A 54,534-nucleotide genomic window follows, 5' to 3' on the forward strand; every position below is an offset into this window, starting at 1 on the left:
GGGCGCCTGGGCCTGCCCCGGAGGCCGGCGCGGCCCCCGTCCCGGAGGACCCCGAGGGTTCCTCTTCCGGGAGCCCGTAGGCTTCTGATAGGTAAGCCCCCCTTTGCTCCATTCCGGAGACCAGGAGCCACCCACATGGCCAACAGCAAGAGCAAGCACCGCCGCGTGCAGATGAAGATCCGTCAGCACTGGAAGAAGCGGATCAAGAAGCAGAAGGAAGCCGCCAAGGCCGCCGCCGCCGAAGGCAAGAAGAAGTAGTCCGTCTTCCCTGGCGCCGCTCCCGGCGGCCCTGGCTTTACTGCCGGGTCGCCGTGAAGGGGCGCGCCACGTTGCATCTGAGGGCGGAGGTGCCCTGGATGCGCGAGTAGTTGCCGGTGAAGGTCCCGGACAGGCTGCCAACACCGCCGCCGTCCGCCGGGCCCCCGGCGAAGGTCGCGGTGAGGCTGAGGAAGCTGCTCACCCCACCGTCACTGCTGGGGATCGGTGAGCCGGACAGGATCAGCGCTCCGGATGCGTACAGCTGGCCCGTCAGCGCCACCCCCGTCAGCGTCCCCGTGATGATGCCGCCGTCGGTGTGCTGGATGACCAGCGGGTCTCCGTTCGCCGGGGCCACCACGTTCAGGTTCACGCACTCGGAGGGCAGGCCCGCGTCGCCCGGGAAGGCCAGCGGATAGGTGCCCTCCACGGGGGGGCAGGTGTCGCCGCAGTCCACGGGGGCGCCCTCGTCGCAACCGGCGGGACCGAGCATCAGGAAGGCGCCGGACACCACGGCGGTGGCGGCGGCCGCGATCGGAGCGAAACGTCCAGAAGTCATGGATGGCCTCTTGGGGATGGGAGGGACGGACTTCCTGGTGGGAATAACCGTTCCTACGTTGCGTGCAGCTGGTCTGGGGGACGGGGTGGGGCGGTGACGGCGGCAGACTCGAAGCGGTGGTCCAATTTCATCTTCGCGGGGCTCTTCGCGCTCGCGCTGATTCTTTTCTCGCGCATCCTGCTGCCGTTCCTGATGCCGGTGCTGCTGGGCGGCTTCCTGGTCGTCCTGTTCATGCCCATCCAGGACTCCTTGGACCGGCGGCTCCAGGGCCGCAAGTCCCTGGCGGCGGGACTGTCCACCCTCGCGGTGTTCCTGCTCATCCTGGCGCCGCTGGCGCTGGTGGGCTGGATGGTGGCCCGCGAGGTGCTCCAGTTCGTGGGCCAGGCGCAGGACCTGTTGGATCAGGTGGACCTGCGCCACCACCTGCTCAACAGCCTGCCGCGCGGCCTCACCCGCTACGTGCACTTCGATCCGGAGAGCTCGGAGACGGAGCGCCTGCTGATGACGGCGGTGTCCGGCGGCGCGGGGCTGCTCGCGGACCTGGTGGGCGCCGGCACGGAGCTGATCGTCAACATGTTCCTGATGACGGTCGCCATGTACTACTTCTTCCTGGACGGCCGTCGTCTGGTGAACGAGGTGGCCCGGCTGATTCCGCTGGAGCGCCGCTACTTCGACGCCTTCTCCCACGAGTTCACGGACGTCGCGTACGCCATCATCTACGGCAACACCGTCACCGCGCTGGTGCAGGGCGCGGTGGGCTTCGTGGGGCTGCTCATCGCGGGCGTGCCGCACGCCGGCGTGTGGGGCGCGGCCATGGTGCTGGTGGCGCTGGTGCCGGTGGGTGGCACCGCGCTCGTCTGGGGGCCCATTGGCGTCATCCTCATCGCGGCGAACCGGGTGAGCGAGGGCGTCTTCCTGCTCGCGTGGGGCACCTTCCTGGTGGGCAGCATCGACAACGTCATCCGCCCGAGGCTGTGCGGCTCGCGCATGGCGCTGCACCCGCTGCTCGTCTTCCTGTCCATGTTCGGCGGGCTGGCGGTGTTCGGGATGATGGGCCTGCTGGTGGGGCCGCTCATCGCGTCCATCTTCATGGCCATGGTGCGCATCTACCGGCGGGACTTCCTGGGTCGTACGCAGGAATCCCAGCCCGCACCCGTGGTGTCCCAGGATTCCTCGCCTTCGCTCACGCCGCAGCCCGCGCCAGTGCCCTCCGCGGCGAGCGTGGGTCACGTGATGAACGCCTGAGCCCCGAGCCTGGACTTCGCTCCGGCGCTGGGTGAACCTGACCGGAGCATGACGACCACCCGAAGCGCGAGGGTCCCCTCGGGCCTGTTGCGGACCCTGGCCCTCGCTGGAGCCCTGGCGGCTCCGGCCGCGGCGGCCTCTGACGCCCTGACGCCGCTCGCCTTCCACGGCACGCGCGAGTCCCCCGCGTGGCTGTCGCTGCGGCTGGGCACCACGCCGTCGGGCAGGGCGCAGGCGAAGACGGAGCCGGAGGTGGGCGCGCCCACCTGGGTGCGCCTCAACCTGTCCCTCACCGCGACGTGGCGGCGCTACTGCGCGCGGCCCGGCGTGGACAGCTGCGGCGAGTACGACCGGCTCCCGGAGGAGGAGCAGTTGGGGGACACGTCGGACTTCTCGTCGTCGTATCCGTACCTGGGCCTGGCGCTGGAGGCGGAGGTGCTGCCGCTGGCGCGTCACCCCAACTCGGTGCTGCGCGGGCTGGGACTCCAGCTGGGCGTGCAGCGGGGCTTCTCCAGCTCCGACGTGACGCTCACCGGGGACGGCGGCCAGACGCCGGTGCGCGAGGTGTCCGCCACCGACACGGCCTTCACCGCGCAGGCGATGTACCGCTTCTACTTCCGCTTCGGCACGACGCGGCCGCAGCAGGGCTACGTGGGCGCACGCGCCGGCATCCAGACGCGCGCGTTCGACGTGGAGGCGTCCACGGACAACCCGCTGACCGGCACGCACCGCGTGTTCCCCTCCGTGGCGTTGGACCTGTCCGTGCCGCTGTTCAGCTCGGTGCGGCTGGACGCGTCGGGCGGGCTGTTGCTGTCGCCCAGGCCGGGGCACTCGCCGGACGCGGACGGGGGCCGGCGGGCGCTGGAGGTGCGCGACTACGGCACGTCCGTGTCCAGCTTCGGCTGGACCGCGGAGCTGGGCGTGTCCGGGGACATCTGGGGGCCCTTCGGCTACGACGTGGCCTGGCGCCTGGCGCACTTCAAGGACCGGTTCTCCGGGGCCGGCACGTTGACGGGCTGGGACGACGGTGGAGCGGCCGAGGAGACGTACTCCAGCCTCCACGTGGGTCTGATCGCGACGTACTGACGTTGACGTTGTCGGGCGAGTGACATCACCCCGGAGCGCGGGTGTCTGCCCTCGCGCACGATGACTACCCCTTGCCTCCACGGCCTGTCACGGGCCCGTGACGCAAGGGGGACGATTCCTGGTGCGAGCAAGGCGATGGTTGGGGCGGGGAGTGGCGGGGCTGGCGTGCCTTGCCCTGGTGGCGTGCGGCGGAGGGGACTCCTCTCCCACGACCGGCAATCCTCCCGGCACGGGCTACGACGACGGAGAAGGCCTTCCCCGGTCCGATGCGGGCCCGGCGGATGAAGGCACGGGCTCGCCGTACGACGCGGGCACGGGCTCGCCGGCCGACGCGGGCACCGGTACGCCGGACGCGGGGAGCGGGGACGCGGGGTCAGCGCCGCTGACGTGCGCGCCCACGGCGGGGGACACGCGCTGGGTGCAGGAGGGCGAGCCCGTCACCGCGCAGGTGACGTGCTCCACGGGCCTCAAGGAGGCCGGGCTGCGCTTCGGGGTGAAGAACCTGCCCGCGGGCGCCACGTTCGACGAGTCCACCGGCACGCTGCGCTGGACGCCCGCGCTCAACCAGGCCGCGGTGTGGATGCTCACGCTGGAGGAGCGCACCACCGGCGAGACGGGCACGCTCAAGGTGGGCGTGGCCAACAACAACACCGCGCCGGGCAAGGTCGACATCGTCGACCCCGCGGCCTACACGGAGGAGTACGGGCTGCCGGTGGTGCACCTGTTCTTCCCGGACAACCTGACGTCTGGCTTCTACAAGCCGGCGGAGGTGGTGTACCGGGGCCGCCGCTACACCATCGAGGCGAAGTACCGCGGGGCCACGTCCAGCGTGTTTCCCAAGCGCAGCCTGACGCTCAAGTTCGCGGAGGACGACCTGTTCTCCGAGCCCGTCTTCGGCGACGGCTTCAAGGACCGCAAGCGCGTGGTGCTCATCACCACGTTCAATGACAACTCCTACCTGCGCTCGCGGCTGGCGTTCGACCTGTGGCACCGCCTGGCGCCCGACGCCGTGCGCATCCGCACCTTCAGCGTGGTGGTGTACGCGAACAACAAGTACCGGGGGCTCTACACGGCGTCGGACCACGTGGACAAACGGCTGATGGAGTGGAACGGCATCGACGACGACTCGGACCTCTACAAGGCCGACACCGCGGACGCCAACTTCTCCCGGCTGACGCGCCACGGGCAGACGAAGGAGAACCTCCACGTCGGCTTCGTGAAGGACGAGGGCAACCCGCCGGGCAACTTCAGCACGCTGCACGACTTCGTCGCGTGGGTGGCGGACTCCAGCAACGACACCTTCCGCCAGCAGTTCGGCACGAAGCTGAAGGCGCGGGACTACGAGGACTGGTGGATCTTCAATACGCTCATCCAGGGCAATGACTCGCAGGCGAAGAACGCCTATCACGCGTTCGATCCGAAGGCGGGCGGCCCCTGGCGCTACATCCCGTGGGACCTGGACGCGAGCTTCGGGCAGAACTACGACACCACGCGCACCAGCGCCACGGCGCGGCCCACCTACGCGTCGGACAACCTGCTCTTCAAGCGGATGCTGGCGGAGCCCTCCATCTCGGGGCCCATGCGCGAGCGCTACCGGCAGGCCCTGAAGAACGAAGTGAGCGAGGCCACGGTGCAGGCGATGATCGACGGCTACGTGAAGGAGCTGGGGCCCAACGCGCAGCGTGACGAGGCGGAGTGGGCGGAGCGGTACCGCAACTTCGCGAAGCCGGAAGCGGGGGACGAGAACGGGTACGGCAACTTCCCGGACTGGCACCTGCGGCAGGACTTCAAGACCCACGCGGAGGAGGTGGAGTACATCCGGCAGTGGGTGCACAAGCGCTGGTCGGCGTTCCAGACGCAGCTGCCGTGAGGTTGGCGGCGCGGCGGGGGGAGGACCTCGCCGCGCCCACCGGGACTACCACTGCGCAGGGTCTGCGTCGGCGAACGTCGTGCCGGCCGCGATCTCGTCAATCCAGATGCTGCGGGTGCCCTGGGTGCCCTGCATGTACCCGCTGTCGTGCCAGCCATTGGCGTAGAGGCCGACGCGGAACTGGAGGTAGCGGTCATCCGCCACGGTGGTGGCCAGGTTGAACTGCTCCAGGACCTTCACACCGTCGAACCACAGCTTGATGAAGCCGGTGGTGTCGCTGGTCCACTTCACCTGCATGACGACCTTGTGCCACTCGCCGGGGGTGACGGTGGCCAGGTTGCGGAAGGTGGTGGTCTTCTGGTCGCAGACGGTGCCGTACTTCACCCGGGTGGTGAGCTGGTTGCCGGACAGCCACACCATGGTGGTGGGCATGTGGCCATCGCAGCCCGTGTCGGAGAAGTTCGCGATGAACTGGGCGATGTTGAAGGACTGCGGCTGGAACTGCCAGTCCTGCTGCAGCCGGAACATGAAGCCATAGAAGCCCGTGTCGCCCCGGCGGTACACGTTGTGCTTCACGACCTCCGAGTGGTAGCGCTCGGTGTAGTTGGGGTCGTAGACCTGCGTGGCCTTGATGGCGGTGGAGCCCTCGTAGACGACGTTGGTGACTTCCTTCAACGAACCGTTGTGCTCCACGTTGAGCGAGTTCCAACCGGACAGCGTTCCGGTGTTGCGGAAGATCTCCGCTGCCTGGGCGCCCATCCCCAGGGCGAACAGCGACACCCCTGCGGCCACGGCGAAATGCTTGCGCTGCATTGAACGACCTTTCCTGACTTGCGGCTTATGCCAGTTCAATAGGCGAATCTGGGATAATCCGCAATCCCATGGACAGGTGCGGGTGGGTGGCACAAGGCGTCCATCCCGGTTAGCTTCCGCGGCGCGTGCGGATGCCCCGGGGTGGGGCCTCCGAGCCCGGACGAGGTGCGCCGTACCCGGTCACGACAAGACGACGCCTTCACGGGAGTCGTGCGTCATGTCGTCGTCTTGGATCCTCCTCATCATCGCCGGCCTGCTCGAAGTCTGTTGGACGCTGGGCCTCAAGTACGCGCAAGGCTTCACCCGGCCGCTGCCCAGCGTGCTCACGATTGGCGCCATGATCGCGAGCATGGGCCTGCTGGGCCTCGCGGTGAAGCAGCTGCCCATCGGCACGGCCTACGCGGTCTGGGTGGGCATCGGCGCGGCCGGTGCGGCCGTCGCGGGCATGGTGCTCTTCCATGAGCCCGCCACGCCCTCGCGCCTGTTCTTCCTGGTGCTGATGATCGTCGCCATCATCGGGCTGAAGTTCACCAGCGGGACGCATTAGCCGTCCGCGCCGGTTCCCATCACGCGAGGTGACGGCGATGAGCGACGCGAAGTTCGAGCTGTACTACTGGCCCGGCATTCCCGGCCGGGGCGAGTTCGTGCGGCTGGTGCTGGAAGAAGCAGGCGCGGACTGGGTGGACGTGGGCCTGCAATCCGGCGGGAAGGCGGTCACGGACATGATTGGCAAGGGGCCCGTGCCCGCGTACGCGCCGCCCGTGCTCAAGGTGGGCGACGTCGTCATCTCCCAGGCGCCCAACATCTGCTCCTACCTGGGCGAACGCTTCGGCCTCGTCCCCCAGGACGAAGCCTCACGCCTGCACGCCCGTCAATTCCAGCTCACCGTCGCGGACGTGGTGGCGGAAGCCCATGACACGCACCATCCCCTCGCCGTGATGAAGTACTACGACGAGCAGAAGGACGCCGCGAAGCAACGCGCGGAAGACTTCCGCACCACCCGCATCCCGAAGTTCCTCGGCTACTTCGAGCGCGTGCTGAAGGCCAACACCCAAGGGGGAGGGAAGTACCTCCTGGGCCGCGACTTCTCCTATCCGGAGCTCGCGCTGTACCAGCTGGTGGAAGGCCTGCTGTATGCCTTTCCCAATGCCATGCGCCGCGTCGCCCCGGGAATCCCCGGCGTGATGGCCTTGCGTCAGCGCATCTCGGAGCGCCCCCGCATCGCCGCGTACAAACAATCCAACCGCGCCCAGCCCTTCAACCAGCAGGGCATCTTCCGGCACTACCCGGAGCTGGACGACCCGAACGCGACGAAGTGACCCTGGGGCACTTCGACAATCTCACGGGCGAAGAACAGGTCCTCGCCCACGCCGGCCACGCGCACCTGGATGAGCGGATCGCTCGGGTACTGCATGGCCGGGTCGTCGAACACCAGCGCCACGACGACGCCCACGCGGCCCAGGAAGCGCTCCGCCACGGCGTCGTCCGCTTCGGTGCGGACGATCATCACCGCCGCACCCATGCGCACCGGCGCGCCGTCCACGTCTTCCGTCAAGATGAGCGAGGGGTCCTGCTTCATGGTGCGTAGGTCCGGGGTTTGAGTCGTTTCGACAGCGCCCACGTCGCGAGCGTCATCAGCGCCCACGCCGCCAGGTGATAGGTGGCCACGTGGCCGGGTCCCTGCTCACACGCCAGCTCGCCCACGAACGCGCCCACCGTCCCCACCGACAGCCCCGCCACCGTCGCGCGCAGCGGGTCGAACGCCGCCGACCTCAGCGCCACCAACGCCACCACCAGGGGTACCAGCGCCACCGCCACGTGGCTTACCGTGCACACCCACTCGGGGAGCGTGGAGGGGCCCCGAGGGGCCGCCCGCGTCAGCACCAGCAGCACGGCGCTCACCAGCGCCATGCCCACGCCCACCTGGCGCAGCGGGCGCCCGCGCGGAGACAGGGCTCCCCAGGAGCACACCGCGCTCGTGGACAGCAGCATCGCCAGCATGGGCGCCCGGCCCGTGAGCACCGCGCCCGTGGTGCGCCCCAGCGCCAGCAGCACGCCCGTCACCGCGAGCGCCAGGCCCGAGGACGCCGCGAACACCCCCACCGCCTGCGAACGCCATCCGCGCACCGGCCGCTTCAGCGCCAGCTCCTCGCGAGACGCCGCCAGCGCACGCTCCATCGCCTTGGGGTCCAGGCGGGGCGGGGGGGACCGCCAGGGGTCGGACGGGAGGCTCATGACATGTCCTCCAGTCCACCCAGGAGTTCGCGCAGCTTCTCGTAGCCCCGGTGCGCGCGGAGCCGGGCCGCGCCCGCGCGGATGCCGCGCATCTCGGCGATCTCCTCGAAGGACCAGCCCTCCAGCTTGCTCAGCACCACCGCCTCGCGCTGCTCCAGGGGCAACTGCTGGAGCGCGTCCTCGATGCGCCGGCGCATGGCCGGGTCTCCATCCGGCGCGGGCACCGCCGTGGGCCCCTCCGGCGGCGCGTGCGCGTGCGCGTCCACGTGCTGCTGGTGCCGCAGCGCATCCCGGGCCGCGTTCGCCGCGATGGTGAGCAGCCAGGGGGTGAAGCGCGTGCCCCGCTCGTAGCGGCCCCGGGCGCGGATGACGGAGAGGAAGGTTGTCTGCATGAGGTCCTCCGCCAAAGGCCCGTCCCTCACCATGCGAGCGAGGAAGCCGTGCACGCGCCCGGCGTGCCGGGCGAACAGCGCCTCGAACGCCGGCTGGTCTCCCTGGCAGAACTGGTCCATGAGCACTTCGTCCGTGACGCCTTCCATCGTCTGGCTCACGGACGGCCCTGCCCGGAAATCGTTTCCGCGAACGGTCGATTGCCCTCCAGGCTGCTCCAAGGCCTTGAAACGACAAGCGTTGGACGTGACATCGCCAGGGGGCTCGCTTCCAGGACCCGAAAGGGTAGTGTCGCGCGCCTTCCCGGTTTCAACGCGTTTCCCCACTTCGAGCGTCCATGTCCCCGGCCGAGGTCGTCATCCAGTCCACGCTGTTCGAATCGCTCCTGCGCTGCGTGCGCATGGACAACGCGATGCGCGAGCGCATGGCGGCGGCGGGCTACGACCCGGACCGCCCCCGGGCCAGCTATCCGGCGTCGGTGTTCCTGCGCTGCCAGAACCTGGTGCTGCAGGCGGCCTACGCGGGCCGGCCTCGCGAGGAGGCCCTGCGGCAGATGGGCCGGGACCTGGTGCGCGGCTACTTCGAGACGCTGGTGGGCAAGGTGGTGAACGTGGCCCTGAAGGTCGCGGGCCCGGACCGCGCCATGAAGCGCGTGGCGCTGAGCTTCCGCTCCGTGATGGAGCCGGTGGAGATCACCTCCACGGAGCTGGGCCCCAAGGACTGGCGCGTGACGTTCCAGGGCTATCCGTTCCCGTCGGAGGCCGCGGCGGGCTGTTGCGAGGAGGCCCTGCGCCAGGCCGGGGCCTCCAACCCCAGCGCGGTACTCGAGTCCGATGACGGCCACGGCCGCTTCGAGCTGCGCATGCGCTGGTAGGACGTCCCTGTGCACGCCGTAACGGTGAGCATCATCCTTCCACCGCGACATGACTGAATGCGCTATGAGGGCCCCATGAAAATCGGCAAGGACAGTGTTGTCGCCATTGACTACAAGCTGCACCTCGGCGACGGGAAGATCGTGGACGAGAGCGAGGCAGGCGAGCCGCTCGTCTACCTGCACGGCTACGAGGAGATCGTCCCCGGCCTGGAGAAGGCGCTGGAGGGCAAGTCCGCGGGCGAGTCGCTGAAGACGGTCGTCTCCGCGGCGGACGGCTACGGCGACTACGACCCGGAAGGCGTCGAGGAGGTCCCCCGTTCCGAGTTCCCCGACGACCTGGAGATCAAGGCCGGCGGCATCCTGAGCGCCACGGATCCGGAGGGCGACGAGGTCGACTTCCTGGTGAAGGAGGTGCGCAAGGACACGGTGCTGGTGGACTTCAACCACCCGTTCGCCGGCAAGGAGCTGCACTTCGAGGTCGCCATCAAGGAAGTGCGCGCCGCCACGCCCGAGGAGCTCGAGCACGGCCACGCGCACGGCCCCGGTGAGGACCACGATCACTGACCGCTGGGGCCCTTTGGCCGGCCCTTGCCGTGCGTCCGGGCATGCCGCCCGGGCGCCGCGCCTTCGGGCCGCTTGGAGCGCCCATGGTCGGCCTGGGGCGGCCCCGGGTCGCGCTGCTTCGCCGCGAACGCCTCCATCTCCCGCTTGAAGATGGGGTCCCTGCGCGGCACCTCCGTGCGCGGAAGCTCCTGGCGGATGATGCGCTCGATGTCCTGGAGCGTGCGGCGCTCCACCTCCAGCGCGAACAACGACGCCCGTCCACTGGCCGCCGCGCGAGCGGTGCGGCCAATCCGGTGCACGTAGTCCTCCGGTCCGTGCGGCACGTCCAGGCTGATGACGTGGCCAATGTCATCCACGTCCAGGCCGCGCGCCGCCAGGTCGGTGGCCACGAGGCAGCGGTACTGCCCCCGGCGGAAGCCCTCCAACGCCTGACGCCGCTGGGCCTGCGTGCGGCCCGCGTGCAGGGCGGCGGACTTGTGGCCCGCGGCCGCGAGCAATTCCTTCATCTTGTCCGCGCGCTGCTGGGTGCGGACGAAGATGAGCGCGCTGGCCTGATCCTGTGAGAGCAGGGTGAGGAGCAGGGGCCACTTCTCCTCGGGCTTCACGATGTACAGGTGCTGTTCGGCGCGAGGCGCGGGCGTGCCGCTGGGAGTCACCTCCACGCGCACGGGCTTGTGCAGGGCGCGCTGTCCGAAGCGCGTCACGTCCGCGCCCAGCGTGGCGGAGAACAGCAGCGTCTGGCGCTCGCGGGGCAGCGCGTGGAGGATCTGGTTGATCTGCGGCAGGAAGCCCATGTCGAGCATCCGGTCCGCCTCATCCAGCACCAGCGTCTGGATGCGCGACAGGTTCACGGCCTTCACGCCCAGGAGGTCCACGAGCCGGCCCGGCGTGGCGACGATGAGGGTGGGGCGCTCGCGCAGCGCATCCACCTGCGCGTTCATGTCCTCGCCGCCGACGATGAGGACGGGCAGGACGCCCAGGGGCTCGCCGAAGAAGCGGGCCTGCTCCTCCACCTGCTGCGCCAGCTCGCGCGTGGGCGTGAGGATGAGGCCCCGCGTGCCCTTCTCGCCCGCGAAGCGTTCAATCATGGGGAGCAGGTAGGCGGCCGTCTTGCCGGTGCCAGTGGCCGCGCAGCCAATGACGTCGCGGCCGGACAACGCGGGCGGGATGGCCTGCGCCTGGATGGGCGTGGGGGCGCCGAAGCGGGCACGCTTCACCGCGCCCAGCGTTTCGGGAGACAGGCCCAGGGACTTGAAGGAAGCACTCATGCCCCACGCCTCCCACGTTTCGGGCCAGGGAGGGAAGGGGGATTACAGGGCATGAGTGCCCGGGCCTCGGCTTTCAGCCCGCGTTCAGCGCCGCGCCATGGTGGCGCAGGTGGTCCTCCATGAACGTGGAGACGAAGTAGTAGCCGTGGTCGTACCCCTCCTGCATGCGCAGGGTGAGGGGCTGGCCCGCCGCCTCGCAGGCCTCCTTCAGGAAGTGCGGGTGCAGCTGGTCCGGCAGGAACTTGTCCTTCGTCCCCTGGTCCACCAGCAGCGCGGGCAGGCGCCGGCCGGCCTTCAGGAGCTCCGTGGCGTCGTACTCGCGCCACGTCGCCTCATCCGGCCCCAGGTAGCCGCCAAAGGCCTTCTTGCCCCAGGGGCTGCGGATGGGAGCCCCGATGGGCGCGAACGCGGACACGGACCTGTACCGGCCCGGGTCACGCAGCGCCGTCACCAGCGCGCCGTGCCCGCCCATGGAGTGCCCGAAGATGCCCTCGCGGTCCATGCGCGCGGGGAAGTGCGCACCGATGATGCCGGGCAGCTCCTTCGTGATGTACGTGCCCATGCGGTAGCGCGCCTTCCACGGCTCCTGGGTGGCGTCCAGGTAGAAGCCCGCGCCGGTACCGAAGTCCCAGTCCGCGTCCTCGCCCGGGATGCCCGCGCCGCGAGGACTGGTGTCCGGCGCCACGAGCATCAGCCCCAGTTCCGCCGCCACGCGCTGCGCGCCGCCCTTGATGGCGAACGTCTCCTCCGTGCAGGTGAGGCCCGCCAGGTAATACAGCACGGGCACCTTGCCGTGCTTCGCCTGGGGCGGGGTGTAGACGCTGAAGCGCATCTCACCGCCGCACGCCTCGGACGGGTGCTTCCAGAAGGACTGCGTCCCTCCGAAGCACGCGTGCTCGCTGACGAGCGTGGGAGCCACGGCGCTCATGCGTACTTCACCACGCTGCGGATGGACTTGCCTTCGTGCATCAGGTCGAAGCCGTGGTTGATCTCCTCCAGCTTCAGCGTGTGCGTGATCAGCGGGTCCACCTGGATCTTCCCGTCCATGTACCAGTCGACAATCTTCGGCACGTCCGTGCGGCCGCGCGCGCCGCCGAACGCGCTGCCCTTCCACACGCGGCCCGTGACGAGCTGGAACGGACGGGTGCTGATCTCCTGACCCGCGCCCGCCACGCCGATGATGATGCTCTCACCCCAGCCGCGGTGGCAGCACTCCAGGGCCTGGCGCATCGTCTTCACGCTGCCGATGCACTCGAAGCTGTAGTCCGCGCCGCCGCCGGTGAGGTTGACGAGGTAGGGGACGAGGTCTCCCTCCACCTCCTTCGGGTTCACGAAGTGCGTCATCCCGAACTTCTCCGCGATCTCCTTGCGCGCGGGGTTCAGGTCCACGCCGACGATCATGTCGGCGCCCACCATGCGCGCGGCCTGCACGACGTTGAGGCCGATGCCGCCCAGACCGAAGACGACGACCTTCGCGCCGGCCTCCACCTTCGCGGTGTAGACGACGGCGCCCACGCCGGTGGTGACGCCGCAGCCGATGTAGCAGACCTTCTCGAACGGGGCGTCCTCGCGGATCTTCGCCACGGCGATCTCCGGCAGCACCGTGTAGTTCGCGAACGTGGAGCAGCCCATGTAGTGGTGGATCATCTGCTTGCCCAGGCGGAAGCGGCTGGTGCCATCCGGCATCAGGCCCTTGCCCTGCGTGGCGCGGATGGCCGTGCACAGGTTCGTCTTCTGGGACAGGCACGACTTACAGCCGCGGCACTCCGGCGTGTAGAGCGGGATGACGTGGTCGCCCTTCTTCACGCTGGTGACGCCCGGGCCCACGTCCACGACGATGCCCGCGCCCTCGTGGCCGAAGATGGCGGGGAACAGGCCCTCCGGGTCCGCGCCGGAGCGGGTGAACTCGTCGGTGTGGCACAGGCCGGTGGCCTTCAGCTCGATCAGCACCTCGCCCGCCTTGGGGCCCTCCAGGTGCACGGTTTCGATGCTCAGGGGCTTGCCGGCCTCGAAGGCGACGGCGGCGCGGACGTCCATGGTGGGGCTCCTGTGAGTGGGGAAGGAAGACTCCCCACTGTAGAGGCCACGCACCGCGTCGTCCGTGAAAAGAACCAGCCCGACCCATCAGGGCCCGCTACTAGACGGAGATGAGGCCCTTGCGGATGCCCTCGGTGACGGCCTCCACGCGGTTCGTCACTTCGAGTTTCCGGTAGATGTGCTCCAGGTGCGTGCGGATGGTCGCCTTGGACAGCGACAGCAGCCGGGCCGCCTCGCTGTTGGACACGCCCTTGGCGATGAGCTGGAGGATCTCCCGCTCCCGGTCCGACAGCGGCTTGAGCAGCGGCTCGTGCGCGGACGCTTCATCACTGGCTGGCGCGGACTCCGTCACGGGCAAGGGTTCGGTGGGCACGGGCGCGGTGTCCGGCTCCACGCGGAAGTGGCGCAACAGGCGGCGCGCCAGGTTCGGCTGGATGACCGTGCCGCCCGCGCGCACCTCCTTGATGGCCTCGACGATCTTGTCCACCGTGGCGCCCTTGAGCAGGTAGCCGGACGCGCCCGCCTTCACGGCCTCGAGGACTTTGTCCTCCTCGTCGAAGATGGTGAAGATCAGGATCTCCACCTTCGGGAAGCGCGCCTTCACCTCTCGCGTGACGTCGATGCCGCTCATGCGCGGCAGTCCCAGATCCAGCAGCAGCACGTCCGGCTGCTCGCGCTCCACCTCCACCAACGCGGCCTCGCCCGACAGCGCGGTGCCCACGATGTCGATGTCCGGGTGGCCTTCGAAGAGGCGCAGCTGGTTCTTCAAGATCTTGGTCTGGTCCTCCACGACGAACACGCGGATGGGGAGGGCGGGGGCATTCGGGGTCGGGTCCACGGGCGGGGCTCCGGTGCGTGTCAGGCGGAAAGACAGGGGAGGGAGAAGGCCACCTGGGCCCCGGCGCCGGGCGCCGAGTCCACCACGATGGAACCTCCAAGCTTCATGGCCCGCTCACGCATGTTGAGCAGGCCGTAGTGGCCACGCGGCGTGCGGCCCGGGTCGAAGCCCTTGCCGTTGTCGCGGACCACCAGGTGCACGCCCTCCGCGCTGAAGTCCAGGCGCACCTGGACCTCCTTGGCTTCGGCGTGCTTCGCGGCGTTGGACAGACATTCCTGGAGGATGCGGAACAGCGCCAGCTGCGCGTCCGGGGGCAGCTTGCGCGCCAGACCCGTGCGCTCGAAGCGGATGGATTGCCCGGTGCGGTCGCGGAAGGTCTTGATGTAGTCCTCAAGGCCCTGCGCCAGCTCGAAGTCGTCGCGCATCATCCGCAGGTTGCGGCGCAGCTCTTCAATCGACTCCTCCGCGGTGGCCTTCATCTCGCGGATCTCCGTGCGCAGCCCGTCCTCGCTCGCGAGGTTCAGGATGTACTCCGCCTGGATGATCATCGAGGACAGGGACGCGCCCAGTCCGTCGTGGATCTCGCGCGCCAGCCGGTTGCGCTCCTCCACCACCGCCAGCTCCTTCAGGTCACCCTGCAGGGCCACCACCTCGCGGTGCGCGGTGGCCTCGCGCTCGTTCAGGTACACGAGCACGTAGACGATGATGAAGTTGAGCCCCAGGTACCAGAGCAGCGTGAGCAGCTCCACCGCCGTCACGGAGCGGTTGAGCAAGAGGTCCAGGCGCGTGGTGATGGGCAGCGCCAAGAGCGGCGGCAGGATGGCCAGCGGCTTGGGGAAGAGGATGGCGAAGAGCGTGGTGAAGAGCAGCTGCGTCGCCAGCAGCGGGCTCTGGAGGCCGCCGCCCACCTGCGGCCGGGCGATGAGCACCACGGTGATCAGCAGGTCGAAGCACAGCGACAGGTACGTCACCCACCGGCCCGCCTTCGGGTGGTCGATGACGAGCAGGTTCGCGACGCTGTAGATGAGCATCGCGAAGTAGCCCAGGAAGGAGATGGGCCCGTTGAAGCCGAAGTAGCCGCTCCACGCGGGCACCGCGAGGATGAGCAGGCCCAACGTGAGGAACATCATCCGCGCGTAGAACAGCGCGCGGGCCCGGGCCACGAAGCGGTCCTGCTCCCAGGAGGCCGCCGCCTGCTCCGCGGACACGTTGTCCGTGAGGTTGCGGCGCTCCAGCACGGCGCGGACGCGGGCCTTCAGGTCATGGGCCGGGTGGTCGTCGCCGGGTCGGGGGTCGCTGTCCATGCGAGCGGCAGCTTACGGGACCTGCCCCGGGGGACGGAATTCCCGGCAAGCCGCCAGGCCGGCATCCTGGCGGCTGCGGAAGGGGAAGCGGGCGTTACTTGGGGGCGCCTTCGTCCACGCAGGCCTTCTTGGCCGAGGGCTGGCGCTGGAGGACGTAGTCCAGGCGGTCGGTGCTCTGCCCGGTGCGCTCGTCGAACAGGGGCGTGCCGCCCGCGTACATGGTGCCCTTCGAGTTGCCGTACCGGTCCAGGTTGTGGGCCTTGAGCCAGCCGTCCACGCAGGCCTCCAGGGCCAGGCGGTCGCTGGCGCCGGAGTCGTAGTTCACGGCGCTGGCGTCCTTGGGCGAGCCGGACTCGGTGGGCGTGCCGGCCTCGGCGGTGGCCTCCGGAGGAGGAGCGGCCTCGCGGCCCGACTTCAGCTCCTCCTGGACGGTGCCGGTCTGGGTGGCCGCGTCGGGGCTCTCCCCGGTGTTCTTGTGGCAGCCGACAGCCAGGGACAGCAGGGTGGAAAACACGAGCGCGCCGGTCAGGTTTTTCATATGTCCTGGCTGGTGAGGGCCGCTTGTGACGGCGGCGGTTTGAAGACGGGACGTGGAGTCGCCGCACCATATTCGTTTCGTTCCTCGCGGAGCACCAGTCCCATGCACGGTTCCCCGGATACCGACCATCACGCCCGCATTCCCCACGCCACCCGCATCGAGCGCTCGAGGGTGCTGATCGTGGGAGCAGGCGGCCTGGGCTGCCCGGTGTCGCTCGCGCTGGCCCAGGGCGGTGTGGGCCACCTGACGCTGGTGGATCCGGACCGGGTGGACGTGACGAACCTGCCCCGGCAGCTCTGGCACCGCACCCAGGACGTGGGCCGCTTCAAGGCCCAGTCCGCCGCGGACGGCCTGCTGCGCGCCTTCCCCGGCCTGAGCGTGGAGGCCATCCCCGAGCGCCTGGACGCGGGCAACGCGGAGGCGCTCTTCCGCGAGCACGACCTGGTGGTGGACGCCACCGACGGCGTCGCGACCAAGTTCTTCCTGTCGGACGTGGCGGTGCTCACCGGCGTGCCCCTGGTCTACGGCGGCGTGCTGCGCATGCACGGTCAGGCCCTGCGAATCGACCCCGGAGGGCCTTGCCTGCGCTGCCTCTATGAGGACGTGCCGCCTCCGGACGCGGTGCCCACCTGCGCGCAGGCGGGCGTGCTGGGCTCCATGGCGGGGCTCATCGGCGCGGTGCAGGCGCTGCTCTCCCTGGAGCTGCTCGCGGGCGCGGCCACCGGGCCCCGGGGCCAGGCCACGCTGCACGTGCTCGACGGCGAGACGCTGGAGGGGCGCACGGTGAAGGTGACGCGCGCGCCGGACTGCCCGGGCTGCGACATCCAGTCGCTGCCCCCGTTCCCTTCGTCCCAGGAGGACACCGCATGCCCGACGTGACGGCGACGTTGGACATCACCCGCGAGGTGTGTCCGATGACCTACGTGCGCACCAAGCTGAAGCTGGAGTCGCTGCCTCCGGACTCGCTGCTGGAGGTGCTGCTCAAGGGCGACGAGCCCCTGAAGAACGTGCCCCGCAGCGCGAAGGACGAGGGCCACGACGTGGTCTCCCTGGATCCGCGCGGGGACGGCACGCACCGGTTGATCATCCGCAAGCGGGGGAAATGAACGATGGCCACGATCCGCATTCCGACACCCATGAGGACGCTGACCGGCAACAAGTCCGAGGTCCAGGCCACCGGCGCTACCGTGGGCGAGGTGCTGCGCGACCTGGAGGTGCGCTATCCCGGCATGGGCGCGCGCCTCTTCGACGACAAGGGCGCCGTGCGCCGGTACGTGAACGTCTTCCTCAATGACGAGGACGTGCGCGCGCTCAAGGCGCTGGACACGCCGGTGAAGGACGCGGACCGGATCACCCTCATCCCCGCCATGGCGGGGGGCTGAAGGAGACGGCGTCATGGCGCTGCGCGAGGATCAGATCCTCCGCTACTCCCGGCAGATATTGCTGAGGGTCGTGGGCGGGCGCGGGCAGGAGGCGCTCTTGTCGGGCGGCGCGCGCGTGGACGGCCTGGGCGCGTCCGGCCTCACCGCCACGGCGTACCTGGCCGGCGGCGGCACCCCGGTGACGGGCGTGGGCTCGCTGACCATGGGGCCCTGGTCGCCGGGGTTCCTCGCGTCCGCGCGGGACGTGGGCCAGCCCGTGGCGGAGGTCCTGGCGCGCGTGGTTCCGGAGGTGAACCCGGACGCGGCGGGCACGGCGGGAGGCGGGCTGCTCGCGGAGCTGCCCGCGGCCTGGAGCGGCGAGGCTCCGTGGGTCGCGCTGGGCGGCGATGGCGCGCGCGGCGCGGTGGTGTTCCGGGGCGCGGACGGGTGCGTCTGGTGCTTCGGCGAAACGGTGCGCCATCTGGGCACGCCGCCGGACGGGGCCATGGGCGTGGCGCTGGGTGCGCTGGGAGCCCTGGTGTTCCAGCGGCTGCGCCTGGGCATGGGCCCGTCGCTGGGCGGCCGGTGGCTGAGCGCCCCGGGCGCGATGACGGATCTGGAGCTCCGCCGGTGCTCGCGCTGCGCGGCGGCGGAAGCGAAGCCCTGATCCCACCGGAGGTCCTCGCCGGGATGATCCGCCACCTGGAGGCCGCCTGGCCCCAGGAGGGCTGCGGCGTGATCCTCAGGAGCGGGGAGGGGGAGGGGAGCTCCTGGCGGGTCGTCCCCCTGGAGAACGCCTCCCCCACGCCGCGCGTCGCCTATGCCTTCGCGCCGGAGGCGTGGCTCCAGGTGTGCCTGGACGCGGACGTGCGGCAGGAGGAGGTGGCGTGCGTCTTCCACTCGCACGTGGACGCGCCCGCGGTTTTCTCCGCCGAGGACCGCCGCCAGGCTGCTCCCTCGGGAATCCCACTGCTGCCTCAGGTGTCCTACGTGGTGGTTGCCATACGCGGAGGCCGTGCCTCCTCCGCCTCCCGGTCTGTTTGGCGTGCAGGGGATTTTCAGACTGTTCCGCTTGCATTGGCGGATTTCAGGTTTGAAAAACCCGTGTAAGGGCGGGAACTTGCCCTGCAGCCGACCCCACCTGCGGAAAGGTGGGTCCGAATTGTCAAGTCACTGGGTTTTCGTCTATAAAGCGGCGGTCTATTGGATCTGCCGCGTCCCACGCCGCGTGCAAGAAGCGCTCCGGACGCAGGGAGTTAGAACCCGTATGGCCACCAACACTGGATTCACCCTCTGGCTCACCGGCATGTCCGGGACCGGGAAGACCACGACGGCCGCCTACATCGCGGCTCGGCTCCGCCAGGTCGGACGTAACGTGGAGGTCCTCGACGAGGGCGAACTCCAGAACGACCTGTGGGCCGGCATCGGCGACACCAAGGACGAGCGCAACATGGTGGTGCGCCGCCTGGGCTTCGTCGCTGGCCTCCTGGCCCGCAACGGCACGGCCGTGCTCGTCCCCTGCGTGAGCCCCTACAAGTCGAGCCGAGAGGAAGTGCGCCGCTCGGTGGGCAAGTACGTGGAGGTCTACGTCGACTGCCCCACGGAGAAGCTCATCGAGCGCGACACCACCGGCAAGTACAAGAAGGCGCTCAACGGGGAGATCCCCAACTTCATCGGCATCACGGAGCCGTACGAGCCGCCCACCTCCCCTGAGGTGACCATCTACTCCGACTCGGAGTCGGTGGAGGACGGCGGGATGAAGATCTTCCAGGCCCTGCTGGACCTGGGCCTGATGACGACGGACGAGCTGAAGATCATCACCGGCAAGAAGATGAAGGCCAACCCGCTGCCGGCGAAGAAGGCCCGCCGCGACGAGGAGGAGGCCCCCGCCCGGGTCGCCGCCGTGAAGGCCGCGAAGACCCCCAAGGCGGACAAGGGTTCCAAGGGCGCCAAGGCGCGTCCGGCCACCCGCGCCGCCCGCGTGGGCAAGCCGGCCCCGGCCGCCGCCGCGAAGAAGAAGGCCGCCAAGGGCAAGGCCCGCTAAGGCCCCGCCGTCGTCCTGACTGTCGAAGGGCTCCAGGTTGCCCGCGCGATGCGCGTGCAATCCGGGGCCCTTCCGTTTTAGGAGTCCCCCATGCTGAGCCCCGAGCGGATTGAAGCCCTGTGTGAGTCGTCCCGCCCCAAGCTGGAGGCGATGCGCGAATCGCTGCGCGCCCACGGCAGCGCGCTGGTGGCGTTCTCCGGCGGCGTGGACTCCACCTTCGTCCTCGCGATCGCGGCGGAGGTGCTGGGTGAGCGCGCCCTGGCGCTCACCGCGCTGTCCGCCTCCGTCGCCCCGGAGGAGGAGCGCGAGGCCCGTGAGCTGGCGGGCCGTCTGGGCGCCCGGCACGTCGTCGTCTCCAGCAACGAGCTGGCGAACCCCAACTACGCCGCCAACCCCACCAACCGCTGCTACTTCTGCAAGACGGAGCTGTACGACCTCTGCGAGGCGAAGCGCGCGGAGCTGGGCCTCTCCGTCGTGCTGGACGGCTTCAACGCGGACGACTTCAAGGATCACCGCCCCGGCCACAAGGCCGCGAAGGAGCACCAGGTGGTGTCCCCCCTGGCACAGGCGGGGCTCACCAAGGATGAGATCCGCGCGTGGAGCCGCAAGCTGGGGCTGCCCACCTGGGACAAGCCGCAGATGGCGTGCCTGGCGTCGCGCATCCCCTACGGCACGTCCGTGACGCGCGACCGGCTCTTGCAGATCGCCGCGGCGGAGTCGGAGCTGCGCGCGCTGGAGTTCAAGCAGTTCCGCGTGCGCTACCACCAGGACGTGGCGCGCATCGAGCTGGCCAGCGAGGAGTACCCCCGCTTCTTCGAGGCCGGCATCCGCGAGCGGATCAACGGCGCCTTCAAGTCCCTGGGCTTCAAGTTCGTGGCCCTGGATCTGGAGCCCTTCCGCTCCGGCCGCCTCAATGAAGCCGCCGGCATCGCGCCCGCGGCAGGGCAGGGGAAGGCCGAGGGCTTCAAGCTCCCGGTGGTGGGGTGAAGCGTTTCCTGATCGCGCTGCCCCTGGCGCTGGCCACCCCCGCTGGCGCCGTGGAGTACCTGGAGGACGGGCCGTACGCGCGCCAGCGCTCGCTGATCCTCACGGTGGGGCCCGGCGCCACGTACACCGAACGGATCAGCGGGACCTCCGCCGTGTCCGGGCTCGCCGGGCACCTGGATCTGGGAGCGGCGATCACCGTGGGCTACGAGGGGGATGAGGTGTTCCTCCTCGCGCGCGGCAGCACCGGACGCCCGGGGGAGGAGCTGGCGCTGATCACCGGCTACCGCAGCGTCTTCGGATCCGAGTCCTGGCGGACCTTCTTTGATCTCGGCGTTTCCGTGCGGCCGATTTCTGGGCCGTGGCTGGGGCCTCGCATAGGGTTCGGCGCCAGACACACCCTCTCGGATCATTTCGCGCTGTACGGCGGGCTCGGCTTCACGTTCGGGTTCGGCTCCGGACTGCGCGCGGACACCGAGCTCTTCACCGGGTTGCAGTGGATCATCCCGGTGGGTTCGGCCTCGTAGGTTGTTTTCTTGAGGTTGTCCGACATTGTGAGAGGGTGTGTGCATCTGTCGGAGGCCACGCACTTGGACATGAATCCCCGCCTCACCTCGGTCGTGTTTCGTCTCAACCGCGAGAAGCTGGATGCCCTGAAGGAGCTGTCGCGCTCCACGCGCATCCGTCAGAGCGAGTACCTCCGGGAGGCCATCTCGGATCTGCTGGCGAAGTACGAAGCGCGCTTCGTGGACTGAAGCGTCACGTCCGCCCGGCGGCGCTCCCTTCAGAAGGGTGGCGCGTCGGGCAGACCGGGCGGGTGGAGGCGCTCGCCGGGCCCGAAGGGGTCCACCGCGGAAGGATAGCGGACCTCCCACAGCACCAGCCCATGCGCCGGGGCCTTGAAGCCGGCCAGGGCCGCTCCCGAATCCAGCGCCGCGTGCCACTGCTCCTCGGACAGGAGCCCCGCGGCCACCTTCAGCGCGCTGCCCACCAGGTACCGCACCTGGTAGCGCGCGAAGCCATCTCCCAGGAGCCTCGCCTCATGGAGCCCTCCGCCCAGCTCCCGCAGGGTGGCGGACTCCAGCGTGCGCGGCTTCTGGGGACTGGAGCGCTCGTGGAACGCGGTGAAGTCCCGCGTGCCCACGGCGCGGGAGAGCAGCGCCTCCAGCCGCTCCGGAGCCACCCGGTGCCCGGCCTGGAGCGTCTCGTCCGCTGCCACATCCAGCGCGTACGGCCTCCAGGCTTCCGTCGGAGGCGCGCCCAGCGTCAGGCGGTAGCGGTACTCCTTGCCGCTCGCGCTCCACTGGGCGTGAAACGCGCCCGGCGGCCGCTTCGCGACGCACAGCCCCACGTCCGGGGACAGGTGCGGCTTGAGGCGCGCGGGCAGTGACTCCAGGGGCACGTCCTCATTGAGGCGCAGGCTGATGACCTGCATCCGAGCGTGCACGCCCCGGTCGGTGCGCCCGGACGGCATCACCGTGGCCGGTGAGCCTGCCTGCTCCAGGGCGTCTTCAAGGGCGTCCTGGACGGTGGGACCTTCCACCTGGCGCTGGAAGCCGCGGAAGTTTCCACCGCGATACCAAGTCCACAGTACGGCGGGAATTCGTCTGAGCTTGGACCTGGCCACGGCGTTGCGGTGTCGGCGGGAGAAACACGATACTCCCGCGCGAATGCTGGCCGCTCAAGAACTCGCGATGGACAATGATGGGCAGTGGCTTTTCCGACAGGGCGACCTGGTGCTGGGGCCCATCACCGCGTCCCAGGTGGTGGAGAAGCTCTACACGGGGGAACTGACCCCGGACAGCCCGGTGGCTCCGGCCGGTGAGCGGGAGTTCCGCAACCTGCGCGACACCGCCGCCTTCCAGGTGCACATCGCGCGCTTCGAGGCGCAGGGCCGCGTGGCCCAGACGATGCTCGTGGAGCAGGCCCGCAACCAGAAGCGGGTGAAGGTGCTGGCCGGCGTCGCCGCGGTCGTGGCGCTCCTGTTGGGCGTCACCGGCTGGTACCTGGCGCGCAACGCCGCCGTGTACGGCCTGTTCGGCGCTTCGGAGGAGGGCGACGGCATCACCATGGATCCGCCCACCATCCGCCTGGCCCAGGCGCGAGCGGACGACGAGGACCTCTTCGCCTATCCGTCCAACGACCCGCGCCGCCCGGATCGCCCCGCGGGGCAGGGCAATGGCACCGGCAAGACAGGGGGCAGCGGCGCGGTGGCCACGGCCGCCGTCGCGGGCAACCGGCCGCCGCCCCGCACCGGCAGCGTCTCCACGGATCCGGACGGCCTGGAGATGGCCCAGCAGTTCGACCAGGGCGCCATCAACCGCGTCGTCGCGGGCAACCAGTCCAAGCTCTTCCGCTGCTTCAAGGAAGAGGCCGAGCGCACGCCCGGCCTGGCCGCGAAGATCCCCATGGAGTTCGTCATCGGGAACGACGGCCGCGTGAACAAGCTCTGGGTGGACAACCCCCAGTTCAAGCAGGGCCCGCTCTACGAGTGCCTGCTCTCCGAGCTGAAGAAGTGGCCCTTCAAGGCCTACGACGGCGAGCGCGCCACCGTGGGGCTTTCGTTCAATATCGGCAAGCGGGGGTAGGGCGACTTTCTTGCCCACCCCCCGGACGTGCCCGATACAACAGGCATGTCCGCCTCTGTCGCCGAAGTCGAAATCGCCAAGAAGGCCATGAGCGTCCCCCCGGGGACGTTCCGCCACACCGTCCTGCTCGCCGCCAAGCGCTTCAAGTCCACCTGGGCGGAGCTGGGCAAGCTGCTCGTCCAGGTCCGGGACGAGGCCAAGTACGAGGAGTGGGGCCACGCCACCTTCGAGGCCTACTGCCTCAAGGAACTGCACATCAAGAAGCAGACCGCGCTGAAGCTCACGCGCTCGTTCAGCTTCCTGGCCAAGCACGAGGACCCGGAAGAGCTCCAGCAGCAGGAGTTCCCGGAGAAGGCCCCCGCCTTCGAGGTGGTGGAAGTCCTGGCTGACGCGGAGGAGCGCGGCCAGCTGTCCCCCACCGAGTACAAGTCCCTGCGCGACAGCATCTGGAGCCCGGAGAAGTCCCCCACGGAGCTCAAGAAGGAGTTCACCGAGCGCTTCCCCCGGCCCCCGCCGGAGCCGCCCCCGGAGAGCCTCCAGGTGCGGAAACTGGCGCAGATGGCGCGAAAGCTCGCTTCCGAGCTGGCGGGAAGCCGTCGAGTCCCCAACGCTGTCGCCGAGCGGGCGGCCGCCCTGGCGGACGATGTCGAAGAGATCGCGTCGAGCGTGACGGACGCCTGAGTCGCTGTTATCCAAGACCGACCCGTTGACCTGGGCTGAACGCTCCCGGGAAAGGGCGCTTCCACCGGGCTTCCTGCCCGGAGGGGAGGGCCCTATAGTGGGTTCAGGGCCTGTAGCAGGTGGGCCTGGAGCCGTCGTAAAGACGTGGGCGGCTTCGCGGGTGATGGAGTGCGGTGGTCGGCGGAGAAGGTCCCGAACCGGGACCGGCGAACTCGGAGGCGGCAGTGAAGAAGGAGCACCACGTCAACCTGTCCTGCTCGTTCTGCGGCAAATCGCAGCGCGAGGTTCGGAAGCTCATCGCCGGACCTACGGTCTACATCTGCGACGAGTGCATCAAGCTGTGTAACGACATCATCGCGGACGAGAACGAACGCGAGGAGGGCAAGCCGCAGGTCAGCCTGCCCACGCCGCTGGAGATCAAGGCGTTCCTCGACGACTACGTCATCGGTCAGGACCAGGCGAAGAAGGTCCTCTCGGTCGCGGTGTACAACCACTACAAGCGCATCTACCAGAAGAAGCCGGCCGCCCGGCCGCGCCCCGGGGTGAAGGCCCCTGGCGGCGAGGACGTGGAGCTGCAGAAGAGCAACATCCTGCTCATCGGCCCCACGGGCTCGGGCAAGACGCTGCTCGCGCAGTCCCTGGCGCGCTTCCTCAACGTGCCCTTCACCATCGCGGACGCCACCAGCCTCACCGAGGCCGGCTACGTGGGTGAGGACGTCGAGAACATCATCCAGAACCTCCTCCACAACGCCGACTACGACGTGGAGAAGGCCGCGCGCGGCATCGTCTACATCGACGAGATCGACAAGATCGCGCGCAAGGGTGACATGCCCAGCGCCACCCGCGACGTGGGCGGCGAGGGCGTGCAGCAGGCCCTGCTGAAGATCATCGAAGGCACCCGCGCCAACGTCACCCCGCGCGGCGGCAAGAAGTACAACCAGCAGGAGTACGTCCAGGTCGACACGACGAACATCCTCTTCATCTGCGGCGGTGCCTTCCACGGCATCGACGGCGTGATCAAGCGCCGCGTGGGTGAGAAGGGCCTGGGCTTCGGCGCGAAGATCACCCACAAGGAAGAGCGCAGCGTGGGTGAGCTGCTGGCGATGACCGAGCCGGAAGACCTGATGAAGTTCGGAATGATTCCGGAGTTCATCGGCCGTCTGCCGATGATCGCGACGCTCAACGACCTGAAGGAGGATGACCTCGTCACCATCCTCACGATCCCGAAGAACGCCCTGGTGAAGCAGTACCAGAAGATGTTCGAGATCGAGAAGGTGAAGCTCACCTTCACCAAGGAAGCGCTGCGCGCCATTGCCCGCGAGGCGATGCGCCGTCACTCCGGAGCGCGCGGCCTGCGCGCCATCATGGAGGACGCCATGCTGGAGATCATGTACGACGTGCCGTTCCGCGAGGGCGTCAAGGAGTGCAAGATCACCGAGCAGGTGATCACCAAGCACGAGCCTCCGCAGATCGTCATGGAGAAGGAAAAGAAGACCGCCTGAGGTTTCCCCCAGACGGTCGGTGTTTCCCACCCGGCGCCCCTCGCCTTCGCAGGCAGGGGCGCCGTGGTGTTTCAGCTCTGCGTGACGCGCACCGTGGTCTTCATCTCGCGGCCGGTGGCGGGGTCCTTCGCGCGCATGGTGAGGATGCCCTCCACGCTCACGTCGAAGATGATCTCCACGTTCACCGTGCCGGCCTTGGCGGGCATGATCCCGGAGAAGGTGAACTCGCCCAGCAAGTCGTTGCGCGCCACCGTGTCGTGGTCGCCCTGGTAGATGCGCATCGCCAGCTCGGTCTGGTTGTCGATGCTCGTCGTGGCCAGCAGCTGCTTCGCGTTGGGGATGGACGCGTTGCGCGGGAAGACGACGTGGAAGCCGCCGTCGCCGCGCTCCAGGCCAATGGCCATGGGGATCACGTCCAGCAGCTGGATGCGCAGGTTGGTGTTGTCCTCCAGCGAGTGCGCGTAGAGCGCCGCACCAATGGCCACCGCTTCATCCGGGTGCACGCCCTTGCTGGGCGGCTTGCCGAAGAACTTGGTGAGCCGGTCCTGCACGACGGGCATGCGCGTCTGGCCGCCCACCAGCATCACCTCGTCAATGTCCTTGGTGGACAGGCCGGAGTCCACCAGCACGCGCGCCACCATCTGCAGGGTGCGGTCCACCAGCTGGTTGGTCAGCTGCTCCAGCATCTTGCGCGTGAACTTCATCTCGATGTTCAGCGGCTGGCCCTGCGCCGTCATCGTGATGAAGGGGATGTTGAAGGGGACCTCCTCGCGCGCGGACAGGTCGATCTTCGTGCGCTCGGCCAGGTCCTTGATGCGCTGCATGGCCACCGGATCCGTGGCCAGGTCGATGCCCGTCTTGGCCGCGAAGTCCTTGAGGACGTGGTGGATGATGGCGTTGTCGAAGTCGATGCCGCCCAGGAACACGTCGCCGCCGGTGGCCTTCACCTCGAAGACGCGGTCGCGGATTTCAATGATGGAGACGTCGAAGGTGCCGCCGCCCAGGTCGTAGATGACGACCTTTTCCTTCAACGTCTTGCCCACGCCGTAGGCGAGCGCCGCCGCGGTGGGCTCGTTGATGATGCGCACCACCTCCAGGTCGATCAGCTTGCCGGCGTCCTTCACCGACTGGCGCTGCCGGTCGTTGAAGTACGCGGGCACCGTCACGACCGCGCGCTTGATGGGCGTCTTCAGGTAGTTGGAGGCGACGTCCCGGATCTTCCCAAGAATCTTGGCGCTGATCTCCTGGAGGGTGAACTCCTTCTTGCCCACGTCCAGGGTGACGTCGTTCTTGGCCCCGGCGCGCATGTTGTACGCGACGGCCTTCTTCATCACGCCGACGACGTCACTGCTGTAGTTGACGCCGACCAGGCGCTTGGCGCCGTAGACGGTGTTGCGCGGGTTGAGCTGCCACTGGCGCTTCGCCTCGAAGCCGATGAGCTCGTTGCCCTTGTCGTCGATGGCGAAGATGGAGGGGATGGTGTACTCGCCGCCCTTGTAGGGGATGAGCTTGACGTTCCCGCTGTCCTCGACGATCGCCGCGCACGAGTTCGTCGTGCCGAGGTCGATGCCGATGATGGGCTCCTTGTGCATCGCGTGTGGGCTCCGGGTGAGGCGTTGCGGCGGATGGGGTGTGGCTTCCCGGGACCGTATCTCACCCATCCCGGGTGCGCGAATCGGTATCCATCCGTCATCCGACGGACGCCCCCAAACTTCCAGCGCCCCTGAACCTTCATCCCCAGGACGCCCGCCTGGCGGGGTGGGACACGGCCGGCGTCCAAGCGCGCGCCCCCGAACACACCGGCCCCCCCAGGGAGGCCCGGTGGCTTTACATCCCCAGGGCCGGGAACGAAGGTCAGCCCCGGGGGTTCACATGCGACGGCGAAGCGCCGTGGCTACATCCGCAAGACCACCCATCCACAGAGGGGAGCCGCCGTGGAAGCGAAGGGCTATCTGCAGGAGGTGGGCGCGCAGGTCAGCGCCGACTTCGTCAAGAACCGGTCCATCCTGTCCTTCGAGGAGTACCTGTCGCTCTTCTTCACGGACCCGAAGGGCCAGTCGCGCAACGCGGCGCAGTACCTGCGCGACGTGATGGACCACTACGGCACGGAGTTGGTGCCGCACCCCACGGGCACCATCCGGCGCTTCAAGGTCTTCGACGTCCCATCCGCGGAACACGACGGCCGCGTCGCCGGGCAGGAGGAGGTGCAGAACGCCCTCTACCGCATCCTGGGCAACTTCGTGCGCGCCGGCCGCATCAACAAGCTCATCATGCTGCACGGCCCCAACGGCAGCGCGAAGTCCAGCCTGGTCAACGCGCTGAAGCAGGGCATGGAGGACTACTCCCGCCAGCCGCAGGGGGCCCTCTACCGCATCGCGTGGGTGTTCCCCTCGGAGAAGCTGATCAAGGGCTCCATCGGCTTTGGCGAGCGCGCGGGCGCGAAGACCGCCGACGGCGAGCTCACCACGTACGCCCACCTGGACGCCGAGGCCCTGGACCTGCGCATGCCCTGCGAGCTGCGCGACCATCCGCTGTTCGCGGTGCCTCCGGCCGAGCGCAAGAGCCTGCTGGAGGGGGCGCTGAAGAAGAAGGGGCTGGGCAACGGCGACGGGGAGACGGGGGACTTCCTCCTGTCCGGCTACGTGCGCGAGGGCGAGCTGTGCGCCAAGTGCCGCCGCATCTACACGGCCCTGCTCAACTCCTACGGGGGGGACTACCTCAAGGTCCTGCGCCACGTGCAGGTGGAGCGCTTCTACGTGTCGCGCCGCTACCAGGTGGGCACGGTGACGGTGGAGCCGCAGATGAGCGTGGACGCCGCCGCGCAGCAGATTTCGGCGGACCGTACCCAGCTCAACCTGCCGTCCGCGCTGCACAGCACGGTGCTCTTCGAGCCGCACGGCCCGCTGGTGCACGCCAACCGGGGCCTCATCGAATACGCGGACCTGCTCAAGCGCCCGCTGGAGGCCTTCAAGTACCTGCTGGGCTTCAGTGAGACGGGGGAAGTGCCGCTGGAGCCCTTCGTGCTCCAGCTGGACGAGGTGCTGATCGCTTCCTCCAACGAGAAGCACCTGAACGCGTTCAAGGAGCTGCCGGACTTCGCGTCGTTCAAGGGCCGCATCGAGCTGGTGCGCGTGCCGTACCTGCGCCGCTACAAGGTCGAGCAGGAGATCTACGACGCGCAGATCACCGCGACCACCGTGGGCAAGCACGTCTCACCGCACGCCACGGAGGTGGCCGCGATGTGGGCGGTGCTCACGCGCCTGAAGAAGCCCATCCCGGACCGCTACCCGGCCCACGTGAAGCCGCTGGTGGATCAGGTGGCCCCGGTGGAGAAGCTGCACCTGTACCAGGAGGCGGGCGTGCCCGCGCGGCTGTCCTCGGCGAACACCAAGGAGCTGCTCAAGCTGCGCGAGGAGATGTACGAGGAGTCCGACGCGTACCCCAACTACGAGGGCCGCTCCGGCGCGAGCGCGCGCGAAATCAAGACGGCCCTCTTCAACGCCGCGCAGAACCCCGACTACAAGTGCCTCCACGCGCTGGCGGTGCTGGAGGAGCTGCACGCGCTCTGCAAGGACAAGAGCGTCTACGAGTTCCTGCTCCAGGAGGTCATGGACGGCTACCACGACCACGAGACCTTCGTGCGCGTGGTGGAGGGCGAGTACCTGGACCGCGTGGATTCAGAAGTGCGCGACTCCATGGGCCTGGTGTCCGAAGGCCAGTACCGCGAGCTGGTGGAGCGCTACATCCAGAGCGTCAGCCACTGGGTGCGCGGGGAGAAGATGCGCAACCGCGTGACGGGGGAGATGGAGAAGCCGGACGAGGCGCGCATGGCGGAGGTGGAGGCCATCGTGATGCCGCAGGGGGAAGCCCCTCCGGACTTCCGCCGCGGGCTCATTGCCAGCATTGGCGCGCACCGGCTGGACAACCCGGACGGCGCCATGGACTACCCGCGCATCTTCCCGGACATGTTCAAGCGCCTGCGCGACCACTACTTCGAGGAGCGCAAGCGCGTGCTGCGCAAGAACAAGGAGAACGTCCTCAAGTACCTCTCCGAGGACCGCAACCAGCTCACCCCGCGCGAGCAGTCCCAGGTGCAGGACACGCTCAAGACGATGGCGGAGCGCTACGGCTACTGCGAGTTCTGCGCGAAGGACGCCATCCTGTTCCTGATGCGCCAGCGCTACGCGTAACGGGGCAGGGGAGGGCAGGCATCCGTGAAGGGGGTGCCTGCTCGTCTGCTTCACATTCCGGGCCGGGGCTCGGGATGATGGGACCTCACACCGAGTCAGCGCGTGTGACGTCGTCTCTCGTCCCTCCTCCTCCTTGCGCCTGGAGTGTTGATGAACCGGTTGCTGTTGGGCACCCCCCTCCTGTGGGCCCTCGTGTCGTGCGCCAGTGCCCCGTCCGCGTCGTCCACGGACACGCCGGTCGCGACGCACACGCAGGCCCCGCTCCAGGTGGAGCGGGCGCTGTCCCGCCCCGAGCCCACGCCCCATCCCACGCGCAAGTCCATGGTGCGGCGCATCCTCCCGCTCAACGTGCGGCTGGTGACGACGGAGGACGGCAAGGTGCGCCGCTCGGCGTCGGGGGTCGTCATTGGCACGGAGGCCGGTGAGGCCGGGCCCGTCAGCTACGTGCTCACCAACGCGCACGCGGTGGAGCAGGGCGATCTGAAGGACCCCGTGCTCACGGTCGTACTGGACCGCCGCGCGGAGACGCACGAGTACGCCGCGGAGGTAGTGGCCTCGGGCGAGGTGCCGGACCTGGACCTGGCGCTGCTGCGCGTGACGGGCGTGACGTGGCCCGCGGCGGAGCTGGCGGCGGACGATGAGCTGGAGCCCGGCGAGGACGTGGTGGTGGCGGCGTCCCCGTACGGCCGCGCGCTGTCCATCTCCGGCGGCATGGTGTCCCAGGTGGAGTGGGACAAGCAGACGAAGCACCCGCGCATGCTGAAGACGGACGCGCCCATCGGGTACGGGGCCTCCGGCGGCGGCATCTTCAGCCTGGAGACGGGGCGGCTTCTGGCCATCGTGGAGGGCTACCGCACCGCGAAGGTGGACTTCGAGGTCGCGTCGCAGAACTTCAGCTTCGACGTGCCCATGCCCGGAGAGACCTTCGCCGCGCCCAGCGCCAAGGTGCGCGGCTTCCTCCAGGCCAAGGGCTTCGGCCGGCTGCTGGAGCGCTCCGTGGATGCGGGGCCCCAGAAGACGGCCAGTCGCTGATCCGACAGCGGGCCGGCCAGGAATTGGTTCCGGCCCGCATCCGGCGTTACAGCTGCCGGCTCATCCTCTGGAGGGTTGGGCCGCATGTCCGCTCGGGGCAATTGGGATCAGTACTTCATGGACATCGCGCAGCAGGTGGCCACGCGCGCCACCTGCGACCGCAAGCACGTGGGCGCGGTGCTGGTGCGGGACAAGACCATCCTGTCCACCGGCTACAACGGCGCCATCCGCGGCCTGCCCCACTGCGATGAAGTGGGCCACATGATGGAGAACGGCCACTGCGTGGCCACCGTCCACGCGGAGGCCAACGCCATCATCCAGGCGGCGAAGAACGGCGTCGGCATCGACGGGGCGACCATCTACACGACCGCCAGCCCGTGCTGGCCGTGCTTCAAGCTGATCGCCAACAGCGGCTGCACCCGCATCGTCTTTGGTGAGTTCTACCGGGACCCGCGCATCTTCGAGTACGCCGCCCGGCTGGGGCTCCAGCTGGTGGGCCTGGGCGCCGCCGCGCAGCCTCCCGCGCCCGCCACCGGCACCTGAAGGCGGACGCGCTGTCCAGGGGTGGACAACCCCTGGACACGCTGATCGCCCGGGGCGGGTCTCCCGTTCGTTGAATGACACTTCTGAGTGGTCCTAAGTGGCTGTTCCAACACGGGAATTTTAGAACTCCGGCAAGAATTACCGACCCAGGGTTGACGATCCCAGGGGTGCTCCCTAAATCCTGGCCTCGGTTGGGCGGCGGCGGGGGTGGGGCGACGGAAATTCCCAGGAGTTCCAGGTGGTTAACTCATCTCTCATGGCCAGCAGTGTGCCTTCTGTCCAGGATGTGTCGGACCCGGTGGTGGGCGCGGCCCGCTACGACGCGGTTCCGCCCTTGATGGACAGCTTGCTGCACGACGTGCGCAATCCGCTCAACGCGCTGGCCATCCATCTCGAAGTGCTCTCCGAGAAGCTCAAGGGCGAGTCCGGCCAGGTGCCGGCCACGCAGGAGAAGAACCTCAAGGCGATGCGCGAGCAGATCGCTCGCGTGGACAGCCTGCTGAAGCTCTTCTCGGACTTCATCGTGTTTCGCGGGGCGGGCCCCTCCGGGGACGCGCCGCTGTCGGACGCCACCGGCAAGGCCCTGGACGTGCTGGGCCATGAGAGCCGCCGGCGCCGGCTTCAGGTCACGCGCGCCATCGAGCCGGAGGTCCAGGCCCGCATGGAGGACACCACGGAGCTGGGCTTCTTCCTGGTGCAGGTGCTGATGCGCGCGTTCCAGCGCGCGGAGTCCGGCGCCACCGTGGTGGTCGCGGTCCGCGCGGAGGGCCCTCAGGCGGTGCTGGAGGTGGTGGACGGTTCCTCGGCCCCCGAGCGGGCGACGGACACCGTCGCCGCGCTCACGCTCCGCGCGGCCCAGCTGGGCATCGAATTCGTCGTGGAGGCGGGCTCGTGCCGCCTCGTGTTCCCTCGCGCCTGAAGTTCCCCCCTTCGGTCGCGAACGGTCTTCCATCCGGTTTCATCACGCTTCATCGCAGTGGAGGTTTTCACCTTGGGCAGCGCACGAATCCTGGCCGTGGATGACGAACGTGAGACCTGCGAGGCCCTGGCGGAGATGTTGTCCGCCTGGGGTCACAAGGTTGAGACGGCGTTCGACGGGCATGACGCCCTCCGCAAGGCCGGTGAGTTCCGGCCCGACGTCGTCCTGTCGGATCTCGCCATGCCGGAGACGGACGGTCTGTGGCTGTTGCGCAACCTGCGCGACGAGCTGCCGGACTGCCCGGTGGTGTTCCTCACCGGCCGCGGCACCATCGACACCGCGGTGGAGTCCATCCGCGAGGGCGCCTACGACTTCATCGTGAAGCCGCTGGACACCGCGCGGCTCAAGGTCTGCATCGACCGCGCGCTGGAGAAGAAGGAGACCCTGCGCGAGGTGCAGACGCTCCGGCGCCGCCTCAAGCAGCTGGGCTCCACGGACCTCATCGCCGGCTCCACCGGGATGCGCAAGGTCATCGAGATGATCGAGAAGGTGGCCCCCTCCAAGGCCTCCGTCTCCATCAGCGGCGAGTCCGGCACGGGCAAGGAAGTCGTCGCCCGCACGGTGCACAACCTGTCCCTGCGCCGCGACAAGCCCTTCATCGCCATCAACTGCGCGTCCATCCCCGCGACGCTGATCGAGTCCGAGCTCTTCGGCCACGAGCGCGGCGCCTTCACCGGCGCGGATCAGCGCCGCCCGGGCGTGTTCGAGATGGCCCACGGCGGCACGCTCTTCCTGGACGAATTGGGCGAAATCCCCATCGACCTGCAGGCGAAGCTGCTGCGCGTGCTGGAAGAGGGCCGCCTGCGCCGGCTGGGCGGCAAGGTGGAGATCGAGGTGGACGTGCGCGTGCTGTCCGCCACGAACCGCGACCTGAAGCAGGAGATCAAGAACCAGCGCTTCCGCGAGGACCTCTACTTCCGCCTCAACGTGTTCCAGCTGCACCTGCCGCCCTTGCGCGAGCGCCGGGACGACGTGCCCATCCTGGTCCAGCACTTCGTGGACAAGTTCCGCGGGGACTCCGCCAAGCGCGTCTCCGGCGTGCACCCGGACGCGATGGAGGTGCTCAAGAACTACGACTGGCCGGGCAACATCCGCGAGCTGCGCAACGCCGTGGAGCGCGCCGTCATCCTCTGCGACGGGGAGCTGATCACCCGCGAGCACCTGCCGCCCGACATGGCCGGCAAGTCCCCGGAGCGCCACACGTTCAAGCTGCCGTTCGGCCTGAGCCTGGACGCCGTGGAGCGCGAGTACATCCTGGGCAGCCTGCAGCGCAACGGGAACAACAAGGCCCGCACGGCGGAGGTGCTGGGGGTGAGCGAGAAGACGCTCTACAACAAGCTCAACCGCTACGCGGCCGAGAACCGCGCCCAGGGCACCCCGGGTGGCGGGAGCCCCCTGGGCGGGCAGGGCAACGACGGCCCCATGAGCGCCAGCAGCTTCCTGACGCGCTGACCTGACAGGTAGGCAAGAGGGCCCGGATTCCGGGCCCTTGGCAGGGCACCTGGAGAGCGCGCACGGGGCCTCCCCAAGCCGGTTTAAACGGGCGGGGGAGGTCTCGAAAACCCCTGTCAATTCTTGACTTTTCCCCCCTGGACGGGGGATCCTCCGGGCCTCTCCCACCCGTTGGTGAGGGCCCGGCCGGGACGTCTCTTTTCGGGCCACGTCCGCCCCCCATGGTGCGGTCGTCCGACGTGAGTCATCTGGGGTGCCGCCGGGGGGGCACAAGGAAGGCCACAACGCAATGAGCGACGCGCGAGTTCTTCACTTCTTCGGCGGCAAGGGCGGGGTCGGCAAGACGACGCTTGCGGCAGCGTACGCGGTGAGGCTCTCCGAAGAAGTGCCCAAGCACCGGGTGCTGGTCGTCTCGTTGGATCCGGTCCAGTCCCTGTCGGACCTGGTGAAGAAGAAGCTGCCGGCGAAGCCCACGAAGCTCCAGGCGGGCAAGGGCGAGGGCGGCCTCTTCGGCGCGGAGCTCAACCCGCCCGCGCTGCTCAAGCCGTTCCTGGCGGAGTACCTGCCGGCGCTGGCGAAGGCGGCGGTGAAGGGCACGCACCTGTCGGACGAGGAGCTGGGCAAGCTCTACCAGCAGGCGGTGCCGGGGCTGGAGGAGCTGGTGGCGCTCTTCCACGTGGTGGACCTGCTGGAGTCGGGTGACTACGACCGCATCGTCGTGGACACGGCGCCCACCAGCCACACGCTCCGCCTGTTCGACCTGCCGGCGCAGCTGCGCAAGTTCCTGGGCTTCGTGAAGGCGGGCCAGGACCGCGCCGCCCCGGCCCCCAGCGGCAAGGGCAAGAAGGCCGCCGCGGCCGCCGCCGCGGAGGGCTCGGGTGGCTTCCTGGAGCAGGTGGGCCAGAAGGCGGAGAAGCTGCTGGCGCTGCTGAAGGATCCGGCGCGCACGGCCTTCCACCTGGTGGCGCTGGCGGAGCCGGTGCCGGAAGCGCAGACGCGCATGTACTTCACCCAGCTGCGCGAGCGCGGGCTGCCGGTGACGGAGGTGGTGGTCAACCAGGTGGAGGACCACGAGGGTTGCCCCGCGTGCCAGGGCCGCCGCGGCCTGCAGGCGCCGCACGTGCGCAAGTACCAGGCGCTGGACAAGAACGTGCCCGTGAACCTGCTGGGCCGCCGCGAGGTGGCGCCCCGGGGGCTGGACGGGCTGAAGGAGTTCGCCAAGGAGTGGGCGGCGGGCAAGGAGACCAAGGCGCTGGAGTTCAGCGCGGCCGAAGGGCCTCCGGCGCTGGTGCGCGCCCCGTCCATGCCTCCCATCGCGGCGCCTCCGCTGCCGCCCACGCGGCTCATCTTCTTCGTGGGGCAGGGCGGGGTGGGCAAGTCCTCCTGCGCGGCCGCCGCGGCGGTGACGCTGACGGAGAAGGAGGGGCCGGTGCTCCTCATCTCCACGGATCCCGCGCACTCGCTGTCGGACGTGCTGCAGAGCCGCCTCACGGACACCGAGACGCAGGTGAAGGGCACCAAGGGCCTGTACGCGCGCGAGCTGGACATGGCGGGCTGGTTCAATGCCCTGCGCAAGCGCCTGAAGGAGAAGGCGGAGAAGGCCTTCGAGGGCGCGCCCAAGGCGGGCAACGACGTGCCGGCGGACCTGCTCTACCTGCGCAACCTGCTGGAGTGCGCGCCCCCGGGCATCGACGAGCTGGCGGCCATGTCCGTGCTGACGGACGCGCTGGTGCAGGAGCGCTTCAAGCGCATCGTGGTGGACTCGTCTCCGCAGGTGACCAACGTCCGCGTGGTGGAGCTGGCGGACACGGCGAAGACGTGGCTGGGCGCGCTGCACGGCATCCTCAACAAGCACCGCGCCAAGGGCCTGGGCGAGCTGGCGGATGATCTGGCGGCGATGCTCAAGCACGTGAAGCGCTTCGAGGACGCGCTGGCGTCCCCCAGTGAGTCGCGCTTCGTCGTCGTGACGCGCGGCGAGGACCTGGCGGCGTCCCGCACGGAGCGGCTGGTGGAGTACCTGAAGGAGAAGAAGCTCCAGGTGGAGCGCGTGCTCGTCAACCGCGTGGGCCCCAAGTCCACCTGCGACAAGTGCGAGAACCGCCGCAAGCTGGAGCTCAACGCGGCCAAGGCCATGGAGAAGAAGATTGGCCTGCCCGTGACGATGGCGCCCGCGCTGGGCCGTCACCCCGCGGGGCTCCGCGAGCTGAAGGCGTTCCGCACCGCCTGGTACGCGCTGTCCGCGCCGCCGGCGAAGGTCAAGGCCGCCTGATTCAGTGAGGGCCCGGCAGCAGCTGGGTCAGGGGCAGCCGGTGGGGATACGCCCGGCGCGCCTGGCCCAGCAGGTCCAGGGCGCTCGCCTTGAGCGAGCGCACCGCCGGGGCCGCCGGCACCTGGAGGTGCTGGCTGAGCACCCAGCCCGGACCGATGAGCATCAGCGCCACCGCCGGCACGATGCACAGGGTCACCACCACGCTGGCGCCGCCCACCGTTCCCAGCACGCGCAGCACCGGGGATGACTGGATGCGCGGGCGCTGAAGGGCCGCGAGGATGCGCGCGAAGAGGGCGCCGCCCACCAGCCCCAGCACCGTGGCCAGCCCCCAGCTCAGCCCACCCACCGGCGTGCCGAGCACCGGCTCCAACAGCTGGGGCGCCGAGGCTCCCAGCACGAAGGCGAGGACGAAGGGCGCGGCGGCGATGATGGCGACCAGCCCCCAGTGTCTTGCGTTCAGTCGGTGCACTGCTTTCCCCCTCCGCTACGGACGGGAAGGTGGGCACCGGCAGGCAGGCGCGCCAGGGCGGGGCTCCCTGGAGGCGTGTAGGCGTGCACAGGACGTCATTTCACTTCACGTCAGGCCTCGCACTCCGACGGGTTGTCGGAGAAGGCGCCCAGGGGCTCCGGGAAGGTGAGGGCGCCCGCCGCGCTGAGCGTCCCGGTGATGGGCGCGGATCCGGGGAGCTTCACCTCCACCGTGCGGCCCCGGACGGTGTACGTGCCCGGGGTCCGGGACTCGCGGGGCGTGCCGGAGTCATCCACGTTCTTCCTCCAGAGCTCCACGCGGCCCTTGTCCTGGAACTTCAGGGCCCGGGTGGTGCCGTAGACGCCCACGCCGGGGCCGTACCAGGACACCGCCTTGAGGAGGGCCGGCACGTCGGCCTCCTTCTCGGGCGTGCGCCCCAGCAGCTTCTGCCAGCCGAGTGTGTCCCGGATGACGTCCAGGTCCCGGTCCTCCCTGGCCCGCTGGAGGCGGCGCGCGTCCAGGCGCACGGCGGTGGTCAGCTTCTCCACGATGACGTCGCGGTGGGCGCTGTACTCGCAGACCTTGCCCTGCTTGCGCAGGACGCCCAGGGTGGCCGCGGCGTTGTAGTGGGCCAGGGCGTAGTCCGGGGTGGCTTGGGCGGCCTGCTGGAATTTCTCCAGCGCCTCCGGAAAGTGGCCGGACTGGTACAGCCGGAACCCCTGTGTGTTGAGGGCCCGGCCGGAGGGAGCCGGTGCCGCCGCCGGAGCGGCGGAGAGCGCCAGGGCCAGGGAAAGGGCGAGGATCATGTGGCTCCAGACGGGCGGACCCCCCGGACATTCCAGGGGGTGCGTAACCGCTTGCGCGTTGAAAGGCCTGAACCCTGGTGCTAGTTCGGCGCCATGGCAACCGGCATTGGCTACGCGCTCGACTTCGAGCGCCCGCTCATCGAGCTGGAGAAGAAGATCGAGGAGCTCAAGGCCCTCTCCACCAGCGGCACGGCGGATTTCTCCTCTGAAATCTCCAAGTTGGAGAAGAAGGCGAAGAAGCTCCAGGCGGAGATCTTCAGCGACCTGACCCGCTGGCAGATGGTGCAGCTGTCGCGTCACAACGCGCGGCCGTACTTCCTGGACTACGTCCAGCACCTCTTCACCGACTTCTTCGAGCTGTGCGGCGACCGGCACTTCGGCGAGGACCCGTCCATCGTCGGCGGCTTCGCGCGCTTCGACGGCAAGACGGTGATGCTCATCGGCCACCAGAAGGGCCGCAACACGCGCGAGAACATGGCCCGCAACTTCGGCATGCCGCGCCCGGAGGGCTACCGCAAGGCGCGCCGGCTGATGGAGCTGGCCGAGCGGATGGAGAAGCCCATCCTCACCTTCGTGGATACGCCGGGCGCGTACCCGGGCATTGGCGCGGAGGAGCGCGGCCAGGCGGAGGCCATCGCAGTGAACCTGGAGGTCATGAGCCGGCTGCGCGTGCCCATCATCTCCACGGTGATTGGCGAGGGCGGCTCCGGCGGCGCGCTGGCCATCGGCGTGGGCAACCGCGTGCTGATGCTCCAGAACAGCGTCTACTCCGTCATCACCCCGGAGGGCTGCGCGTCCATCCTCTTCCGTGACGCCAGCAAGGCGGACAAGGCCGCGGACGCCATGCGTCCCACCGCGCCGGACCTGCTGGAGATGAAGATCATCGACGAGGTGGTCCCCGAGCCCCCGGGCGGCGCGCACCGCGACCCGGCCAAGGCGGCGGAAGCGCTGGGCAAGGCGCTCCGCAAGCACCTGGGGCAGCTGGCGGAGCTGCGGCCGGATGCACTGGTTCGCGACCGCTACGACAAGTTCCGCGCCTTCGGCGTGTTCACCGGCAAATAGAGGTTTCTTCACCCATGCGACCGCTCGTTCCTCCCTACGTCGAGACGCTCAAGGCCTACGTCCCGGGCAAGCCCATCGAGGAGACCGAGCGGGAGTACGGCCTCAAGGGCGTCATCAAGCTGGCCTCCAACGAGAACCCGCTGGGCCCGTCGCCCCGCGCGGTGGAGGCCATGCGCAACGCCGCCGCGCAGGTGAACCTGTATCCGGACGCCACCAGCTTCCACCTGGTGCGCCGGCTGGCCGCGCACCTGGGCGTGAAGCCGGAAGAGGTCGTGCTGGGCAGCGGCTCCAACGAGCTGATTGAGCTGCTGATCCGCACGTTCACGACGCCCGAGGAGGAGATCCTCCTGTGCAAGGGGTCGTTCCCCGCGTACCGCATCTCCGCGCAGGCGCACGGCCGTGCGTTCGTGGAGGTGCCCATGCGCGAGGGCTTCCGCTACGACCTGGAGGCCATGGCCCGCGCCGTCACGCCGCGCACGCGCATGGTGTTCCTGGCCAACCCGGACAACCCCACGGGCACCACCTTCGGGCGCAAGGACCTGGAGACGTTCCTGGCGGCGGTGCCCAAGGACGTGCTCGTCGTCCACGACGAGGCCTATGCGGAGTTCGTGGACTGGCCCGACTACGCGAGCGCCGTGGCGCTGTTCCACGCGCACCCGAACCTGGTGGGGCTGCGCACCTTCAGCAAGATCCACGGGCTGGCCGGCATCCGGTTGGGAAGCGCGGTGATGGACGCGAAGCTCGCGGGCTACGTGCACCGCACGCGCATGCCGTTCAACCTGACCACGGTGGCGCAGGCGGCGGGCATGGCCGCGCTGGAGGACGCGGAGCACGTGAAGCGCACGCGCGAGAACAACCGCGTGGGGCTGCGCTTCTACGGGGAAGAGCTGCCGAAGCTGGGGCTCACCCTGACGGACAGCCACGCGAACTTCGTCTTCGTGGACTGCCACCGCCCGTCCGGTGAGGTGTACGAGCAGCTCTTGCGCCGGGGCGTCATCGTCCGGCCCATGGCGGGCAACGGCCACCCGACCTGCCTGCGCATCTCCGTGGGCACGCCCCAGGAGAACGCGCGCTGCGTGGCCGCGCTCAAGGAGGTCCTGTCGTGAGTACGCGTCCGTTCATCGTCGCCATCGACGGGCCGGCCGGAGCGGGCAAGTCCTCCGTGTCCAAGCTGCTGGCGCGGCGGCTGGGCTTCGCGCTGGTGGACACGGGCGCCATCTACCGCTGCGTGGCGCTGATGGCGTCGCGCGAGGGCATCGCGTTCGACGACGACGCGAAGCTGGGTGAGTTGCTCGGACGCGTGCGCATCCACTTCCAGGTGGTGGGCGAGGAGAACCACGTCTTCCTGGGCGGCGAGGACGTGTCGTCGGAGATCCGCACCCCGCCCATCTCCATGGGCGCGTCGCAGGTGTCCGGGCGGCCGGTGGTGCGCGCGGGGCTGCTGGCGCTCCAGCGGCGGCTGGCGCTGGAGACGGCGTCGGGCGCCATCCTGGAGGGCCGCGACATCGGCACGGTGGTGTTCCCGGACGCGGACGTGAAGTTCTTCCTCCAGGCGAACCCGGAGGTGCGGGCGCGCCGCCGCTTCGAGGAGCTGTTCCAGAAGGGCGTGGACAGCAGCCTGGAGGGCGTCCTCCAGGACCAGACGCGCCGCGATGCCGCGGACTCCGGCCGCGAGGTGGCGCCCCTGAAGCCCGCCGACGACGCGGTGCACGTGGACTCCAGCAGCATGCCGCTGTCGGAAGTGGTCCAGTCGCTGGAGCACGAAATCGAGCGCCGCCGGGCCTCGCGCGGCGCCTGAGTCCGGCTCCGGAGCCCGTCAGAAGCTGACGCCGTCCGTGGAGGGCGCGGGCACCGTCATGGCCAGCCGGGCCTGGGTGCCGTCCTTCTCGTAGAAGCGGTGGTAGAGGTACAGGTCCGCCACCACCTGCTTCACGTAGCCGCGCGTCTCCCGGTACGGGATGGACTCCACGAAGAGGTCCAGGGGCATGGAGCCGCGCTCCTGCGTCCAGCGCACCGCCGCCTTGGGGCCCGCGTTGTAGGCCGCCGCCGCGAGGGCAGGGTGCGCGAAGCGCTTCATCAGCTGCGCCAGGTACCACGCGCCGTAGCGGATGTTGCGCTCCGGGGCGAAGAGGTCCGCCGGCGCGGGCGCGGGCTCCGCCATCTTCTGGGCGATCTCCGTCGCCGTGGGCGGGATGATCTGCATGAGGCCGCGCGCGTCCGCCGCGCTCATGACCTCCGGCCGGAAGGCGCTCTCACGCCGCATGATGGCCCACACGAGGAACGGATCCAACGCCTGCCGCGTGGCCTCCGTCTCCACCGCCTGGGCGAACGCGCGCGGGTAGAACGCGGCCAGCGCGTCCGGCGCCTTCGCCCCGAAGGCCCGGCCCCACAGGTGGCGCGCCGCCACGACGTGCGCGTGGCCGAACTCGCCCAGCTGCAGGAGCGCGTGCGCGAACGGCAGCGCCTGGTCCGGGCCGCGCAGGTCCGACACGCGTGACTGCACCTCGTCCGCCGCGTCGCGGAAGAGCCCGGCGCGCGTCAGCGCAACGGCCAGCTCCAGCTCCGGCGGGCGGGGCAGGGTGAGCTGCTTCGGAGGCTGCGGGAAGGCCGCGGGCGGCGTGCGGCCCAGCTCGCGCAGCCGCTCCGTGGCGAGCAGCGCGTAGAACGACGCGGGCGCGGCGCTGATGACGGCTTCGTAGGCCGGGCCCACCGTGGCCGCCTTGCCGCCGCCCAGCTCCTCCGTGCGCGCCATCCAGTAGCGCGCCTGCGGCGCCATGCTCGTCTTCGGGTAGGCCGTGACCAGGTCGTCCAGCGCCTGGCGCGCCTTCGCGTACTGCTCCAGCCGGATGTGCGAGAGGGCCCGGAACCACATCGCCTCGTCGCGGCGGCGCGAGCCCTTGTAGCGCTTCTCGTAGTCCGCGAAGGACTTCGTCGCGTCCTCGAAGCGGCCGCCCTGCATGTCCAGCCACGCGGCGAAGAACGCGCCCTCCTCACCGGCGGCCTGGGACGGATAGGCCTTGTCCAGCGCGGCCATCAGCTTGCGCGCCTTCTCGTTGTCGTCCGAGCGCAGCGCCCGGCGCGCCACCACCAGCGCGGCCTCCGCGGCGATGGCCGGCGGCCCCTTGCGCGCCACGGCGAGCGCCTTCTCCGCGTCCTCGCGCTTGCCCTGCGCGAAGAGCACCTGCGCGCGCAGGAGCGCCACCTGCGCCTGGGCGGGAGCGCCCTTCACCAGCGCGCGCTTCTCCGCCGTCGCCAGCTCCTCCTCGGCCCGCGCCGGCGCGTCGCTGGACAGGAAGCCCTTCGCGCGCTGGAGGTGTTCGGGCAGGGTGAGCTTCACCGCGGGCTTCAGCGCGGCCAGCTGCTCCAGCGCCTCGTTCGCGTAGGGGTGGGCGGGGAAGCGCAGCGCCACGGACTTCAGGTCCGCGCGCAGGCCCGCCGCGTTGCCGGTGGCCGCGCGCGTCTGGGCGCGCTGGAAGAGCAGCTCCGCGGTGGGCTGCGCCGCCGCCGCCGACTCCAGCACCGGGGCCGCGTCCTTGGGCCGGTGTGCGTCCAGGAGCGACTCGCCCAGGCGGGCGCGGGCGCGCACGGCCAGGGCCGGGGAGGCCTTCTCCAGCGCCCGCTCGAAGTCCTTCGCGGCGCCGTTCGGGTCGCCCGCGTAGAAGCGCGCCTGGCCCAGGTAGAAGGCGTGGAAGGCCTCCAGGGGCGCGGGCGCCGCGTGGCGGGTGAGCAGGTCCCGCGCCTGGGCAGCCTCCCCGTCCGAGAGGACGAGGGTGCCAGCGAGCAGGCCCAGGCGGCCGGCATCCGGGCACTTCGCCTTCTCACAGGCGGCGAGCTCCGCCTGGGCGAGCGCCGCCGCGTCGGACCGGTGCAGGCGGACGGCCTCCAGCGTCGCCGGAGACTGCCCCAGCGCCACCCCCGTCACCCAACCCGCCACCCAGCCGGTCCAACTCATGGAATTCTTCCTTTCACTTCGCGGCCTTGCGGCTTTCGAACGAGAGGTTTGCAGTCGACATTCCCCACCAGGTGGGCGGGGGTCGGTTTGACAGTCGGCCCGACAAGTCCTAGATCCCGCCGCCGCGGGCTGGTCCCGCGGGGTTGTCGACCCGTTGCGCTATCCGGAGGGAATCCTTACGTTGCGCCGCCGTTGAGCGCTACTCCGGACCGATGTGTGTCAGTCAGACCTGTCGTCGGTAGCACTGCTCGTTCACAGACCTCGGGGGGGGAAACAGCTCATAGGGGAGGCTCCATGAAGCCGTGTCCGTCCGATCTGCCGCAGACCATCAATCCCGAAGCCGGCCCGAAGCGGGCAGGCGTCGAGACGCATCGCAACCTGAACTGCAACCACTACGACAACTGCCTCGATGAGGCCGTGCGTCGCGGCTGGCAGTCGTTCACGTGCATGAAGTGCCCGATGTACGCCAACCTCGCGCCTCCGCAGATGGGGCTGGAGGCGTACGCCACGCAGCGCCGTCCTGTCTAACCGGGACGTCTGACATGCGGCCCGTTACCCAGGGCCCGCGCGAGCTGACACCCGGTCACGCCCGAAGTCGGACGTGGCCGGAGTCCGCGTGGACGGTCCCCACCGGAGCCGCTGGCTTCAGGGGACCGCCGCGTAGATGACGGCCACCCAGTACTGGCCCTGTCCGAAGCGCTTGGAGTTGCCCCGCACCAGTCCCACGCCCACCCGGGTGTAGGTGGCGGTGGCCAGGCTGCGCGATTCCGGAACGGCGCTCGGGTCGCCCACGACGAAGAAGTCCACCGACGCGGTGCCCGCGTCCGGCAGGGCGGAGAACACCCGCTCGTGCAGGGGAGACGGCTCTCCGTCACCGGGGTTGGGCTCGTCCTGCGCCAGCGCGCGGCGGGCATGGTCGCGCGCCAGCCGCTCCAGCGCCTCGCTGCGCACCAGGGGCGGCAGCTTGAGGGTGGCGCGCTGCCGCGTCAGGGCCTCGTAGACGTCCGACACCGGGTCCGCCGGGAGCGCCGCGCCAGGGGACGCCGCCGTGAACACTTCCGTGACGATGGCCTGGTCCCGGCCGTCCACCTTCTGGAACGCCGCGCCCACGCCCATGAAGCGGAACGCGGGGTCCAGCAGGTTCTTGCGGTGGCCGGGGCTGTGCTCGATGCCGAAGTGCGCCGCGAGCGGGCCCGCCGCCAGGCCCAGGTTCTCACCGGCGCGCACGTAGCGCGTGCCCTCCGGGAGGCGTTTGGTGAGCGTGGAGCCGTCCGGCGCGATGTGCGCGAAGAAGCCCTCCGTCGCCATGCGCGTGCTGTAGCGCAGCGACACCTCCTCCAGCGCCGGGTCCGGCGTGAGCTCCGGCAGCTTGTGCGCGCGGCGCAGGGTGTTGATGCGCTCGTAGAGGGCGGTGCGCGCCTCGGCGAGCGTGGTGGGCTCGCGCTGCGCTTCCTGCCCACCGCGCGCGGCACGGGCCCCCACCTGCACCAGGAACAGCGACGTCACCTCCGGCCCCGCGTCCGCCTGGCCCACCACCTCCACGGTGTAGCCGCCGGGCGTGTCGAAGCCCACCAGGGCACAGAAGCCGTTGGTGCCGGACGGCGCGCGGCTGAGGGCCACGGCCTCCACCTCGCCATCCGGCCGGGTGACGAAGACCTGCGGGCTGCGCAGCGGCGGCACCAGCCGGCCGCACACACGCTTCTCCGTGCCGGCCTTGGCGATCGTCCGGGGGAAGGGGAGCACCTCCGCCTTGCGGTCGGAGGTGAGCAGCACCAGCGCGGCGCGCTCGCCCAGGAAGGCCACGCCCACGCCGAAGTGGCTGACGCGCTCGGCGTTGAAGTCCGTGCGCGCGAGGAACGTCTCGATGGCGTGCGCGTGCACCCAGGCGCGGATGACCAGCACCTTGGGGGATGGATCCGCGGCGCCCGAGTCGCTGACCGCCTCCGTCAGCGTGAGCAGGTCCGGGGCGCCGGTGGTGAACTCGCTCAGCGCCTCGCGCGCGAGCCTCCGGGCCGCGGCCTCCAGCGCCTTGTCGTTCGTGGGGGCGCGGCGGCCCACGCGTTCGAACTCGCGCAGCACGTGCAGCCGGGCCCGGGCCTCCTGGGCCTGGGGCGTCTCCTCCGGCACGGGAGGCGGAACGTCCTGGCCCTCGGGGATGGAGACGGAGGCGACCGTGGGGGGCGGCGGCGCGGCGGACGCGATGGGTGCGCTTGCGAGCAGCAGCCCCAGGAGCACGCCCCTCATCGCGGCACCAGCTGGAAGACGAGCGTCTTCACGGTGCCGGGGCCCAGCTTCTCGTTGAGGCGTTCGCGCAGGGACTCCTCCTGGCGGGAGAGGACCTGGGCCCACTCGGCGCTCTCCACGGAGATGATCAGCGTGGTGCCTTCCAGCTGGTGGGGGCGGCTGTGGCGCGCGATGTTCTCACCCACGGCGGCGGTCCAGAGCGGCGTCAGCGACGACGCACGGCCCGACTCTCCCGCCAGGCGCGCCAGCACCCGGGGCATCAGGCTCTCCAAGGTCTTCGGTTCGCCGCGCGCCATCGTCCGGGGATTCTGGAACCCCTGGCGGCGGAAGCCAACCGACACTTGCCTGCCCGCCCGTCGGATTTTCCCGCAGCCGCCGGCCCGGGGCGTTCAGCGAAAGCGGTTCCGGCGCCTTCCCCGGTCGCGCGGCGGGCCTTCCCCTTGTAAGGTCGGGGCAAGGCCGGTCCCCCTCGGAGTTCCCATGCGTCCCATCCCCCATCCGGTCCGGTCCCCCGGCCTCGTGCTCGCATGCCTGCTGGCGTGCGCCATGGGCTGCGCGATGTCCGACATGGGTGCGCCCTTCATCCAGGGAGGGCCGGCGGACAGCGCCTGCACGGTGGATCAGGACTGCGCGGATCCGGCGCTGTTCTTCTGCAACACCGCCCTGTCGCGCTGTGAGCCCGCGTGCCGCACGGACCTCGACTGTTCCGTGGAGCGCCGGGGCGAGCTCAACGCCATCATCGCCTGTGAGTCCTCCGCGCTGGGCTGCCGCTGTGACGCCAGCCGCTGCGTCCCCGCCCTCTGCACCGGCGACGGTGACTGCGAGGACGGGAAGGTCTGCGGCGACGGCGTCTGTGGGCCTCCTCCTCCGGCGTCCAGCGCGGCGGCCTGCCGCGTGGTGCCCGCGCGCGTCGTCGCGCCCGTGGGCACCACCCAGCGCTTCGAGGCCTGGGTGACCGATGCCAAGGGCCAGCCCGTCGTCCTGCGTGACGGGCTCTCCTGGTCCGCCGTGTCGCCGCAGGTGAAGGGCGGAGGCTCGGGCTCCGGAGCCACGTTCACGCTGGACGCGGCGGGCGTGGACGTGGAGGCGGTGGAGGCCCGCGTGGGCGCGGTGTCCTGCCGCGCGAGCGTCACGGTGCTGCCTCCGCACACGGCCGCGGGGCAGGTGCGGGTGGTGGTGACGGACGGGCTCACGGGCTACCCCATCGAGGGCGCCAGGGTCGTGGTGGCGGACGCGCTGGGCAGCACGACGGCCCGCGAGTCGACGGACGCGTGGGGCGTGGCCGTGCTCGCGGCGCTGAGCGACCCGACGGTGTCCGTCTTCCACCCGGACTTCGGCTACCTCACCGTGGCGAACTACGACATGGGCGGCACGCGCGACCTCCGGTTGCCGCTGCGCCGCAACCCGAGGGACCTCGAGGGCGGGGTGCACACCGGGTTCTCCAACTTCGAGCTCCCGGGGATGAGCAGCGCGCTGTCCATGGGGTGGGCGGGGCTGTCCGTGCCCGGGCTCCTGTCGGAGGCCGCGCCCTACCAGGCGCAGGGGCCCAACAAGCCCATCGAGCTCAGGCAGGGCGGGACGGTGCGCGCGTTCGAGATGCCCTCCAACATCTGGGTGAGAGGTCTGGACGTCCGCTCGGAGATCGTGGCGGTGCCGGGCATCGCCGGCGAGTGTGACGCGGCGCTCGAGGACGGAACGGATCCGGAGACGGCCATGCGCACGGGGCGCTGTGGCACGCGGACCGCCTGGGCCCTCACCGCGCAGGCGCCGGCCGGCGAGCTTCCCGCGGGGATGATGGATCCGGCGACGGATCCGCTGCTGCTCCTGGCGCGCGCGCTGCCGCAATCCGGGCGGTTCTTCTCCGCCGTCCAGCGCGACGCGCGGTTCCCCCTGTTTCCGCGCGTCGCCGGGGGGTATCCCCCTGCCATGCCGCGCACGTCGCTGGACTTCCGGCAGGTGCCGCTGGCCTTCCCGTTCGTCGTGCGCGTCCCGCCGCTCCCTCGCTACCGGGACGGCTACCTGTCGCGGGCGCTGGTGATGGGCTCGGTGAGCGCGCCCGGACGGGGCATGGTGCCGCTGGGCCTGGGCGCCGCCGTCAACGACAGCCCGGTGGATACGAACACGGACACGCAGCCCCTGCTGTCCACGCCGGGCCTCGTGCGCGTGCGCATGGCGCCGGCCCATCACGGCCTGGAGGGGCAGGCGTACCGGTTGATGGCGCTCGCGTCGTCAGGGGGGCTGGGCGGCTGGGCGCCCACGGGCCTGGCCACCAGCGCGGTGATGGCCCCCCTGGACGCGCTCCGCTTCGATCCGGAGGGACTGGAGCCGGTGACGCTCGCGGATGCGTTCCTCCCCATCCCGGAGGGCGCTCGCTACAACGCGGACGCGTCGCCGTGGAACGGCCTGCTGTCGCGCGAGTGGCGCATGTCCGCCCTGGTGCCGGGCGCGACGCTCGTGCGCGCGGTCTTCACCGACAAGGACTTCCATCGCTGGACGGTCTGGGTGGATGGCCGCCGCGCCGTCACCGGCGTGCGCCTGCCCGTGCCGCCCCCGGACCTGGAGGACCGCACCTTCCAGGGCGACATGCTGGGCTCGCGCGCGTCGATGTCGGTGGAGGCGCTGGCGGTGGCCACGCCCGAGGGCCGCTCGCTGAGCCTCTCCGCGCTGGCGGAGTCCGGGGGCCTGGCGCCCGAGCCGCTCGCCGCGGCGGTGCGCGCGACGTCCACGCTGAACCAAGGCCGGCCCCAGGTGGCGTGGGTTCATCCCGTCCAGGGGTCATCCGTGGAGCGCGGCGCCAAATTGATCCTGTGGGTGGATGGCTTCCGGGTGGGAACGGATACCGCCAACGGCGACGAGGGCGAGGTGTGGGTCACCTTCAGCGGCGGCGGCCCGGAATGTGACCCGGCGGTGACGCGGATCGACTCCGTCCAGCGCCATGGCGAGGTGTCCTTCTTCCTGCCCACCTCCTGCTCTGGATTCGTGAGGATGGAGGCGTCGCTGAGGGACCCGCTCGGCAGGCCGCTGAAGCCCGCCGTCAGCGCCGGCAGCGCTCTGCTGGTGAAGTGACGCACCGGGTGTCAGGGCTTCTGCGACCTGGAGGGGCACCCGTTCCGGCCGTGAATTCGCTTTCGCGATTTGCGCGGTGGTACGTTTGCCTTCGCCATGGGCCAGAAGGAGACGGTCGTCACCGTCATCTCGAAGATCTCCGAGCGCCCCGTCAACCTGGACGCGGCGCTGGTGGTCATCTACGGCCTGGACCTGGGGCGCAAGTACGACCTGGCGCGCGAGGAGACGCTGATCGGCCGGTCGTCCAAGGCGGACATCCAGATTGATCAGGAGGCGGTGAGCCGCAACCACGCGCGCATCACCAACACCACCAAGGGCGTGCGCATCGAGGACCTGGGGTCCACCAACGGCACGTTCGTCAACGACGACGTCGCGTCGTCCGCGCGGTCGCTGCACAACGGCGACCTGGTGAAGATTGGCCGCACCATCTTCAAGTTCATCGCGGGCGGCAACATCGAGGCGGCGTACCACGACGAGATCTACCGGCTGACCACCATGGACGGCCTCACGCAGATCTACAACCGCCGCTACTTCGACGAGCAGCTGGACCGGGAGCTCTCCCGCAGCCGCCGCTACGAGCGCGTGCTGTCGCTGGTGATGTTCGACCTGGATCACTTCAAGGACGTGAACGACACCTACGGGCACCTGGCCGGGGACTCGGTGCTCAAGCAGCTGGCGTCCACGGTGCGCACGCGCATCCGGCGCGAGGACGTCTTCGCCCGCTACGGCGGCGAGGAGTTCGGCCTGCTCCTGCCGGAGATCAACCTGGGCGGCGCGCGGCAGCTGGCGGAGAAGGTCCGCAAGCTGGTGGAGCGCCAGCGCTTCGAGTTCGACAAGCAGGTCATCCCCGTCACGCTGTCGGTGGGCGTGGCCACGCTGGAGCCGCACCACCGCGAGCCCGCGGATCTGGTGCGCACCGCGGACGAGCGCCTCTTCGAAGCGAAGAGCCAGGGGCGCAACCGCGTCTGCGGCTGACGCCCCCGAAGTCCTTGCGTCCCCTTCAGCCCGTGAACACGGAGCGGCGCTCGCGCAGCAGGGCCTGGAGCATGCCCTGGATGGACTCGCGCGTGCGCTCGGTGAGCCGCTGCACCTCGCCCAGGTCGTCCGCGGACTCCGGCGCCAGCCCCTCCATGGTGATGGGCTCGCCGAAGCGGATGGTCCACTTGGCGGGCAGCGGGCCCGGCGCGGTGAGCGGCAGGGACGGGAACCCGAGGAAGCCCCCGGGCAGGCGGCCCAGCAAGGGAGACGTCTCCTCCGCGCCGACGATGGCCACCGGGACGATGGGCGCGCCGGTGCGCAGGGCCAGCTTCACGAAGCCGCCGCGGCCGAAGCGCTTGAGCCGGTAGCGCTCCGCGAACGGCTTGCTCGCGCCCTGGTAGCCCTCCGGGAAGACGACGAGCGGCCGGTGCTCGTCGAGCAGCCGCAGCGCGTTCTCCGGCGAGGCGCGCACGGCGCCCAGGCGGTTGAAGAGGGTGCCGAGCATGGGCGCGTGGAAGACCTGATCCTCCACCAGCCAGCGCGACTCGAGCAGGTCCGGCCGCTCACGCTGGAGCGCCTGCGCCATCACGAGGCCGTCGTAGGGCAGGGCGCCGGAGTGGTTGGCCACGAGGATGGACGCGCCCCGGGGCACCTGATCCACGCCCTCCACGGAGACGCGCCAGTACTGCTCGTACAGGAAGTCCAGGACGGGCTGGAGGCTCTCCACCAGCCCCGCGTCCTTGCCGTACTCGTCCAGCCGGCTGCCGCCGCCGGTGCCCAGGCTGGTGCGCATGGCCTCCATCAGGCCGTGCATGGCGCCCATGGCGCGGCCCAGGCCTTCGCTCGCGAGCGCCTGGCCGGCGATCTCCTTCGCCAGGGAGAACATGCCCGCGGCGCGGCCCGCGAAGCCCGACGGCGCGGCGGGTTCCTCGGGGTGGTCGAAGGAGGCCTCGCCCTGTCCGGCTTCCTCCAGGCCGGGGTCCTCACCAGGGTCGCTCACGAGCGACAGGGGCCGGCGGCTGGGGGGCAGCTCGTCGTGGGATTCGTCGGGCAGCTCCACCTCTGGCTCCACGTCCGTGGGGGCGGCGCCCTCGATGATGGAGACGGAGATGTGCACGCCGTTCTCCTCCACGCGCTCGACGCCGGTGACCAGGTCGTCCTCGTCGGGGTCCATGGGCGCGGCCATGCCCTCCGGGTCGCGGCGCCAGGCGTCCGCGGTCCAGACGTCCCCGGAGTTCTCGGCGGGCGGCACGTCCTTCGGGTCGCGGCTCCAGGCGCCCGTGGGCCAGGCCTCCGCGTCCTCGTCCAGGTCGCGCGGATCGCGCTCCTCGTCGGAGGGCAGGGCGCGCTCCTCGAGGTCGCTGGCGTTGCGCTCCATGACCTCGTCCACGGCGACGCCCGCGGTGGCCTCGGCCACCTGGGTCGCGACGGCGGTGGCGACCTCCCGCTCGGACGCGTCGCCGTTGCCCTCGTCCAGCACCTGCCGCACGGCGGACTCGGCCACCTCGGCGACGAGCTCCGTCGCGAGGACGCGCTCGATGTCGTGCTCCGGCCCGTCGTGTCCCTCGAACAGCCCGTCCACGGCCGTCTTCGCGGCGGCCTCCGCCGCGTCCGAGGCGATGGCCTCCGTCAGGGCGCGGTCCACCTTGCGCTCCCGCGGACGCGAGCCGTGCACCTCGTCCGCGAGCACCCGCGGCCGGGCTTCGTCGGCGGGGCCCGGCGTGGAGGGCTCGCGAAGGGGAGAGACCTCCTCGCCCGCGGGATGCGCGTCGTGTTCGTGCTTCGCGCTCCCGCGTCCGTTCGCGCGGGCCTCGAACTTGTGGACCTTGGCCGCGGGCGTCCTGGGTCCGGCCGAGGTCTGCTTCGCCTCCGCGGCCTTGCTGGCCTTGGGCGCCTTCGCCTGGGCGCCGGACCCGGACTTCGAAGCGCCGCCCTTGGCGCTCTTCGCCTTGCCCGCTGGCTTCGCGCCCTTGCCGCCCTTGGACGCCGCGGACTTCTTCGCGGTCTTCGCGCCGGCCGCGTCGTCCTTCACCTCGCCCGTGCGAGGCGCGGCGCCCCGCTGGAAGGGATCATTCCCGAGGACACCCTTGGTCATGACTGGCTCCTTCTGAGCGCCGAGGCGGCGTCCCTGACATGGTGGAGGGGCACGAACCCCAGCGCGGACTCGGCGCGCTCCCCGTCCGCGACCCAGGAGTAATGCATGTAGTCGAGCAGGGCCACCGGCAACGTGCTCGCCCCCACCACCCCGAGCGCGCGAAGTGCGCCACGAAACAACGGCCCCGGCAGTGGGAGCGGTTGCGCGCCCGCCTGCCGGATGAGCCCCGACAGGGGCAACACTCCCCGGCCCACGATGTTGAACTCTCCCGCCGCCTCCGCCCTCAGGGCCAGGTGCAGCGCCCGGCCCGCGTCCTCCTCGTGGATGGCCTGCCAGAGCGGGTCGAATCCCAGAAGCGTGGGCACCACCGCGTGCGACAGCAACCGCGTCGCCGGATTGTCCAGGCTGGGGCCGAGCAGGGGCGCGAACCGCAACACCAGCGTGCGGGTGTCGGGATTGCGCTCGCGGAACGCCCGCACCTGTCCCTCCACCTCCACCTTGTCGTTCACGAAGCGGCTGTGCGGACAGCCGAACAGCGGAGAGCCCTCGCGCAGCAGCGCCGGGTTGTTGCCCCGCGCCCCGTACGTGACCGTCAGCGACGGCACCACCAGCCGGGGCAGCCGCGCCCGGCCCACCGCCGTCAGCACGTTCATCGTGCCAATGACCTCCAGTTCGTGCGCCAGCGGGCCGTTGAGGATGGGCCCGAAGAGGAACGCCAGGTGAAAGAGGGCGTCCACGGGGCGCTCGGTGAGCGCGTCCGTCAGCTCGGCTTCCGCGTCGTAGCGGGTGAGGTCCACGCGGTGGAACTCCACCTTGCTGATGGGCGGGGGCTCCTTCGTGTCCAGCACGAGGATGCTCTCCACGCCGGGGTCCGCTTCCAGCCTCGGCAGCAGCAGCTTGCCGTAGTCGCCATTGGCGCCTGTCACCGCGATGCGCATCGGGCCCTTGCCTGCTCGGATCACTTCCATTCGCAGGGGCGGGTGTTAGCCCAGCCGTCCAGGAATGTCAGCCGAGTGCGCCAGTGATGTTCTGGACAACGTCATCCAGGTGGCGGAGGGTGGCTGATCGCCATGTCCCGAATCGCGCGCCTGAGCGACGTGCTCATCAACAAGATCGCCGCCGGAGAGGTGGTGGAGCGCCCCGCCTCCGTGGTGAAGGAGCTGTGCGAGAACTCGCTCGACGCTGGCGCCCGCACCGTGCGCGTGGAGCTGGAGGCCGGCGGGGTGGGGCGCATCACCATCTCCGACGACGGCCACGGCATGAGCCGCGCGGACGCCACGCTCTGCCTGGAGCGCCACGCCACCAGCAAGCTGCGCGAGCTGGACGACCTGTTCCACATCGACTCCATGGGGTTTAGGGGCGAGGCCATCCCCGCCATCGCCTCCGTGTCCCACTTCACGCTGCACACCGCGGAGCCGGACGCGCACGAGGGAACGAAGATCACGGTGGACGGCGGCGGCCCGCCCACGGTGGAGGACGCGCCGCCCCGCGTGGGCACCGTCATCACGGTGGAGGACCTGTTCTACAACGTGCCCGCGCGCCGCAAGTTCATGCGCCAGGGCAACACCGAGCTCAAGCACTGCGAGGAGGCCGTGGTGCGCCTGGCGCTCGCGCACCCGGAGGTCGGCTTCTTCGCCTCGCACGAGGGCAACGAGCTGTTCTCCAGCCCCGCCAGCGGACACGACCCGCGCGAGCGCATCGCCGCGGCCCTGGGCCCCGCGTCCTTCGCGCACCTGTTCCCGGTGGAGGAGCGCCGGCTGGGCGTCGTCGTCACGGGCTACCTCGCGTCGCCGGAGTACACACTGCCCAACGCGCGCGGCCTCTACACCTTCGTCAACCGCCGCTACATCCGCGACCGCGGCCTCATCAGCACCGTGCAGCGCGCGTTCCAGGACTACCTGCCCGCGGGCCGCCAGCCGGTGGTGGTGCTGCACATCGACGTGGAGCCCGCCGCGGTGGACGTCAACGTGCACCCGCAGAAGATGGAGGTCCGCTTCGCGGACGCCCGGGGCGTGCAGGACGCCATCAGCGCGGCCCTCTCCCGCGTGCTGCGCGCGGCCCCGTGGCTGGGCTCGCCGGAGGAGCAGGCCGCGAACCCGCAGCCCCGCGACGCCGCCCACTACGCGCACGCCGTGGAGCGCTTCCTCACCCGCGCGCAGGAGGCCACCTGGGGCGCGCCGCTGCCCACCGCGATGGATGCCCCGGGCCCCGGAGGCTCGGGCGCCTCGATGCCCGCGCGCCCGATGACGCCGTCGTACTTCGGGCCGGGCGGCGGAGCCCCTGGCGGTCCGTTCCCCGGTCCGTTCCAGGCCCCGCCGGTGCCGGGCCGCACGCTCGGGTTCGGCGAGGCACAGCCGCAGCTCAACGAGGCGCCGCCTCCGGGCTACTTCGCGGCGCTGCGCCCCATGGGCCTGCTGGGCAGCCGCTTCCACGTCTGCGAGGGCCCCGGCGGCACGCTGGTGGTGCTGGATCCGCACGCCGCCCTGGAGCGCGCGCGCCTCACCGCGTACCTGCGCCGGCTGGAGGACGACACGAAGGCGCCGCCGCCGTCGCTGTTCGGCACCACGGTGGACCTGTCCCTGGCGGGCGTGAAGGCGCTGGTGGACGGGCGTGAGGCGCTGCTCAAGCTGGGCGTGGACGTGGAGCCCTTCGGCGGCACGGCGCTCGCGCTCAAGTCGGTGCCGGCGGGGCTGGAGGGCGTGGACCCCCGCGCGCTCCTGGAGGCCCTGTCGCGCGCGCTGCCCCCGCGCAGCGCTCCGCTGGACGTGACGAGCCTGGCGGAGGCCGTGCGCGTGATGGCCTGTCACGCCGCCCGCCGCGCGTCCTCGTCGCCGCTCACCGACGCGCAGCTGCGCGCGCTGTTGGGCGAGTTGGACCGCGCGGACTTCACCCCCCTGTGCACGCACGGCACGGTGGTGGTGCTGGAGATGCCGCTGCTGGAGCTGGAGCGGCGCGCTCGCTGAAGGCGGCTCAGGCCTTGGCCTTCGCCTCGACCTGGGCGCGCAGCGCCTCCTCCTTCGCGCGCAGCTCGCCGGTGGGGTCGCTGGGGGCGAAGTCCTCCGCGGAGGCCACCTGGCGGATCTCCACCTCGCCGTCCTGGAAGGGGATGCGGCGCGCCCAGGCGATGGCCTCCTCGCGCGACTTCACCTCGATGATCCAGAAGCCGGCGACCAGCTCCTTCGTCTCCGTGAAGGGGCCGTCCGTCACCGTGGTCCCCGTCTTGGAGAACTTCACGCGGGAGCCCTTGGAGCTGGGGTGCAGCCCCTCGCCCGCGAGCAGGATGCCGGACTTCACCAGCTCCTCGTTGAACCTGCCCATCTGGGTCAGCTCCTCCGTGGTGGGAAGCCGGCCGGTCTCGCTCTCCGGGGTCGCCTTGACGAGCATCATGAAGCGCATGGGGGTGTCTCCTGGAACGTCGGGTTCAAAAGGGCGACGAATGGTAGGGCGCGAAATCGACACGGTGGGGACGGGCCGGAAAATTGACGCGGCGGGTGCCCCGGCTACGGTGTGCGACACGCCTGTAGCACCGGGAACCACGCCTTGATGCTTTGCCGTCTGCCGCTCGTCCTCGCCCTCGCCGCCGCGCCCGTCTCCGCCCTTGCCCAGGAGGACGGCGACCTGGGGGGCCCGCCGGCTCCCACCAACCTGGATGGCGTGGGCCGCATCACCGTGCTGGCCGGCTACCGGCTCACCTCCAACGACACGCTCCAGGACGCCTGGCACGGCGCCAACGGCCCGAGCAACGGCCTGGAGCGCGCCCCGATGTCCTCGGGGGCGCCCGTGGGCGTGGCCACGTTCGCGTACGCGATGTCGGACCTGGTGGAGGTGGGCATCGACCTGTTCGGCACCGCCCAGAACCTGCACCTGACCGAGCCCGGCCCGGATGGCCCCGTCATCCGCAAGGTCAGCACCGTGTCGTACGGCGCGCTCATCGGCCTGCGCTTCCAGGGCGTGCTCGACATCGGCCCGCAGGGCCTGGTGCCCTACGCGGGCATCCTCACCGGGCCGGCGGTCATCTCTTCCACGCGCGAGGGCTCGTCCATCCAGGAGCGGGTCTCCCAGGCCTGGGTGGGCTCGCTTGGCGGCACGCTCCGCCTGTCCGCGAACTGGGGCATCACCGCCGAGTACCGCTTCACCTTCCTGCGCGGCCCCGTCGAGTCTCCGGATCCGAAGAAGCCGGGACCCTTCAGCTTCAGCCACGGCGGCAACTGGTTCGCGCTGGGTGTGACCTACGCGTTCGCGCCGGATCCGTCCCGTCCCCTGAGCTCGTTCTAGAGCCTCGGGAAAGTTCCAACACGAAAGCAGGCGAGCGCGAAAGAAGCAGGGACTCCGGGGAATGGTGCGCACCAAGGGCCCTGTTG

General features: G+C 70.2%; 55 protein-coding genes and 1 riboswitch. Of the genes, 34 read left to right on the forward strand and 21 right to left on the reverse strand.

The genetic code is table 11. The features are described 5' to 3' along the window. Positions 1 to 135 precede the first annotated feature (135 nt). Positions 136 to 258, forward strand: coding sequence for a hypothetical protein (locus tag D7X96_RS06775; RefSeq protein WP_014396669.1), 123 nt, complete (start codon positions 136 to 138; stop codon positions 256 to 258). Between the two features lie 37 nt (positions 259 to 295). Here the strand turns inward: D7X96_RS06775 and D7X96_RS06780 are convergent, their stop codons facing one another. Next, entirely contained in the window at positions 296 to 814 is a 519-nt protein-coding gene (locus tag D7X96_RS06780; RefSeq protein WP_120552437.1) for a hypothetical protein, read from the reverse strand. Positions 815 to 907: 93 nt separating this feature from the next. Between D7X96_RS06780 and D7X96_RS06785 the strand changes: the two genes are divergently transcribed. The 3 genes from D7X96_RS06785 to D7X96_RS06795 all read left to right on the forward strand — a co-directional run bounded on the left by D7X96_RS06785 (position 908) and on the right by D7X96_RS06795 (position 5,015). Beyond that, the gene (locus tag D7X96_RS06785; RefSeq protein ID WP_120552436.1) at positions 908 to 2,059 is read left to right on the forward strand and encodes an AI-2E family transporter; all 1,152 of its coding nucleotides are present in this window, start codon (positions 908 to 910) and stop codon (positions 2,057 to 2,059) included. A gap of 48 nt (positions 2,060 to 2,107) precedes the next feature. Then, positions 2,108 to 3,145, forward strand: a complete 1,038-nt coding sequence (locus D7X96_RS06790; protein WP_121769290.1) for a hypothetical protein — start codon at positions 2,108 to 2,110, stop codon at positions 3,143 to 3,145. Positions 3,146 to 3,266: 121 nt separating this feature from the next. After that, entirely contained in the window at positions 3,267 to 5,015 is a 1,749-nt protein-coding gene (locus D7X96_RS06795; protein ID WP_208647277.1) for a CotH kinase family protein, read from the forward strand. 45 nt (positions 5,016 to 5,060) lie between these two features. On the opposite strand, the gene D7X96_RS06800 is transcribed toward D7X96_RS06795, so the two are convergent. After that, positions 5,061 to 5,828 (reverse strand): polysaccharide lyase family 20 protein, encoded by a 768-nt coding sequence (locus D7X96_RS06800; protein ID WP_120552434.1) that lies wholly within the window; start codon positions 5,826 to 5,828, stop codon positions 5,061 to 5,063. Between the two features lie 130 nt (positions 5,829 to 5,958). Then, positions 5,959 to 6,028: riboswitch (guanidine-III (ykkC-III) riboswitch) on the forward strand. A gap of 17 nt (positions 6,029 to 6,045) precedes the next feature. Between D7X96_RS06800 and sugE the strand changes: the two genes are divergently transcribed. Continuing rightward, the gene (gene sugE, locus D7X96_RS06805; RefSeq protein WP_120552433.1) at positions 6,046 to 6,375 is read left to right on the forward strand and encodes a quaternary ammonium compound efflux SMR transporter SugE; all 330 of its coding nucleotides are present in this window, start codon (positions 6,046 to 6,048) and stop codon (positions 6,373 to 6,375) included. A 37-nt stretch (positions 6,376 to 6,412) separates the two neighbouring features. Further along, positions 6,413 to 7,147 (forward strand): glutathione S-transferase, encoded by a 735-nt coding sequence (locus D7X96_RS06810; RefSeq protein WP_121725462.1) that lies wholly within the window; start codon positions 6,413 to 6,415, stop codon positions 7,145 to 7,147. Here D7X96_RS06810 and D7X96_RS06815 read toward each other — a convergent pair. From D7X96_RS06815 to D7X96_RS06825, 3 genes are read right to left on the reverse strand one after another with little or no spacing between them, the layout of a single operon-like run. Further along, positions 7,111 to 7,407: a Carotenogenesis protein CarS gene (locus D7X96_RS06815; protein WP_121769291.1), complete on the reverse strand. Its 297-nt coding sequence runs from the start codon at positions 7,405 to 7,407 to the stop codon at positions 7,111 to 7,113. The two genes, D7X96_RS06810 and D7X96_RS06815, sit on opposite strands and share 37 nt — an antisense overlap. Continuing rightward, complete coding sequence (locus D7X96_RS06820) at positions 7,404 to 8,063, reverse strand: DUF1109 family protein (protein WP_121769292.1); 660 nt, start codon at positions 8,061 to 8,063, stop codon at positions 7,404 to 7,406. The genes D7X96_RS06815 and D7X96_RS06820 overlap by 4 nt, the downstream gene beginning before the upstream one ends. Then, entirely contained in the window at positions 8,060 to 8,602 is a 543-nt protein-coding gene (locus D7X96_RS06825; protein WP_120552429.1) for an RNA polymerase sigma factor, read from the reverse strand. The genes D7X96_RS06820 and D7X96_RS06825 overlap by 4 nt, the downstream gene beginning before the upstream one ends. A 188-nt stretch (positions 8,603 to 8,790) precedes the next feature. On the opposite strand from D7X96_RS06825, the gene D7X96_RS06830 reads away from it, so the two are divergent. Continuing rightward, positions 8,791 to 9,327, forward strand: coding sequence for a DUF2378 family protein (locus D7X96_RS06830; RefSeq protein ID WP_121769293.1), 537 nt, complete (start codon positions 8,791 to 8,793; stop codon positions 9,325 to 9,327). A 75-nt stretch (positions 9,328 to 9,402) separates the two neighbouring features. After that, a complete protein-coding gene (locus tag D7X96_RS06835) occupies positions 9,403 to 9,891 on the forward strand; it encodes an FKBP-type peptidyl-prolyl cis-trans isomerase (protein WP_120552438.1) in 489 nt (162 codons plus the stop codon). Here D7X96_RS06835 and D7X96_RS06840 read toward each other — a convergent pair. From D7X96_RS06840 to D7X96_RS06865, 6 genes are all read right to left on the reverse strand, one after another. Beyond that, complete coding sequence (locus D7X96_RS06840) at positions 9,885 to 11,159, reverse strand: DEAD/DEAH box helicase (protein ID WP_121769294.1); 1,275 nt, start codon at positions 11,157 to 11,159, stop codon at positions 9,885 to 9,887. The genes D7X96_RS06835 and D7X96_RS06840 overlap by 7 nt on opposite strands. A gap of 73 nt (positions 11,160 to 11,232) precedes the next feature. After that, entirely contained in the window at positions 11,233 to 12,087 is an 855-nt protein-coding gene (gene fghA / locus D7X96_RS06845; RefSeq protein WP_121769295.1) for an S-formylglutathione hydrolase, read from the reverse strand. After that, positions 12,084 to 13,196 carry an S-(hydroxymethyl)glutathione dehydrogenase/class III alcohol dehydrogenase gene (locus tag D7X96_RS06850; protein WP_121769296.1) on the reverse strand — a complete coding sequence of 371 codons (1,113 nt, stop codon included), beginning with the start codon at positions 13,194 to 13,196 and terminating at the stop codon, positions 12,084 to 12,086. Before D7X96_RS06850 ends, fghA begins: the two co-directional genes overlap by 4 nt. A gap of 100 nt (positions 13,197 to 13,296) precedes the next feature. After that, positions 13,297 to 14,034, reverse strand: coding sequence for a response regulator (locus tag D7X96_RS06855; protein ID WP_121769297.1), 738 nt, complete (start codon positions 14,032 to 14,034; stop codon positions 13,297 to 13,299). A gap of 20 nt (positions 14,035 to 14,054) precedes the next feature. Further along, on the reverse strand, positions 14,055 to 15,338 hold the full coding sequence (locus D7X96_RS06860) for a sensor histidine kinase (protein ID WP_120551946.1): 1,284 nt from the start codon (positions 15,336 to 15,338) through the stop codon (positions 14,055 to 14,057). A gap of 94 nt (positions 15,339 to 15,432) precedes the next feature. Beyond that, on the reverse strand, positions 15,433 to 15,876 hold the full coding sequence (locus D7X96_RS06865; protein ID WP_120551945.1) for a hypothetical protein: 444 nt from the start codon (positions 15,874 to 15,876) through the stop codon (positions 15,433 to 15,435). 102 nt (positions 15,877 to 15,978) lie between these two features. On the opposite strand from D7X96_RS06865, the gene D7X96_RS06870 reads away from it, so the two are divergent. The 9 genes from D7X96_RS06870 (at position 15,979) to D7X96_RS06910 (ending at position 21,020) form a co-directional block, all read left to right on the forward strand. Continuing rightward, complete coding sequence (locus tag D7X96_RS06870) at positions 15,979 to 16,755, forward strand: HesA/MoeB/ThiF family protein (RefSeq protein WP_121769298.1); 777 nt, start codon at positions 15,979 to 15,981, stop codon at positions 16,753 to 16,755. Beyond that, positions 16,743 to 16,982, forward strand: coding sequence for a sulfurtransferase TusA family protein (locus D7X96_RS06875; protein WP_120551943.1), 240 nt, complete (start codon positions 16,743 to 16,745; stop codon positions 16,980 to 16,982). Before D7X96_RS06870 ends, D7X96_RS06875 begins: the two co-directional genes overlap by 13 nt. Before the next feature lie 3 nt (positions 16,983 to 16,985). Continuing rightward, the gene (locus tag D7X96_RS06880) at positions 16,986 to 17,258 is read left to right on the forward strand and encodes a ubiquitin-like small modifier protein 1 (RefSeq protein ID WP_120551942.1); all 273 of its coding nucleotides are present in this window, start codon (positions 16,986 to 16,988) and stop codon (positions 17,256 to 17,258) included. A gap of 13 nt (positions 17,259 to 17,271) precedes the next feature. Then, positions 17,272 to 17,904, forward strand: coding sequence for a HesA/MoeB/ThiF family protein (locus D7X96_RS06885; protein WP_120551941.1), 633 nt, complete (start codon positions 17,272 to 17,274; stop codon positions 17,902 to 17,904). Continuing rightward, positions 17,868 to 18,347, forward strand: coding sequence for a M67 family metallopeptidase (locus D7X96_RS06890; protein WP_121769299.1), 480 nt, complete (start codon positions 17,868 to 17,870; stop codon positions 18,345 to 18,347). The genes D7X96_RS06885 and D7X96_RS06890 overlap by 37 nt, the downstream gene beginning before the upstream one ends. 157 nt (positions 18,348 to 18,504) lie before the next feature. Continuing rightward, on the forward strand, positions 18,505 to 19,281 hold the full coding sequence (gene cysC / locus D7X96_RS06895; RefSeq protein ID WP_120551939.1) for an adenylyl-sulfate kinase: 777 nt from the start codon (positions 18,505 to 18,507) through the stop codon (positions 19,279 to 19,281). Positions 19,282 to 19,371: 90 nt separating this feature from the next. Further along, the gene (gene larE / locus D7X96_RS06900; RefSeq protein ID WP_120551938.1) at positions 19,372 to 20,268 is read left to right on the forward strand and encodes an ATP-dependent sacrificial sulfur transferase LarE; all 897 of its coding nucleotides are present in this window, start codon (positions 19,372 to 19,374) and stop codon (positions 20,266 to 20,268) included. Next, on the forward strand, positions 20,265 to 20,792 hold the full coding sequence (locus D7X96_RS06905) for a hypothetical protein (RefSeq protein WP_120551937.1): 528 nt from the start codon (positions 20,265 to 20,267) through the stop codon (positions 20,790 to 20,792). The genes larE and D7X96_RS06905 overlap by 4 nt, the downstream gene beginning before the upstream one ends. A gap of 63 nt (positions 20,793 to 20,855) precedes the next feature. Further along, a complete protein-coding gene (locus D7X96_RS06910; protein WP_120563010.1) occupies positions 20,856 to 21,020 on the forward strand; it encodes a ribbon-helix-helix domain-containing protein in 165 nt (54 codons plus the stop codon). Between the two features lie 29 nt (positions 21,021 to 21,049). Here D7X96_RS06910 and D7X96_RS06915 read toward each other — a convergent pair whose 3' ends face one another. Next, positions 21,050 to 21,808 carry a tRNA pseudouridine synthase A gene (locus D7X96_RS06915; protein WP_244219482.1) on the reverse strand — a complete coding sequence of 253 codons (759 nt, stop codon included), beginning with the start codon at positions 21,806 to 21,808 and terminating at the stop codon, positions 21,050 to 21,052. A 151-nt stretch (positions 21,809 to 21,959) separates the two neighbouring features. On the opposite strand from D7X96_RS06915, the gene D7X96_RS06920 reads away from it, so the two are divergent. The 3 genes from D7X96_RS06920 (at position 21,960) to clpX (ending at position 25,036) form a co-directional block, all read left to right on the forward strand. Then, the gene (locus tag D7X96_RS06920; RefSeq protein ID WP_306449632.1) at positions 21,960 to 22,853 is read left to right on the forward strand and encodes an AgmX/PglI C-terminal domain-containing protein; all 894 of its coding nucleotides are present in this window, start codon (positions 21,960 to 21,962) and stop codon (positions 22,851 to 22,853) included. Between the two features lie 27 nt (positions 22,854 to 22,880). Next, positions 22,881 to 23,534, forward strand: coding sequence for a hypothetical protein (locus tag D7X96_RS06925; RefSeq protein ID WP_199747052.1), 654 nt, complete (start codon positions 22,881 to 22,883; stop codon positions 23,532 to 23,534). 224 nt (positions 23,535 to 23,758) lie between these two features. After that, positions 23,759 to 25,036 (forward strand): ATP-dependent Clp protease ATP-binding subunit ClpX, encoded by a 1,278-nt coding sequence (gene clpX, locus D7X96_RS06930; RefSeq protein WP_014396705.1) that lies wholly within the window; start codon positions 23,759 to 23,761, stop codon positions 25,034 to 25,036. A 71-nt stretch (positions 25,037 to 25,107) separates the two neighbouring features. Here the strand turns inward: clpX and D7X96_RS06935 are convergent, their stop codons facing one another. Beyond that, positions 25,108 to 26,628 (reverse strand): Hsp70 family protein, encoded by a 1,521-nt coding sequence (locus D7X96_RS06935; RefSeq protein ID WP_120551933.1) that lies wholly within the window; start codon positions 26,626 to 26,628, stop codon positions 25,108 to 25,110. A gap of 342 nt (positions 26,629 to 26,970) precedes the next feature. On the opposite strand from D7X96_RS06935, the gene D7X96_RS06940 reads away from it, so the two are divergent. The 6 genes from D7X96_RS06940 to D7X96_RS06965 all read left to right on the forward strand — a co-directional run bounded on the left by D7X96_RS06940 (position 26,971) and on the right by D7X96_RS06965 (position 35,501). Continuing rightward, on the forward strand, positions 26,971 to 29,226 hold the full coding sequence (locus tag D7X96_RS06940; protein WP_121769302.1) for a PrkA family serine protein kinase: 2,256 nt from the start codon (positions 26,971 to 26,973) through the stop codon (positions 29,224 to 29,226). Positions 29,227 to 29,376: 150 nt separating this feature from the next. Next, complete coding sequence (locus D7X96_RS06945; protein ID WP_121769303.1) at positions 29,377 to 30,258, forward strand: S1C family serine protease; 882 nt, start codon at positions 29,377 to 29,379, stop codon at positions 30,256 to 30,258. 84 nt (positions 30,259 to 30,342) lie between these two features. Continuing rightward, on the forward strand, positions 30,343 to 30,801 hold the full coding sequence (locus tag D7X96_RS06950) for a deoxycytidylate deaminase (protein ID WP_120551930.1): 459 nt from the start codon (positions 30,343 to 30,345) through the stop codon (positions 30,799 to 30,801). A gap of 256 nt (positions 30,802 to 31,057) precedes the next feature. Continuing rightward, complete coding sequence (locus D7X96_RS06955; RefSeq protein WP_199746888.1) at positions 31,058 to 31,720, forward strand: histidine kinase dimerization/phospho-acceptor domain-containing protein; 663 nt, start codon at positions 31,058 to 31,060, stop codon at positions 31,718 to 31,720. Between the two features lie 72 nt (positions 31,721 to 31,792). Beyond that, entirely contained in the window at positions 31,793 to 33,232 is a 1,440-nt protein-coding gene (gene nla6, locus D7X96_RS06960; protein ID WP_120551928.1) for an enhancer binding protein Nla6, read from the forward strand. A gap of 289 nt (positions 33,233 to 33,521) precedes the next feature. Next, complete coding sequence (locus D7X96_RS06965) at positions 33,522 to 35,501, forward strand: ArsA family ATPase (protein ID WP_121722632.1); 1,980 nt, start codon at positions 33,522 to 33,524, stop codon at positions 35,499 to 35,501. Position 35,502: 1 nt separating this feature from the next. Here the strand turns inward: D7X96_RS06965 and D7X96_RS06970 are convergent, their stop codons facing one another. Both D7X96_RS06970 and D7X96_RS06975 read right to left on the reverse strand, forming a co-directional pair. Next, positions 35,503 to 35,970 carry a hypothetical protein gene (locus D7X96_RS06970; RefSeq protein WP_120547528.1) on the reverse strand — a complete coding sequence of 156 codons (468 nt, stop codon included), beginning with the start codon at positions 35,968 to 35,970 and terminating at the stop codon, positions 35,503 to 35,505. A 110-nt stretch (positions 35,971 to 36,080) separates the two neighbouring features. Continuing rightward, on the reverse strand, positions 36,081 to 36,776 hold the full coding sequence (locus tag D7X96_RS06975) for a tetratricopeptide repeat protein (RefSeq protein WP_121769304.1): 696 nt from the start codon (positions 36,774 to 36,776) through the stop codon (positions 36,081 to 36,083). Positions 36,777 to 36,869: 93 nt separating this feature from the next. On the opposite strand from D7X96_RS06975, the gene D7X96_RS06980 reads away from it, so the two are divergent. Genes D7X96_RS06980 through cmk form a run of 3 tightly spaced genes read left to right on the forward strand, consistent with a single transcriptional unit; the run spans position 36,870 to position 39,636 of the window. Then, entirely contained in the window at positions 36,870 to 37,838 is a 969-nt protein-coding gene (locus D7X96_RS06980; RefSeq protein WP_120547530.1) for an acetyl-CoA carboxylase carboxyltransferase subunit alpha, read from the forward strand. A gap of 14 nt (positions 37,839 to 37,852) precedes the next feature. Beyond that, positions 37,853 to 38,944: a histidinol-phosphate transaminase gene (gene hisC / locus D7X96_RS06985; RefSeq protein ID WP_120547531.1), complete on the forward strand. Its 1,092-nt coding sequence runs from the start codon at positions 37,853 to 37,855 to the stop codon at positions 38,942 to 38,944. Further along, positions 38,941 to 39,636 (forward strand): (d)CMP kinase, encoded by a 696-nt coding sequence (gene cmk / locus D7X96_RS06990; RefSeq protein ID WP_120547532.1) that lies wholly within the window; start codon positions 38,941 to 38,943, stop codon positions 39,634 to 39,636. Before hisC ends, cmk begins: the two co-directional genes overlap by 4 nt. An 18-nt stretch (positions 39,637 to 39,654) precedes the next feature. Here the strand turns inward: cmk and D7X96_RS06995 are convergent, their stop codons facing one another. Continuing rightward, positions 39,655 to 41,790 carry a lytic transglycosylase domain-containing protein gene (locus D7X96_RS06995; protein WP_120547533.1) on the reverse strand — a complete coding sequence of 712 codons (2,136 nt, stop codon included), beginning with the start codon at positions 41,788 to 41,790 and terminating at the stop codon, positions 39,655 to 39,657. Positions 41,791 to 42,084: 294 nt separating this feature from the next. Between D7X96_RS06995 and D7X96_RS07000 the strand changes: the two genes are divergently transcribed. After that, positions 42,085 to 42,318: a hypothetical protein gene (locus D7X96_RS07000; protein WP_014396719.1), complete on the forward strand. Its 234-nt coding sequence runs from the start codon at positions 42,085 to 42,087 to the stop codon at positions 42,316 to 42,318. Between the two features lie 117 nt (positions 42,319 to 42,435). On the opposite strand, the gene D7X96_RS07005 is transcribed toward D7X96_RS07000, so the two are convergent. Continuing rightward, positions 42,436 to 44,034, reverse strand: a complete 1,599-nt coding sequence (locus tag D7X96_RS07005) for a CAP domain-containing protein (RefSeq protein ID WP_208647278.1) — start codon at positions 44,032 to 44,034, stop codon at positions 42,436 to 42,438. Beyond that, positions 44,031 to 44,330 (reverse strand): DciA family protein, encoded by a 300-nt coding sequence (locus tag D7X96_RS07010; protein ID WP_120547534.1) that lies wholly within the window; start codon positions 44,328 to 44,330, stop codon positions 44,031 to 44,033. Before D7X96_RS07010 ends, D7X96_RS07005 begins: the two co-directional genes overlap by 4 nt. Positions 44,331 to 44,514: 184 nt before the next feature. On the opposite strand from D7X96_RS07010, the gene D7X96_RS07015 reads away from it, so the two are divergent. After that, on the forward strand, positions 44,515 to 47,100 hold the full coding sequence (locus tag D7X96_RS07015) for a carboxypeptidase regulatory-like domain-containing protein (RefSeq protein ID WP_121769305.1): 2,586 nt from the start codon (positions 44,515 to 44,517) through the stop codon (positions 47,098 to 47,100). A gap of 96 nt (positions 47,101 to 47,196) precedes the next feature. Continuing rightward, on the forward strand, positions 47,197 to 48,075 hold the full coding sequence (locus tag D7X96_RS07020; protein WP_120547560.1) for a GGDEF domain-containing protein: 879 nt from the start codon (positions 47,197 to 47,199) through the stop codon (positions 48,073 to 48,075). Positions 48,076 to 48,100: 25 nt separating this feature from the next. Here the strand turns inward: D7X96_RS07020 and D7X96_RS07025 are convergent, their stop codons facing one another. Next, entirely contained in the window at positions 48,101 to 50,173 is a 2,073-nt protein-coding gene (locus tag D7X96_RS07025) for a lysophospholipid acyltransferase family protein (protein WP_121769306.1), read from the reverse strand. Further along, a complete protein-coding gene (locus tag D7X96_RS07030; protein ID WP_120547537.1) occupies positions 50,170 to 51,141 on the reverse strand; it encodes an SDR family oxidoreductase in 972 nt (323 codons plus the stop codon). Before D7X96_RS07030 ends, D7X96_RS07025 begins: the two co-directional genes overlap by 4 nt. A gap of 102 nt (positions 51,142 to 51,243) precedes the next feature. On the opposite strand from D7X96_RS07030, the gene mutL reads away from it, so the two are divergent. Further along, entirely contained in the window at positions 51,244 to 53,136 is a 1,893-nt protein-coding gene (gene mutL / locus D7X96_RS07035) for a DNA mismatch repair endonuclease MutL (protein WP_120547538.1), read from the forward strand. 7 nt (positions 53,137 to 53,143) lie between these two features. Here the strand turns inward: mutL and D7X96_RS07040 are convergent, their stop codons facing one another. Continuing rightward, positions 53,144 to 53,569 (reverse strand): YciI family protein, encoded by a 426-nt coding sequence (locus D7X96_RS07040; protein ID WP_120547539.1) that lies wholly within the window; start codon positions 53,567 to 53,569, stop codon positions 53,144 to 53,146. A 147-nt stretch (positions 53,570 to 53,716) separates the two neighbouring features. Here D7X96_RS07040 and D7X96_RS07045 point away from each other — a divergent pair, with 147 nt between their 5' ends. Then, positions 53,717 to 54,448 carry a hypothetical protein gene (locus D7X96_RS07045; protein WP_121769307.1) on the forward strand — a complete coding sequence of 244 codons (732 nt, stop codon included), beginning with the start codon at positions 53,717 to 53,719 and terminating at the stop codon, positions 54,446 to 54,448. Positions 54,449 to 54,534: the final 86 nt, after the last annotated feature.

Origin of the sequence: Corallococcus interemptor, from assembly GCF_003668875.1 — a bacterium.
Lineage (GTDB): Bacteria > Myxococcota > Myxococcia > Myxococcales > Myxococcaceae > Corallococcus > Corallococcus interemptor.

Coding starts and splice junctions, on each gene's coding strand:
- D7X96_RS07010 (WP_120547534.1), bottom strand. CDS start 44,330: ATGGCGCGCGGCGAACCGAAGACCTTGGAGAGCCTGATGCCCCGGGTG.
- D7X96_RS06835 (WP_120552438.1), top strand. CDS start 9,403: ATGAAAATCGGCAAGGACAGTGTTGTCGCCATTGACTACAAGCTGCAC.
- D7X96_RS06850 (WP_121769296.1), bottom strand. CDS start 13,196: ATGGACGTCCGCGCCGCCGTCGCCTTCGAGGCCGGCAAGCCCCTGAGC.
- D7X96_RS06955 (WP_199746888.1), top strand. CDS start 31,058: ATGGCCAGCAGTGTGCCTTCTGTCCAGGATGTGTCGGACCCGGTGGTG.
- D7X96_RS06945 (WP_121769303.1), top strand. CDS start 29,377: ATGAACCGGTTGCTGTTGGGCACCCCCCTCCTGTGGGCCCTCGTGTCG.
- D7X96_RS06775 (WP_014396669.1), top strand. CDS start 136: ATGGCCAACAGCAAGAGCAAGCACCGCCGCGTGCAGATGAAGATCCGT.
- D7X96_RS06880 (WP_120551942.1), top strand. CDS start 16,986: ATGGCCACGATCCGCATTCCGACACCCATGAGGACGCTGACCGGCAAC.
- D7X96_RS06825 (WP_120552429.1), bottom strand. CDS start 8,602: ATGGAAGGCGTCACGGACGAAGTGCTCATGGACCAGTTCTGCCAGGGA.
- D7X96_RS07025 (WP_121769306.1), bottom strand. CDS start 50,173: ATGACCAAGGGTGTCCTCGGGAATGATCCCTTCCAGCGGGGCGCCGCG.
- D7X96_RS06860 (WP_120551946.1), bottom strand. CDS start 15,338: ATGGACAGCGACCCCCGACCCGGCGACGACCACCCGGCCCATGACCTG.
- D7X96_RS06815 (WP_121769291.1), bottom strand. CDS start 7,407: ATGAAGCAGGACCCCTCGCTCATCTTGACGGAAGACGTGGACGGCGCG.
- D7X96_RS06975 (WP_121769304.1), bottom strand. CDS start 36,776: ATGATCCTCGCCCTTTCCCTGGCCCTGGCGCTCTCCGCCGCTCCGGCG.
- D7X96_RS06875 (WP_120551943.1), top strand. CDS start 16,743: ATGCCCGACGTGACGGCGACGTTGGACATCACCCGCGAGGTGTGTCCG.
- larE (WP_120551938.1), top strand. CDS start 19,372: ATGCTGAGCCCCGAGCGGATTGAAGCCCTGTGTGAGTCGTCCCGCCCC.
- D7X96_RS06790 (WP_121769290.1), top strand. CDS start 2,108: ATGACGACCACCCGAAGCGCGAGGGTCCCCTCGGGCCTGTTGCGGACC.
- D7X96_RS06780 (WP_120552437.1), bottom strand. CDS start 814: ATGACTTCTGGACGTTTCGCTCCGATCGCGGCCGCCGCCACCGCCGTG.
- D7X96_RS07030 (WP_120547537.1), bottom strand. CDS start 51,141: ATGGAAGTGATCCGAGCAGGCAAGGGCCCGATGCGCATCGCGGTGACA.
- D7X96_RS06800 (WP_120552434.1), bottom strand. CDS start 5,828: ATGCAGCGCAAGCATTTCGCCGTGGCCGCAGGGGTGTCGCTGTTCGCC.
- cysC (WP_120551939.1), top strand. CDS start 18,505: ATGGCCACCAACACTGGATTCACCCTCTGGCTCACCGGCATGTCCGGG.
- D7X96_RS06870 (WP_121769298.1), top strand. CDS start 15,979: ATGCACGGTTCCCCGGATACCGACCATCACGCCCGCATTCCCCACGCC.
- D7X96_RS06865 (WP_120551945.1), bottom strand. CDS start 15,876: ATGAAAAACCTGACCGGCGCGCTCGTGTTTTCCACCCTGCTGTCCCTG.
- D7X96_RS06840 (WP_121769294.1), bottom strand. CDS start 11,159: ATGAGTGCTTCCTTCAAGTCCCTGGGCCTGTCTCCCGAAACGCTGGGC.
- D7X96_RS06885 (WP_120551941.1), top strand. CDS start 17,272: ATGGCGCTGCGCGAGGATCAGATCCTCCGCTACTCCCGGCAGATATTG.
- D7X96_RS06935 (WP_120551933.1), bottom strand. CDS start 26,628: ATGCACAAGGAGCCCATCATCGGCATCGACCTCGGCACGACGAACTCG.
- D7X96_RS06920 (WP_306449632.1), top strand. CDS start 21,960: ATGGACAATGATGGGCAGTGGCTTTTCCGACAGGGCGACCTGGTGCTG.
- fghA (WP_121769295.1), bottom strand. CDS start 12,087: ATGAGCGCCGTGGCTCCCACGCTCGTCAGCGAGCACGCGTGCTTCGGA.
- D7X96_RS07005 (WP_208647278.1), bottom strand. CDS start 44,034: ATGAGGGGCGTGCTCCTGGGGCTGCTGCTCGCAAGCGCACCCATCGCG.
- D7X96_RS06995 (WP_120547533.1), bottom strand. CDS start 41,790: ATGAGTTGGACCGGCTGGGTGGCGGGTTGGGTGACGGGGGTGGCGCTG.
- D7X96_RS06950 (WP_120551930.1), top strand. CDS start 30,343: ATGTCCGCTCGGGGCAATTGGGATCAGTACTTCATGGACATCGCGCAG.
- sugE (WP_120552433.1), top strand. CDS start 6,046: ATGTCGTCGTCTTGGATCCTCCTCATCATCGCCGGCCTGCTCGAAGTC.
- mutL (WP_120547538.1), top strand. CDS start 51,244: ATGTCCCGAATCGCGCGCCTGAGCGACGTGCTCATCAACAAGATCGCC.
- D7X96_RS06810 (WP_121725462.1), top strand. CDS start 6,413: ATGAGCGACGCGAAGTTCGAGCTGTACTACTGGCCCGGCATTCCCGGC.
- D7X96_RS07000 (WP_014396719.1), top strand. CDS start 42,085: ATGAAGCCGTGTCCGTCCGATCTGCCGCAGACCATCAATCCCGAAGCC.
- D7X96_RS06980 (WP_120547530.1), top strand. CDS start 36,870: ATGGCAACCGGCATTGGCTACGCGCTCGACTTCGAGCGCCCGCTCATC.
- D7X96_RS07045 (WP_121769307.1), top strand. CDS start 53,717: ATGCTTTGCCGTCTGCCGCTCGTCCTCGCCCTCGCCGCCGCGCCCGTC.
- D7X96_RS07040 (WP_120547539.1), bottom strand. CDS start 53,569: ATGCGCTTCATGATGCTCGTCAAGGCGACCCCGGAGAGCGAGACCGGC.
- D7X96_RS06830 (WP_121769293.1), top strand. CDS start 8,791: ATGTCCCCGGCCGAGGTCGTCATCCAGTCCACGCTGTTCGAATCGCTC.
- D7X96_RS07015 (WP_121769305.1), top strand. CDS start 44,515: ATGCGTCCCATCCCCCATCCGGTCCGGTCCCCCGGCCTCGTGCTCGCA.
- hisC (WP_120547531.1), top strand. CDS start 37,853: ATGCGACCGCTCGTTCCTCCCTACGTCGAGACGCTCAAGGCCTACGTC.
- D7X96_RS06965 (WP_121722632.1), top strand. CDS start 33,522: ATGAGCGACGCGCGAGTTCTTCACTTCTTCGGCGGCAAGGGCGGGGTC.
- D7X96_RS06820 (WP_121769292.1), bottom strand. CDS start 8,063: ATGAGCCTCCCGTCCGACCCCTGGCGGTCCCCCCCGCCCCGCCTGGAC.
- D7X96_RS07020 (WP_120547560.1), top strand. CDS start 47,197: ATGGGCCAGAAGGAGACGGTCGTCACCGTCATCTCGAAGATCTCCGAG.